Source organism: Mesorhizobium sp. M0185, from assembly GCF_040322175.1.
Classification (GTDB): Bacteria; Pseudomonadota; Alphaproteobacteria; order Rhizobiales; family Rhizobiaceae; genus Mesorhizobium.
In genome coordinates this window covers 1-42,577 of the sequence record NZ_JAMYSY010000051.1, presented here as the reverse complement: position 1 = coordinate 42,577, position 42,577 = coordinate 1, and the positions used below count along the sequence as shown (strand labels likewise).

The 42,577-nt window shown below is 60.9% G+C and carries 39 protein-coding genes and 6 pseudogenes; 28 read left to right on the top strand and 17 right to left on the bottom strand.

Translation table 11 applies throughout. The features are described 5' to 3' along the window. The first annotated feature begins 209 nt into the window (after window positions 1–209). Genes NKJ20_RS28270 through NKJ20_RS28250 form a run of 5 tightly spaced genes read left to right on the top strand, consistent with a single transcriptional unit; the run spans window position 210 to window position 5,946 of the window. Window positions 210–1,217, top strand: a complete 1,008-nt coding sequence (locus NKJ20_RS28270) for an ABC transporter substrate-binding protein (protein WP_352748624.1) — start codon at window positions 210–212, stop codon at window positions 1,215–1,217. A gap of 20 nt (window positions 1,218–1,237) precedes the next feature. Next, on the top strand, window positions 1,238–1,801 hold the full coding sequence (locus NKJ20_RS28265) for an SCO family protein (protein ID WP_352748621.1): 564 nt from the start codon (window positions 1,238–1,240) through the stop codon (window positions 1,799–1,801). Beyond that, a complete protein-coding gene (locus tag NKJ20_RS28260) occupies window positions 1,767–4,421 on the top strand; it encodes a GAF domain-containing protein (protein ID WP_352748618.1) in 2,655 nt (884 codons plus the stop codon). The genes NKJ20_RS28265 and NKJ20_RS28260 overlap by 35 nt, the downstream gene beginning before the upstream one ends. After that, on the top strand, window positions 4,418–4,783 hold the full coding sequence (locus NKJ20_RS28255) for a response regulator (RefSeq protein ID WP_352748615.1): 366 nt from the start codon (window positions 4,418–4,420) through the stop codon (window positions 4,781–4,783). Before NKJ20_RS28260 ends, NKJ20_RS28255 begins: the two co-directional genes overlap by 4 nt. Further along, entirely contained in the window at window positions 4,711–5,946 is a 1,236-nt protein-coding gene (locus tag NKJ20_RS28250) for an adenylate/guanylate cyclase domain-containing protein (RefSeq protein WP_502902838.1), read from the top strand. Before NKJ20_RS28255 ends, NKJ20_RS28250 begins: the two co-directional genes overlap by 73 nt. A 283-nt stretch (window positions 5,947–6,229) precedes the next feature. Here NKJ20_RS28250 and NKJ20_RS28245 read toward each other — a convergent pair whose 3' ends face one another. Both NKJ20_RS28245 and NKJ20_RS28240 read right to left on the bottom strand, forming a co-directional pair. Next, window positions 6,230–6,742, bottom strand: coding sequence for an OmpA family protein (locus tag NKJ20_RS28245; protein ID WP_352748609.1), 513 nt, complete (start codon window positions 6,740–6,742; stop codon window positions 6,230–6,232). 10 nt (window positions 6,743–6,752) lie between these two features. Further along, complete coding sequence (locus NKJ20_RS28240; RefSeq protein WP_352748606.1) at window positions 6,753–7,412, bottom strand: L,D-transpeptidase; 660 nt, start codon at window positions 7,410–7,412, stop codon at window positions 6,753–6,755. 267 nt (window positions 7,413–7,679) lie between these two features. On the opposite strand from NKJ20_RS28240, the gene NKJ20_RS28235 reads away from it, so the two are divergent. After that, a complete protein-coding gene (locus NKJ20_RS28235) occupies window positions 7,680–8,813 on the top strand; it encodes an aminopeptidase (protein ID WP_352748604.1) in 1,134 nt (377 codons plus the stop codon). A gap of 158 nt (window positions 8,814–8,971) precedes the next feature. On the opposite strand, the gene NKJ20_RS28230 is transcribed toward NKJ20_RS28235, so the two are convergent. After that, window positions 8,972–9,205, bottom strand: a complete 234-nt coding sequence (locus NKJ20_RS28230) for a hypothetical protein (RefSeq protein WP_023679240.1) — start codon at window positions 9,203–9,205, stop codon at window positions 8,972–8,974. Between the two features lie 320 nt (window positions 9,206–9,525). Between NKJ20_RS28230 and NKJ20_RS28225 the strand changes: the two are divergent. Together NKJ20_RS28225 and NKJ20_RS28220 are read left to right on the top strand one after the other, a co-directional pair. Further along, window positions 9,526–10,130: pseudogene (locus NKJ20_RS28225) on the top strand (enolase C-terminal domain-like protein); the annotation flags it as partial. Between the two features lie 141 nt (window positions 10,131–10,271). Next, window positions 10,272–10,520 (top strand): annotated as a pseudogene (locus NKJ20_RS28220) (glutathione S-transferase family protein); the annotation flags it as partial. Window positions 10,521–10,575: 55 nt separating this feature from the next. Here NKJ20_RS28220 and NKJ20_RS28215 read toward each other — a convergent pair. Then, window positions 10,576–11,616, bottom strand: a complete 1,041-nt coding sequence (locus tag NKJ20_RS28215; protein WP_352748601.1) for an NAD(P)/FAD-dependent oxidoreductase — start codon at window positions 11,614–11,616, stop codon at window positions 10,576–10,578. A gap of 75 nt (window positions 11,617–11,691) precedes the next feature. Then, window positions 11,692–12,246 (bottom strand): Crp/Fnr family transcriptional regulator, encoded by a 555-nt coding sequence (locus NKJ20_RS28210; protein WP_352748598.1) that lies wholly within the window; start codon window positions 12,244–12,246, stop codon window positions 11,692–11,694. Window positions 12,247–12,407: 161 nt separating this feature from the next. Here NKJ20_RS28210 and NKJ20_RS28205 point away from each other — a divergent pair. Continuing rightward, a pseudogene (locus tag NKJ20_RS28205) lies at window positions 12,408–12,665 on the top strand (SAM-dependent methyltransferase); the annotation flags it as partial. Window positions 12,666–12,703: 38 nt separating this feature from the next. Next, window positions 12,704–13,027: a DUF718 domain-containing protein gene (locus NKJ20_RS28200; RefSeq protein ID WP_352748595.1), complete on the top strand. Its 324-nt coding sequence runs from the start codon at window positions 12,704–12,706 to the stop codon at window positions 13,025–13,027. Window positions 13,028–13,892: 865 nt separating this feature from the next. On the opposite strand, the pseudogene NKJ20_RS28195 reads toward NKJ20_RS28200, so the two are convergent. Both NKJ20_RS28195 and NKJ20_RS28190 read right to left on the bottom strand, forming a co-directional pair. Further along, window positions 13,893–14,944, bottom strand: a pseudogene (locus NKJ20_RS28195) (IS91 family transposase). A 10-nt stretch (window positions 14,945–14,954) separates the two neighbouring features. Then, window positions 14,955–15,860, bottom strand: coding sequence for a tyrosine-type recombinase/integrase (locus tag NKJ20_RS28190; protein WP_352748592.1), 906 nt, complete (start codon window positions 15,858–15,860; stop codon window positions 14,955–14,957). Window positions 15,861–16,301: 441 nt separating this feature from the next. Here NKJ20_RS28190 and NKJ20_RS28185 point away from each other — a divergent pair, with 441 nt between their 5' ends. From NKJ20_RS28185 to NKJ20_RS28175, 3 genes are read left to right on the top strand one after another with little or no spacing between them, the layout of a single operon-like run. After that, the gene (locus NKJ20_RS28185) at window positions 16,302–17,657 is read left to right on the top strand and encodes a selenium-binding family protein (RefSeq protein WP_352748589.1); all 1,356 of its coding nucleotides are present in this window, start codon (window positions 16,302–16,304) and stop codon (window positions 17,655–17,657) included. Next, on the top strand, window positions 17,654–18,025 hold the full coding sequence (locus NKJ20_RS28180; RefSeq protein WP_352748586.1) for a 2Fe-2S iron-sulfur cluster-binding protein: 372 nt from the start codon (window positions 17,654–17,656) through the stop codon (window positions 18,023–18,025). Before NKJ20_RS28185 ends, NKJ20_RS28180 begins: the two co-directional genes overlap by 4 nt. Window positions 18,026–18,030: 5 nt before the next feature. Then, window positions 18,031–18,480 carry a CoA-binding protein gene (locus NKJ20_RS28175; protein WP_031212498.1) on the top strand — a complete coding sequence of 150 codons (450 nt, stop codon included), beginning with the start codon at window positions 18,031–18,033 and terminating at the stop codon, window positions 18,478–18,480. Between the two features lie 57 nt (window positions 18,481–18,537). Here the strand turns inward: NKJ20_RS28175 and NKJ20_RS28170 are convergent, their stop codons facing one another. Together NKJ20_RS28170 and NKJ20_RS28165 are read right to left on the bottom strand one after the other, a co-directional pair. Continuing rightward, the gene (locus NKJ20_RS28170; RefSeq protein ID WP_352748583.1) at window positions 18,538–19,761 is read right to left on the bottom strand and encodes an NAD(P)-binding domain-containing protein; all 1,224 of its coding nucleotides are present in this window, start codon (window positions 19,759–19,761) and stop codon (window positions 18,538–18,540) included. A 59-nt stretch (window positions 19,762–19,820) separates the two neighbouring features. Next, complete coding sequence (locus NKJ20_RS28165) at window positions 19,821–20,378, bottom strand: OsmC family protein (RefSeq protein ID WP_023679231.1); 558 nt, start codon at window positions 20,376–20,378, stop codon at window positions 19,821–19,823. 1,335 nt (window positions 20,379–21,713) lie between these two features. On the opposite strand from NKJ20_RS28165, the gene NKJ20_RS28160 reads away from it, so the two are divergent. The 8 genes from NKJ20_RS28160 (at window position 21,714) to NKJ20_RS28125 (ending at window position 28,883) form a co-directional block, all read left to right on the top strand. Beyond that, window positions 21,714–22,325, top strand: a complete 612-nt coding sequence (locus tag NKJ20_RS28160; protein ID WP_352449197.1) for a cupin domain-containing protein — start codon at window positions 21,714–21,716, stop codon at window positions 22,323–22,325. Between the two features lie 116 nt (window positions 22,326–22,441). After that, complete coding sequence (locus NKJ20_RS28155) at window positions 22,442–23,380, top strand: ABC transporter substrate-binding protein (protein ID WP_352748579.1); 939 nt, start codon at window positions 22,442–22,444, stop codon at window positions 23,378–23,380. A 74-nt stretch (window positions 23,381–23,454) separates the two neighbouring features. Continuing rightward, the gene (locus tag NKJ20_RS28150) at window positions 23,455–24,252 is read left to right on the top strand and encodes an ATP-binding cassette domain-containing protein (RefSeq protein ID WP_352449199.1); all 798 of its coding nucleotides are present in this window, start codon (window positions 23,455–23,457) and stop codon (window positions 24,250–24,252) included. Next, window positions 24,249–25,253 carry an ABC transporter permease gene (locus tag NKJ20_RS28145; protein ID WP_352748576.1) on the top strand — a complete coding sequence of 335 codons (1,005 nt, stop codon included), beginning with the start codon at window positions 24,249–24,251 and terminating at the stop codon, window positions 25,251–25,253. Before NKJ20_RS28150 ends, NKJ20_RS28145 begins: the two co-directional genes overlap by 4 nt. 4 nt (window positions 25,254–25,257) lie before the next feature. After that, window positions 25,258–26,346: a phosphotriesterase family protein gene (locus tag NKJ20_RS28140; RefSeq protein WP_352748573.1), complete on the top strand. Its 1,089-nt coding sequence runs from the start codon at window positions 25,258–25,260 to the stop codon at window positions 26,344–26,346. Window positions 26,347–26,373: 27 nt separating this feature from the next. Next, window positions 26,374–27,144, top strand: coding sequence for a glutamine amidotransferase (locus NKJ20_RS28135; RefSeq protein ID WP_352579663.1), 771 nt, complete (start codon window positions 26,374–26,376; stop codon window positions 27,142–27,144). Between the two features lie 3 nt (window positions 27,145–27,147). After that, on the top strand, window positions 27,148–28,056 hold the full coding sequence (locus tag NKJ20_RS28130; RefSeq protein WP_352748570.1) for a ribokinase: 909 nt from the start codon (window positions 27,148–27,150) through the stop codon (window positions 28,054–28,056). Further along, window positions 28,053–28,883, top strand: coding sequence for a BtpA/SgcQ family protein (locus NKJ20_RS28125; RefSeq protein ID WP_352449204.1), 831 nt, complete (start codon window positions 28,053–28,055; stop codon window positions 28,881–28,883). Before NKJ20_RS28130 ends, NKJ20_RS28125 begins: the two co-directional genes overlap by 4 nt. A gap of 38 nt (window positions 28,884–28,921) precedes the next feature. On the opposite strand, the pseudogene NKJ20_RS28120 reads toward NKJ20_RS28125, so the two are convergent. The 4 genes and pseudogenes from NKJ20_RS28120 to NKJ20_RS28105 all read right to left on the bottom strand — a co-directional run bounded on the left by NKJ20_RS28120 (window position 28,922) and on the right by NKJ20_RS28105 (window position 31,053). Next, window positions 28,922–29,307: pseudogene (locus tag NKJ20_RS28120) on the bottom strand (type II toxin-antitoxin system VapC family toxin). Further along, window positions 29,304–29,549 carry a type II toxin-antitoxin system Phd/YefM family antitoxin gene (locus tag NKJ20_RS28115; RefSeq protein ID WP_352449205.1) on the bottom strand — a complete coding sequence of 82 codons (246 nt, stop codon included), beginning with the start codon at window positions 29,547–29,549 and terminating at the stop codon, window positions 29,304–29,306. Before NKJ20_RS28115 ends, NKJ20_RS28120 begins: the two are co-directional and overlap by 4 nt. Before the next feature lie 387 nt (window positions 29,550–29,936). Then, window positions 29,937–30,224: a hypothetical protein gene (locus NKJ20_RS28110; RefSeq protein WP_352748567.1), complete on the bottom strand. Its 288-nt coding sequence runs from the start codon at window positions 30,222–30,224 to the stop codon at window positions 29,937–29,939. 364 nt (window positions 30,225–30,588) lie between these two features. Then, window positions 30,589–31,053, bottom strand: a complete 465-nt coding sequence (locus NKJ20_RS28105) for a hypothetical protein (protein ID WP_245274788.1) — start codon at window positions 31,051–31,053, stop codon at window positions 30,589–30,591. Between the two features lie 236 nt (window positions 31,054–31,289). On the opposite strand from NKJ20_RS28105, the gene NKJ20_RS28100 reads away from it, so the two are divergent. Further along, window positions 31,290–31,682, top strand: coding sequence for a hypothetical protein (locus NKJ20_RS28100; protein WP_352748564.1), 393 nt, complete (start codon window positions 31,290–31,292; stop codon window positions 31,680–31,682). A gap of 57 nt (window positions 31,683–31,739) precedes the next feature. On the opposite strand, the gene NKJ20_RS28095 is transcribed toward NKJ20_RS28100, so the two are convergent. After that, a complete protein-coding gene (locus NKJ20_RS28095) occupies window positions 31,740–33,281 on the bottom strand; it encodes a caspase family protein (RefSeq protein ID WP_051406215.1) in 1,542 nt (513 codons plus the stop codon). A 209-nt stretch (window positions 33,282–33,490) separates the two neighbouring features. Here NKJ20_RS28095 and NKJ20_RS28090 point away from each other — a divergent pair, with 209 nt between their 5' ends. The 3 genes from NKJ20_RS28090 (at window position 33,491) to NKJ20_RS28080 (ending at window position 37,140) form a co-directional block, all read left to right on the top strand. Beyond that, the gene (locus NKJ20_RS28090) at window positions 33,491–35,440 is read left to right on the top strand and encodes an adenylate/guanylate cyclase domain-containing protein (protein WP_156937424.1); all 1,950 of its coding nucleotides are present in this window, start codon (window positions 33,491–33,493) and stop codon (window positions 35,438–35,440) included. A gap of 26 nt (window positions 35,441–35,466) precedes the next feature. Further along, window positions 35,467–36,222 (top strand): hypothetical protein, encoded by a 756-nt coding sequence (locus tag NKJ20_RS28085; RefSeq protein ID WP_352748561.1) that lies wholly within the window; start codon window positions 35,467–35,469, stop codon window positions 36,220–36,222. Window positions 36,223–36,678: 456 nt separating this feature from the next. Beyond that, complete coding sequence (locus tag NKJ20_RS28080) at window positions 36,679–37,140, top strand: phasin (RefSeq protein WP_352616184.1); 462 nt, start codon at window positions 36,679–36,681, stop codon at window positions 37,138–37,140. Here the strand turns inward: NKJ20_RS28080 and NKJ20_RS28075 are convergent. Then, the gene (locus tag NKJ20_RS28075; RefSeq protein ID WP_023679214.1) at window positions 37,137–37,454 is read right to left on the bottom strand and encodes a hypothetical protein; all 318 of its coding nucleotides are present in this window, start codon (window positions 37,452–37,454) and stop codon (window positions 37,137–37,139) included. The genes NKJ20_RS28080 and NKJ20_RS28075 overlap by 4 nt on opposite strands. Window positions 37,455–37,820: 366 nt before the next feature. Between NKJ20_RS28075 and NKJ20_RS28070 the strand changes: the two genes are divergently transcribed. The 3 genes from NKJ20_RS28070 (at window position 37,821) to NKJ20_RS28060 (ending at window position 40,926) form a co-directional block, all read left to right on the top strand. Further along, window positions 37,821–38,960, top strand: a complete 1,140-nt coding sequence (locus NKJ20_RS28070) for an FIST N-terminal domain-containing protein (protein ID WP_352748558.1) — start codon at window positions 37,821–37,823, stop codon at window positions 38,958–38,960. Between the two features lie 10 nt (window positions 38,961–38,970). Then, window positions 38,971–40,311, top strand: coding sequence for an ATP-binding response regulator (locus tag NKJ20_RS28065; RefSeq protein ID WP_352748555.1), 1,341 nt, complete (start codon window positions 38,971–38,973; stop codon window positions 40,309–40,311). Window positions 40,312–40,380: 69 nt separating this feature from the next. Then, window positions 40,381–40,926: a hypothetical protein gene (locus NKJ20_RS28060; protein WP_352748552.1), complete on the top strand. Its 546-nt coding sequence runs from the start codon at window positions 40,381–40,383 to the stop codon at window positions 40,924–40,926. Window positions 40,927–41,024: 98 nt separating this feature from the next. Here the strand turns inward: NKJ20_RS28060 and NKJ20_RS28055 are convergent, their stop codons facing one another. Continuing rightward, window positions 41,025–41,708, bottom strand: coding sequence for a response regulator (locus NKJ20_RS28055; protein ID WP_352748549.1), 684 nt, complete (start codon window positions 41,706–41,708; stop codon window positions 41,025–41,027). 723 nt (window positions 41,709–42,431) lie between these two features. After that, window positions 42,432–42,577: pseudogene (locus tag NKJ20_RS28050) on the bottom strand (S-(hydroxymethyl)glutathione synthase); the annotation flags it as partial.

Genomic DNA, 42,577 nt, shown 5'->3' with positions numbered 1-42,577 from the left:
ATCCGGTACGACCGCTGGCGGGAATTCGACCCTGAAGACTCCCTGCGGTTCTACACACTGCGCATGCAGGAGACCGGCATGATCAGGTCCAGCCCACAACAGATCATCGCCGACGGAACGGACTGGCGCTTCCTTATCGAGCTGAAGCGCGAGCTGAAGACGTAAACCGCTCGCCGACACGCCATGCCTGTTTAAGGGAGGAGAAACTCGTGCAGATTGTCCAGAACCGTCGCCGTTTCCTCACAGGCTTGTCTGCGCTCGCTGCAGCAGGCCTTGCCAACGGCCGCAATGCGGTAGCAGCCGAAGCGGCACCTGAAACCACGATCGCCCGCTTTGCGGCAGCGCCTGGTATCTGCATCGCTCCGCAGTACGTCGCAGAGGATCTGATCCGCGCAGAGGGGTTCTCAGATTTCGGCTTCGTGGCCGCCGAGGCCGGTATCGCCCAGACCGAGATGCTGGCGCGCGGCGACATCGACTTCGGCATTGACTTTGCCACGGCCCTAATCATTCCGGTCGACACTGGCGCCCCGATCAAGGTGATCTCCGGAGTCCATGTCGGCTGCTACGAGTTGTTCGGACGCGAGAACATCAAGAGCATCACAGATCTCAAGGGCCGCAAAGTCGGCGTCGGCGGCAATCTATCGTCGGATCCGCATATCTTCGTCAGTGCCATGGCGACCTATGTCGGCCTCGATCCGCAACGCGACATCGAATGGATCGTCGGCGAGGCAAAGCCGGCGGAGCTCTTCGCCGAGGGCAAGGTCGACGCCTTCCTGGCTTTTCCGCCTGAGGCTCAGGACCTGCGCACCCGCAAAGTCGGCCACGTCATCCTCGACAGTTCCAAGGACCGGCCGTGGTCGCAATATTACTGCTGCATGCTGGCGGTCAACGCCGCGTATGCCGAGAAAAATCCAGTTGCCACCAAGCGCGTCATCCGGGCCATCATCAAATCGGCCGATATCTGCGCGGCCGAACCGGAACGGGTGGCACGCCTCTTGGTGGATGGCGGACACACCGAACAATACGACTACGCCGTGCAGTCGCTCCGCGAGCTCCCATACTCCGATTGGCGCGACTTCGATCCCGAGGATACGGTCCGATTCTTCTCGTTACGGTTGCATGAAGCCGGCATCGTCAAGTCGAACCCGAACGAGATCATCGCGAATGGCACCGATTGGCAGTTCTTCAACGAGGTCAAGCGCGAGTTGAAGACGTGACGGGCTGGCCGGCATGCGCATTGGCACTGGCATTTCTTGCCCCTTGGCCGGCACTTGCGCATGACGCGGCGCACGACCTGCGCCTGCCGACGATCGGAGCAGCGCCGGACTTTACCCTGACCTCGCAGGACGGTGTACGCGTGTCGCTGCACGACTTTCGCGGCAAGGTGGTCGCCGTTGCATTCATGTATACGTACTGCACCGACGTCTGCCCGATGCTGACCGCCCATATGGCCAGTGTGCAGGAGAAGCTAGGCTCTGCGTTCGGGTCGAAGATCGACTTCATTTCGATCACGGTCGACCCAGAGCGGGATACGCCCGACGTGTTGAAGGAATATGCGCAGAATTTTGGCGCCGATCTGAAAGGCTGGTCGTTCCTTACCGGTGATCCGGCGGTTGTCCATGAGGTTGGACGGAAATACGGCGTCATCGCGAAGAAAACGGCGGATGGTGACGTCGACCACACGTTGCTGACGTCGCTCATAGACCCCAAGGGCATGTTGCGCGTACAGTATCTTGGCGTTCGGTTCGACCTAGAGGAGTTCCGGGGTGACCTTCTCAGCCTCTTGGACGAATCCAAGTAACATAACGAACTGGCTAGTCGGCTGGGTTGCCCGGCTGCCGGCGCGCGTCCAGACCAAGCTCTTGATCGCGTTCCTGTCGATCGTCGGCCTGTTGATCGTGCTCGGGGCCGTCGGGTTGCAGGTGCTGAGTGGGGTCAATGATCAAACAAACGAGCTGATCAAGCTGCAGCGCAGGATCGCGGCCTATCGCCAGGTGCAGCACGATACGACCACCCAGCTCTACGGCATCTCCACCGCCCTGTTGCTTCAGGACGACCGGATGCTGGATGGGGCGCTGCGCCAGCTCAACCAGTTTGGCTACGACCTCGACCGCATGGAGTTCGTCGCTGAAACTGAGGCGGAGGTGCTGGGCCAGGTCCGACAGGAGTACGAACGGCTTGCGGCCGGCGTGACGCATGTCGCGGAGCTCTTCCGCGCCGGTCGCACGGCGGAGGCGCGCAAGGTTCAGCTGGATGAGATCATGCCGTCGGCCGACCGACTCGAGCGGCTGACGAACCAGCTGGTCAACATGGCCGAAGCCGACATGGTCGCGGCCATCGAAGCGAGCGAGGGGGCGTACGGCACCTCTCGACTGATCGTGGTCGCTTTTGCTGTGGGCAGCATCCTGCTCGCGCTTGCGCTTGGCTACATCATCTCCTGGTCGTTGATCGAACCGGTCAAGAAGATCGAGACGCGTCTCAGTCAGATAGCGGCCGGCGACTTCGCCCAACACGTTGCCGTCGCCAATCGCGACGAACTTGGAGTGCTCGCCGCTAACGTCAACCAGACCTCCGACCAGCTGGGGCGCCTGTATCAGGAGATTGAGACGCGCACCCAGCAGCTCGACGAGGCCCTTCAGCAGCAGACAGCCACTGCAGACGTTCTGAAGGTTATCAGCCGCTCTACCTTCGATCTGCAGGTTGTGCTCGATACGTTGGTGGAATCGGCTGTCAGGCTCTGCCGTGCCGACAAGGGTGGTATCGTGCAGTTGCTGGACGGCGCGTTCCGCTACGTGTCGACGCATGGCTACCCGCCCAGTTTCCGCGCTTATGTCGACGCCAATCCACTTCCAGCGCTTGCCGCAGGCCGGGGCTCCGCCGTAGGGCGCGTAATCGAAGAGCGGCGGATCGTGCAAATCGAAGACGTGACCGCCGATCCGGACTACCGCGTTGCCCTGATCGCTGAGGCAGGCGGATTCCGCACCGTCCTCGCTGCCCCGCTGTTGCGGGAAGGTGATCTCGTTGGCGTATTCGTCATGACGAGGGTTGAGCCGCAATCTTTCAATCCCAAGGAGATCGCGCTCGTCGAGACATTCGCCGACCAGGCGGTGATCGCCATCGAGAATGCGCGGCTCTTCGAGGCGGTGCAGTCACGAACGCGCGAGCTTGCCGCGTCTGTTGGTGAGCTCGAGGCGCTGGGTGAGGTGAGCAAGGCGGTCAATTCGACGCTGGATCTCGACACGGTGCTGAAAACGATCGTCGCCAAAGCGGTCCAGTTGTCGGAGACGGACGCTGGCACCATCTACGTGTTCAACAGCACGCGGCAGCAATTCCGTCCGCGCGCAAACTTCGGTATGAGCGATGAGCTTATAGCCGCAGTCTCACACCAGACGATCGAGCTGGCCGATATGGGGATCGGCGACGCACCCGGGCGCTGCATGCCAGTGCAGTTTCCCGACCTCAGCGAGGAGACCTCATCCTTGCTTGTAAGAAAGACGGTCGTCCAAGCCGGTTATCGCAGTATCCTGATCGTTCCGTTGCTGAGGCCCAACAAGATCGTCGGTGCCCTGGTCGTCAGGCGCCAAAAGCCAGGTGTCTTCCATGAGCAAGTTGTCCACCTGCTGGAGACCTTCGCAGCCCAATCGGTGCTCGCGATCCAGAATGCCAAGCTGTTCCGCGAGATCGAGGAGAAAGGCCGGGAGCTGGAGGCAGCTAGCCGCCACAAGTCCCAGTTCCTCGCGAATATGAGCCACGAGCTCAGGACACCGCTTAATTCAGTCTTGGGCTTCACAGAACTGTTGGTCGACGGCATCTACGGCGAACTCCCGGACAAGGCGAAGACGACCGTCGCGCGCGTGCAGGCAAACGGCCGTCACCTCCTCGGGCTCATCAACGACGTACTCGACCTTTCCAAGATCGAAGCCGGCCAGCTCACGCTGGCGATCGAGGACTACTCCGTCGCGCAGATTGTTCGATTGACCGTTACGGCTGTCGAGCCGCTGGCACGAGCGAAGGGTCTTGAGCTTTCAACGACTGTTGCCGAGAACCTTCCAATCGGCCGCGGGGACGAACGCCGTTTGATGCAGGTCCTGCTCAATCTTGCAGGCAATGCCGTCAAGTTCACCGAAACCGGTGCGGTCGACATTCTTGCCGGCGCGGCCGACGGACATTTCGAGATCACCGTCCGGGATACAGGTCCCGGCATCGCGTCCAGGGACCAGGCTCTCATCTTCGAAGAATTCCAGCAGGTCGACAACAGCAGCACCAGGCAGAAGGGTGGCACAGGTCTCGGCCTGGCGATCACAAAGCGCATCGTCGAAATGCATGGTGGGACCATAGACGTCGAGTCCGTGCTCGGGTCAGGATCGACATTCCGGCTGAAGATACCAATCCGGGTGAATGAGGACGCGAGGGCGGCATGAGCAAACGAATCCTGATGGTGGAAGACACCGAGGACAACCGCCAGATCATCCGCGATCTCATTGCCACCACCGAATACGAGCTGATCGAGGCGGCGGACGGTGCCGCCGGCGTCGCCGCTGCCGCGGCCGAGAAGCCAGACCTGATCCTCATGGACATTCAGCTGCCGGTAATCGACGGGTATGAAGCGGCCCGCCGTATAAAGGCCGACCCGGCGCTCCGGCACATTCCGATCATCGCGGTCACCTCCTACGCACTGTCGGGCGACGAGGCGAAAGCCCTTGCTGCAGGGTGCGATGGTTACATTGCCAAGCCATTCAGTCCGCGCCAGCTGCTCGCCGAGATTCGCCAGTTCCTTTCCTGAGGGGAGACAGTGCCTTGCACAATCCGCCTCGCATTCTCGCGGTCGACGATACCCCGGAAAATCTCGAGATCCTGCGCATGCGGCTCGAGGCGAATGGCTACGAAGTGGTGACTGCCGCGGATGGTGAAGAGGGGCTTGCGACGGCCCGCGATCTCACGCCGGATCTGATCCTCCTCGACATCATGATGCCGAAGCTCGACGGCATCAGCGTGGTGCGCGTGCTGAAGCAGGATGTCTCTCTGCGATCGATCCCGGTCATTCTTGTCACCGCGAAAGCTGACACGCGCGACGTGATCGAGGGGCTGGACGCCGGCGGCGACGACTATCTGACCAAGCCGTTCGAGCACAGGTCGTTGCTCGCGCGGGTGCGCTCGATGCTGCGCCAGAAGGCGCTTCACGATACCGTCGCAAGCCAGGCCCAACTGCTCCAGGAACAGGCCGCACAGCTTTCCAATTGGAACCGCTCGCTCGAGCAGACCCTGGCGGATCAGGTGATCGAGATCGAGCGAATGGGCCGACTCCGGCGTTTCCTGCCCGAGCAGGTCGCCGACCTGATCCTTGCGGCGGGAAATGGCGATGCGCTTCTGCAAAGTCACCGTCGCGAGGTGACCGTTGTCTTTTGCGATTTGCGCGGCTTTACGGCCTTCGCAGAGACCGCCGAACCCGAGGAGGTGATGGCGGTTCTTGGCGAATACCACGCCTGTCTTGGTGAACAAATCGTCCGCCACGAGGGAACTCTTGAGCGGTTCGTGGGTGACGGTATCGTCGTGGTTTTCAACGATCCACTGCCCTGCGCCGACCATACCGAGAGAGCCGTCTGCATGGCTACGGCGATGCGTGATGCGATTGACGAGCATTCGGAGCAATGGCGCAAGCGCGACCACTTGCTCGGCTTCGGAATCGGCATCGCCCGAGGCCATGCAACCATCGGGCGGATCGGTTTCGATCAGCGCGCCGACTATGCAGTGATAGGCACAGTGTCGAACCATGCCGCCCGATTGTGCGAGGAAGCCGGGCCGCGCCAGATTCTCGTGAGCCAGCGGGTCGTTGGTGCCGTCGAATCACTGGTTGAGTCCGTCGCCGTTGGCGAACTGACGCTGAAGGGTTTTCGCCGCCCGATGCCTGCCTATGAAATCGTGCGGTGGATCGGTCGGCCAAGCTAGCGTTGGGCGCACTCCGGTCTCTTTCGGACGATACGGCCCGTCGAACCGTCGGCACAAAGCAGCCCCAGCCATCGACCGATCTCCAGTTCGCCGCAACGGGGGAAAGCGGTCGCTCCGCGAGTAACAACCCAATGGCAGCCTACGCAAATAAAGCCTGTTCACTCGGATGTCTGCTTTTGGGATGCGGCTATGGCGTGCTCGATGACCGACATTAGGCGCAAAGCAGCCATGCCGCCGTCGCGTGTGAGACTCTGCTTCGGGTCACAAGCAAAACAGCAGCCCCCTAGGGCTCGTCCCTCACATCGCGCAAATTAGACACAACGCGGCGGTTCTGCGACCTGCAGGCGGTGTCGGGGCACTCGCGGACGAGCCTGTCCTTGCCGTAGCCCTTGGCCCACATGCGGTCGCGGTCTATGCCGCCGGCGGCGAGGTAGTCCATCACCGCATCGGCGCGCTGCTGCGACAGCGCCGTTTCACTTGCGCCGGGATCGTCGGCGAAACCCTGCAGCTTGAGCAGCCAGCGCGGATGCTTTGCTAGCCAGGCGATCTGGGTGTCGAGGGTGGCCTTGGCGACAGAATCGAGCGCGGCCGAACCTTGCGTGAAATAGGTGCGGCGGCCGACATTGAGGATAAAATCCTCCTCGCTGCCCGGCTGCACGTTCTGAAAGCCGGCAACCTCGGTGTTGGTGACGTCGGGCGTGGGAGGGGCCAGCGTGTTGCTGGTCGAGCAGGATGCGGTCAGCAGCAGCAGGCCGGCGGCGAGCAGCCGGCGCGTGTTTTCAATGATGCGGTTCATGAGGCGCCAATCATTCGACAGTGGTGGAAGCGGGCGCCTGGTCGGCGATGTGCGGCAGGACCTGCACCCCGGTGCCGATCGGGCAGCGCTGATAGAGGTCGATGATGTCTTCCGGAAACATGCGGATGCAGCCGCTGGAAGCGTCGGTGCCGATGCTCCATGGCTCCAGCGTGCCATGCAGGCGGTAGCCGGTGTCGGCGCCGTCGCGGTGCAGATAGAGCGCGCGCGGCCCGAGCGGATTGTTGGACGCGCCGCCTGCGATCATGGGGGGTAGCTCCGGCCTGCGCTTGCGCATTTCGGGGGGCGGGACCCATTGCGGCCACAGCGCGCGGCGGTCGATCGTCGCGCGGCCGTACCATTTGAAGCCGTCCTTGCCGACGCCGACGCCGTAGCGGATGGCGGTCTTGTTTTCCATGATGACGTAGAGGAAATGGTGGCGGGTATCGACCACGACGGTGCCGACCGGCTCGCTGCTGAAATACTTGACGATCTGGCGATGCCATCTCTTGTCGATCTTGGCGAAGTTGGTCTTGCGATACACAAAATTGTTGTCGCTGGCGGTACCGGCGAAAAAGGATTTTGCCGCCGCTGCTTGAGCAATGTTGCCGGTTGCACCCACCGCGACCAGCGCCAGGCCGCCGAGCACGACATCCCTGCGTGATAAAACCATCGGCAATATTCCCCCCCATGCCAAAAGCCTGGCGGACCATAGTTGAGAATTACTTCGCCTCAAAGTGGAAAATGCTGCGTTGCTTCAGTCCGCCGTGTCCGGACATTCGGCAATTTGGCGGCGTGTGACCGAATTGTGACAATCTTGCCGAGGACGAACGTCTAGCCTAAACCCCATCCAGGATCTTAACCAAATTGGCGCGACGGTTTCGGACCGGGCGTAGTTGCGACATTTGCCCTATCCGGACGTGTGAGCGATGCTGTGGGCATGATGCATGCTTTTTTTCGTTCGGTTGCTGCGATGATCGTGATGTCCGGCGTGGCAGGTTGCACCTGCATTTCCTACTACGCACAATCCCTGAAGGGTCACCTGGAGATCATGGCGGCGCGGCAGGATGTAGGAAAGCTGATCGACAATCCTTCGACCCCTGGGACATTGCGCGCTCGAATGGCATCGGCGAGCGCCATCCGACAGTTTGCGATAGATGAACTAGCGCTGCCGGACAACAATAGCTACCGCAGCTATGTTGACGTTGGTCGGGACGCGGTGACATGGGCCATCTTCGCAGCGCCGGAATTCTCGCTGACGCCACGAACATGGTGCTTTCCTGTGTTCGGATGCGTTCCGTACCGAGGATACTTCTCCAAAAGGTCTGCGATTGAAACCGCTGTCGAACTTCAGAGACAGGGCCTGGACGTCTATGTGACGGGCATCACTGCATATTCCACACTCGGCTGGTCAAGTGACCCGCTGCTAAGCACCATGCTCAGCCAAGATGAAGCGGGTCTTGCAGGGCTGGTGTTCCATGAGCTGGCCCACCAGCGCGTCTACGTACAGGACGATTCCGGGTTCAACGAGGCGTTCGCTAGCGCTGTCGAAACAACCGGTGTAAGAAAATGGCTGCGCGCGAATGGGGATACTGCCGGTTTGCGCCGTTACGAAGCCGACCGGAGGCGCAGAGCTCAATTTCTTGCGCTGGTGTCGCAGACCCGAGACGAGCTAAGGCACGTCTATGACGACAGCGCTACCTCTGAGCAAAAGCGGGCCGCAAAGATAGCCGCGATCGAACGGCTGCGGATGCGCTACCGAGAGATGCGCGACAGTCGCTGGCATGGATACCGGAGGTACGATGTCTGGTTCGATTCTCCGATCAACAACGCGAAGCTCGCCGCGACTTCCGTCTACGGCGATCGGGTGGCGACGTTTCTCCGCTTGTTCGATTTGTGTTCGGGCGACTATCCACGATTTTTCGCGTCGGTTCGATGGATAGGAGCGTTAGACAAATCTGACCGCGCCGAAGCGCTCAAGGCGGCAGATTCATGCGATGGATCCGGTCAAATCCGCAAACCAGAAGCGGCGAATCGGTCGCTGATGTACTCGGCAGCCGGAGCAGGTGATTGAATTGACCATTTGTCGGCCGATTTCCTAGGTGCTTGACCTCGGCGGGGCCGGAAGCCGCATGCCGGCCTACAGAAGCCAAAAGCGGACTTGCCTGAACTCCCCGCGGGATCTTGGACCACAATGATTGCCGGCGGGCCGTGGCGCCTTAGCGTGCGCCCCTACGAGGCCGAAAACCTCACGCTCACGCCGCGCTGCCGAAAATAAGCCTGCATTAGCTTGCGGCCCGAACGGTTGTTCTGCGCCAGCCTGGTCGGATCGAACACCGCTTGTTCTATCCCCTCTCGCGCCAGCGCTGCTTTGAGCGCCGCGATATGTGCGTCGATGTCGGCATTGTTCACCCGGAGCGATGCATAGATGCTGTCGGTCGCCTCGGCCACGGTCGGCTCGCTCACGGGTGTACTCCTTTGGCTATTCGGGCGGCGGCTTAGCACAGATCAGCGGCTTCGCCGATACCGATAATACGGCTAGATGGGCGGCAACAGTGTCCCTTGGGGTCGGCTGTGAATCATGGGTTCCGCCTGAGTCGGAGATCGCAAGCCATGTCGACACGAACGAGTCAGGAGGATTGGACGCACACGTTCGAGTATCCGAGCTTGCCTGCCGCGACGCGGGCGGGGGATGGCTCCGCCCGGGCGTGGCCTGAGGAAGTTCACCTCAAATTGCTCTTCGGAGACAGCACGCGATCGGGTTTTGCATTCATTCGCGCCAGCATTTCCTGGGCGACAGGGTCGGCCTGGCGCTAGACTGCGGCCCCGGCTGGATGCTGCCCGATGCGATCAAGTTCGCTCGCGCGGTCGAGAAGTACAATTTGATGTGGCTCGAGGACATGCTGATCGGCGACTACGTGCCGTGGGTCAATCCGCAGGCCTATCGGGAACTGACCACCTCAACCTCGACGCCAATCCACACCGGCGAGCAGATCTATCTGCGGCACAATTTCAAGGAGCTGATCGAAACGCAGGCGGTGCGCGTCATCGGCCCGATCCGGCCGATATTGGCGGCATTGCCGAGCTCAAATGGGTCGCCGAGCACGCCTATATGCACTCGATCCTGATGGCACCGCACGGCACCGCGAACGGCCTTCTCGGCCTCGGCGCGCTGATCAATGTCTGCGCCACCCTGCCCGCCAACTACATCGCGTTCGAATACCCGAGCGCCTCCGACCCCTGGTGGGAGGACCTCGTAATCGGCCTGCCGTCGCAGATCGTGAAGGACAGCATGGTGGACTTGCTGCAAGCGCCGGGGCTGGGCCTCGACATCGACGTCGAAGCAGCCAGGAAGTATCTCCGGGAAGAGAATGCGGGCTTCTTCGACTGAACCATCCTTCTTGCGCCACCGTGCACCGCGCGAACCGCTTCACGCAACCTGTCATCCGGAATGACCGTTTCGGGGCCGGAAGCAGACGGTCCGGTTCTCGAACGACCTAGTCAGAAAACTGCCCTTCCGCTGACGACCCGCGACGAGACCTGGCATAAGCAGCGCCTGCCCATGGTCGAGGATCGCATCTGTGGCCGGCTGGGCGAACTTTCCGATCGCCTGGGCAATGCCGACTGGCTCGATGGTGCGTTCAGCGCCGGTGACCTTCTGATGGTGGCGGTGCTGCGCAGGTTGAACGGATCGGCTATACTGGACGAATATCCGAACCTCTCCGCTTATGTAGCCCGCGGCGAAGTGCGGCCAGCCTTCAAGCGTGCTTTCGATGCTTAATTGGCGGTTTTCACGCCGCATCGACCGGCTGATGACATTCTGGTTACTTGACCCTCTAGCTTTGGTTGCGGTCTACTTTCTCTTCATTGGCCAGATACTGGTGGACGAAGGCGATGGCCATGCTGCCCTCGCCGACCGCCGAGGCAACGCGTTTGACCGGGCTCAGGCGTACATCGCCGCAGGCAAAGATGCCGGGCGCGCTGGTCTCGAGCAGGTAGGGGTCGCGGCCATGCGACCAGAGCCCGGCCTTCTTCACGTCGTCGCCGGTCAGCACATAACCGCGTGCATCGCGCGCTACGTCGGCCGGCAGCCACTCGGTCTCGGCGTTGGCGCCGATGAACACGAACAGCCCGCCGCATTCGTGCCGGCTCACCTCGTTGCCGGTCTTGTCGAGAATGTCGATCGCCGTCAGGTGCGTCTCGCCGTGCACGGCCTGGACTTCGGAGCGAAGCTGGACCTTTACGTTGGATTTCGCCCTGAGCTGCTCGATCAGATAGTGGGACATGCTGTCGGCAAGCGAGGGGCCGCGCACCAGCAGCGTCACGCTGCGCGCATGGCCGGAAAAATGCATCGCCGCCTGGCCGGCCGAATTGCCGGCGCCGATCAGGTAGACATCCTGCCCATGCGTGCTGCTCGCCTCGCTGCGCGCGGCGCCATAATAAACGCCTTTGCCGATCAACCGGTCGAACCCGTCGATGGCAAGACGGCGCCAGGCGACGCCGGTTGCCAGGATGAGGCTGCGGGCGCGCACGACATCGGTGCCGTCGAGCACCACCTCGTCCGTCGTCGGGTCAATGCCGGCGACCGAACGGGTGACCAGGATTTCGGCGCCGAGCCGCTTTGCCTGCTGCAGCGCGCGGCTGGCAAGCTCGTCGCCGGAAATGCCGCTTGGAAAGCCGAGATAGTTCTCGATGCGCGAGGATGTTCCCGCCTGCCCGCCAGGCGCCTCGCGTTCGACGACGATGGTGCGCAGCCCCTCGGAGGCGCCATAGACCGCAGCCGCAAGACCGGCCGGTCCGCCGCCGATGATCGCGACGTCGTACTCGGCGCCGCGCGGGCGCGTCTGCAGCCCGAGGCGAATGGCAAGATCGCGCACGGCGGGTGCTTCGATAATCTCCCCGTCCGCCAGCCGGGCAACGGGACCATCGAGAGCCGGCCTGCCGAGGGCAGACTAGAAAGCCTCGGCATCCGACGTGTCGGGCAACAGCCAGGTGAACGAAATCTGGTTGCGGGCCAGAAACCGGCGCAGTTCGCCGCACGCCGTGTCCCAGCGATGGCCGACCAATGTGACGCGCGGCCTCTGCGGCTCGGCAGTGACGCTTTGCAGCCCGCCCATCCGCTCGCGGGCAAGCGCGCTGACCTTTTGGGCCACGTCCTTTGAAACCGCGGCGATGGAATAATACTGCTGAACCTCGATGCGCATGACGCGGGAAGATTCGGCGGCGCGATAGCCACCGGGAAATCCCGAGCCAAGCGCAATCGGCACCTCGCCGAAGATCGTTCCCGGCAGACGCCAACCCAGCGTTCGCTCGATGCCGTCGAAGGTCTTTAGGACTTCGATCTTGCCGGCGAGAACCGCAAACAGCGCGGCCTCTCCACCCTCGTGAATCGCGAACTCTCCGGGGCTGAGGTGAAGATCGGCCGCTGTCCGCGCCAGCCGCTCCAGCTCTGCCGCCGGCAAACCCGAAAACAACGGGATCGCTCCCACTTCATCACTTGTCAGCATGGCCCCTCGCGGGAGCCAGTTAGCGTTGTTTTTTTGTGGTGATCAATAAAAAAGTGAGGCGGAGCCGCGTTTTGGCAGAGAGCGCAACCTCCCCGTTGTTGTACCGTTATTGTGGGGGAGATCGGCAGCCTCGACGCCATGCCACGCATGCTCGTAGCTCGCTCAAGCCGGACGGCACGTGGATGATCGTCGAGCCGTTCGCGCACGATCATCTGGCTGTTAACCCCGTCGGGCGCGCCTATTATGCCGCCTCCGCCTTTGTGTGCACGCCCGCGTCGCTGGCGCAGGATGTCGGGCTCCGGGGCTGGCGCCCAGGCCGGAGAGGCAAGGCTGAGGGAGGTCGTCACCAGCGGTGGCTTCACCGCTTCCGCCGCACCGCGGAGACGCCGTCCAACATGGTGCTGGAGGCCCGCCCGTAGTAGGATGGCTGCCGCAGGAAGATTGCTGCTCAAAAAGGTTGCTGCTCCAATCGATCGCAGGAAGCTATGACCGCCTACAATGTAGTCCGCTTTCGCACAAAGCCAAGCATAAAAAGGCCTTCGTCGAAGCGCACAAGACTATCGCGCTCAACGCGACAGGCTTTCGCAAGGGCGCCCTGATCAAGACTGGCGAGCCCACGTTCTGCTTTGTCGGCGAGTGGCAGGACATGGACAGCCTCGCCGCCGCACGGCCGTCGATGATCGGCATTCTCGACACGTTCCGCGATATGCTCGAAGACCTCGGCGGCGACCTCGGCCTTACCGACCCGGTCTCGGGGACAGTCGTTGCTGAGGTAAGCTGAGGCAGGCTCGAGTTAGCGAAGGCCGGCCGAACTCCCAGGCGATCAACCAAAAAGGCAGAGCAGGTTTTGGCGGATGTAGCCAAGCGACAGAGGTTCGTGCCGGAATTGGTCGGGCGTCTGACGGGCTGTAGCGGCTGAGCCGGAGGCTTGGGTGGCCTCAGCCCGCTGCGTGAGGATTCACCGCGCGCTACGGTTTTTCTCTGCTTCGGATGATCCAAGCGGACAACGGTCCGACGAAGACACTGTCGGCGAGTGCTCGTTCCTCCGCACTCAAAGAACCAGGCATCATGCACGCAGTGCTGGGTTCGCTCAGCAGCGTCGAGGTAGCGATTGCAAGGAGACTTGCTCTCATTTTGCACACCCGCTCAGACCCCACACGCATTGCGCCGATGTTAGCTCAACCTGATAGGATGACCATGCGCGATTGCGATTGAGGATCAGGTAATGGCCGGAAGCGGTCCGATCGATTGCGGTAAGAACGCGCGAGAATGCAGACATCCAATCCGGGGTTCGAAGTCTCGAACTGTGTAGGGTTACGGATGCCGGCCAACAACGTGTTGGCTTGGCGCGGAGGCCGGCGTCCGAAAGCCTCCAGGGAAAGAACCCGCGGGATGGAGAGCGCGGTTTCGGCGCTATGGGGATTTGACGGTTTGGCTTGGTCGGCAGTGGGTGCACTGATGCGCCTGATAGGTGGGACTGCTCGGGTTGATGGGCGCGCACGGCCGGCCGAGGCGGCGCATGATGCGGTGTGGCGGTTGAAGAGCGGGCGATTTCGGTGCGGTTGGGCGGCGGCGCGCGAAGCCGTCCATCCGGGGACGATAAGGCCCCTCGGCAGAGATGATGCGCGGTGATGAGCGGGGCATGATCATGATGCTCGGGCTCCGCTTGTCGAGTTGCCGGACGGGGGTGCTCGGGCGTTGCCGCCGCGCGCAAAGGTCTCGACGATGATCATGCGGCCGCCACAGCACGGACACGGCGGCCGCCAGTCGGTTGGGGCGGCCGCATCGGCGCTAGCGGATCCGCCGCATTCGTCCTTGGGCTGGGGCGCGGCGAGAAGCTCGCGAGCGCGCGCGATGTTGGCCTTGCGGCCGGCGCTGGCAAGCAGCCCATAGTGGCGGATGCGGTGGAAGCCCTTGGGCAGGACATGGAGCAGGAAGCGGCGGATAAACTCGGCCGGCTCGAGCGTCATGGTCCGGTAGCGCTCCTCCCCGTTGCGACGATAATCCTTGACGCGGAACGTGACGCCGGCCTCGTCGAGCGCGATCAACCGGCTGTTGGAGATGGCGACGCGGTGGGTATACCGCGACAGGTAGGCCAGCACCGCCTCGGGTCCGGCGAAGGGCGGCTTGGCATAGACGAACCAGTTCTTCTTTTTGAGCGGTGCCAGGAAGGCAGCAAAAGCGCGATGCCGCCGCCGGGCACGATCATGTGCACATGCGGGTGGTGGGTCATCGCCGAGCCCCACGTATGGAGGACGGCGGTGATGCCGATGCGGGCGCCGAGATGTTTTGGATCGGCCGCGATGGTGAGCATCGCTTCCGAGGCGGCGCGGAACAACAGGTCATAGATCACCGCCTTGTTGGGATAGGCGATGGCGGCGATCTCGGCCGGCAGCGTGAAGACGACGTGGAAGTAGCCGACCGGCAAGAGATCGGCCTGGCGCGCGGCAAGCCACTCCCGTGCCGCCGCACCCTGGCACTTCGGGCAATGCCTGTCGCGACAGCTATTGAAGGCGATCCGTCTGTGGCCGCAGTCTTCGCACGCCTCGACATGACCGCCGAGGGCCGCGGTGCGGCAGCTCTCGATCGCCGCCATCACCTTCAGCTGGCCGAGGCTGAGATGGCCGGCATGCGCCGCGCGCCAGGCGGCGCCATGGCGATGGAAGATGTCGGCGACCTCCAGCGACGGGCGGCGCACCGCCGCCGCGTCATCTGTCCGGTCGTGTCTCGTCCTCTGTGAGCAGGCTGATCCGGTCGAGCGGACTCATCACGGTGTGGATCGTCCTGGTGGCGACGTGGGCATAGAGCGCGGTCGTGTTGAGCCGGGCATGCCCGAGCAGGACCTGGATGACGCGGATGTCGACGTCCTGCTCCAAAAGATGGGTGGCAAAGGAATGTCTCAGCGTGTGGGGCGTCACCCGCTTCTTGATCTCGGCGGCTTCCGCCGCGGCATGGACGGCACGGTTCATCTGCCGCGTGGAGAGCGGCGTGATCGGGTTGCGGCCCGGAAACAGCCAGCCCCGCGGCAGCATCACGCCGCGGCGCTTGCCCTCGCGCCACCAGGCGCGCAGCAGCTGGAGCAGTTGCGGCGACAGCATGGCCTGGCGGTCCTTGCGCCCCTTACCCTGCTCGACGCGGATCAGCATGCGCGTCGAATCAATGTCGGTCACCTTGAGCGCCACGATCTCCGACACCCGCAACCCCGCCCCATAGGCCGTGCCCAGCGCCGCCTTGTACTTCGGACCCGGTGCGGCTTCGAGCAGCCGCGCCACCTCCTCGACGCTCAGCACCAGCGGCAGCTTGCGCGGCTGGTGGACTATCGCGAGACGGCGCGAGAGATCGGGCCGGTCGAGCGTCACGGTGAAGAAGAAGCGCAGCGCCGAGACCGAGCTGTTGATCCCCGGCGGCCGCATGCCGGCCTGGGTCTGGTGCAGTTGGAAACGCCGCAGATCCTCAGCCGTCGCGGTATCAGGCGAGCGCCCGATGAAGGCTGCAAACGCCTTCACGCAACGGATATAGTCACGGCGCGTATCCTCGGTGAAGCCGCGCATGGACATGTCTTCGATCATGCGCTCGCGAAGCGCGTTGCCGGATGGATGCGAAGGGACGGTCATCGGATGCTCCTCTCAAGCTGAAGGTTGACACTTCATGCTCGGAGGCCGATGGCCGTCCGTCACCCCTGATCGATCACAACCTCACCGGCGCTGCTGACACAATCTGCAAGCCTCGAACCTCGCGCCCTACCGCGCGAGCGGGTTCGTTCCATGACCCAACCCAGACGTTCCCGACCGCTGGAATACTGTCTTGAAACCGTGGAAAGAAGCCGGGGGCTTTCACTTGGGCTTGGTCCAGGCACTGCTCTCCGATCACTCCGCCAACGTTCCCTCGGGATAAGAAGCTGGCGTTGGGTGGTCCCACGGGGGCTCTGTCGCCAAGTTGTACGTCACGTGCGCACTTCACAAGCCACCTCGGCCATAGCGCCAATGCCAAGCATGCACTAACATTCCAGCTTGCCCCTTGGGGCTGGCCAGTGATCTGTTCAAAGGGAAGTACCCATGACCAATCATTGCTGTGGACCGGGCTATGCTTCTCCAGCCGAGGCGATGACGGCACCTCGCGAAAAGCTGCTCTATACGATTGCCATCTACACCGGCACGGGCATTCAGAAGCCGGACTATCTGTGCACCATTGATGTCGACCCGGAGAGTTCGACCTACAGCCAGGTGATTTCGCGTTTGCAAATGCCGGGTATTGGCGATGAGCTTCATCACTCGGGCTGGAATGCCTGTTCGTCGTGCCACGGCGATGCGAGCATGGAGCGGAAATATCTGATCGTGCCGGGTGTGCGCTCGTCAAATCTGCATATTGTCGATTGCGGTACCGATCCGCGCAGCCCGACACTGTTCAAGGTGATAGACGGCGCTGAAATCAAAGCCAGGACTAACCTGTCGGCGCCACACACGGTGCATTGCCTCGGCTCGGACATCATCGTTTCCATGCTTGGTGACGCCCAGGGCAATGCCCCCGGCGGCTATTTGCAACTCAGCAAGGAGTTCGAGATTGTCGGCCGCTGGGAAAACTCCATGGGCAGTATCAAGTTTGGTTATGATTTCTGGTACCAGCCGCGACACAACGTAATGGTCAGCTCGGAATGGGCCGCGCCCAATACCTTCATGCCTGGCTTTGACCTGGAAGAGGTTGGTCATCTGAAATATGGCCGAGAAATCCATTTCTGGGATTTTGAAAAGAAGGAGCCAAAGCAAACATTCTATCTCGGTGAAGATGGCTTGATCCCGCTGGAAGTGCGATTCCATCATAATCCCGACAGCAGTCACGGCTTTGTTGGCGCGGCCCTTTCCGCAAATATCATCCATTGGTGGAAGGACGCGGCGGGTGACTGGCAATGGGAAAAAATTGTCGATGTCGGCAATGAGCCGCATCCCGAATGGCCGATTCCGATACCGGGCGTTATCTCAGTCATTCTGCTCAGCATGGACGATCGATACCTCTATCTGTGCAACTGGTTGCATGGCGACATTCGTCAGTATGATATCTCGGACCCCCACAACGCCAAGCTTACCGGACAAGTGTGGATGGGCGGACTTCTCGGCCGTGCGCCTGAGGTCAATGGCGTGAAAGTGACTGGCGGGCCGCAGATGATACAGCTCAGCCTCGACGGCAAGCGCCTTTATGTGACGACCTCGCTCTTCTCGACCTGGGACAATCAGTTCTATCCGGAAATCCGTACCAATGGCGGATGCATGCTGATGGTCAATTGCGATACGGAAAACGGCGGCATGGAAATCGATCCGCTATTCGTTGTTGATTTTGGTATGGAACCAAATGGACCAAGCCGCTGCCACGAAACCCGTTATCCCGGGGGTGATTGCACGAGTGACATCTGGGTATGACCTGCTTCACCATCATTCTCGCCAATCAAGGCGGTGCGGCCTTTGACGTCGATCCCCGCAAGCCCCTCTTGCAAAGCTTGCGCGAGCAGGGCGTGGATCTGCCGTATGGGTGCAAGTATGGCGGCTGCATAACCTGTGCGGCCAAAATAATCAGCGGCAAAGTCGATCAAAAAGCGCAGCGGGCGCTGAACAACCGCCAGATCAACAATGGCTATATAATCCTCTGCGTCGCCCGCCCTATGAGCGACTGCACGCTGGAGGTCGGCGTTGAGAGCCACGACAAGCTCTATCGCAACCCCTTCCTTGACCCGCTGGCCGCTCATGAATTGAAAGCCGATATTGCGACCCAGTTGGAAGCAAAGAAATGAGCCATATGAATCATGATGAGCCGTATTCGGAGGCTTATCTGCAAGACATTCTTAAATCGGTCAAAACCATCGCGATGGTTGGGGCCAGCCCCGATAAAACTAAATTTTCCTATGGGGTACTCAGGGTGCTGCACGAAATCGGCTACGACATGATCCCGGTCAACCCCAGTCCCGGTCTGGATGAGATTCGAGGGCTTAAGGTGTACGCGTCACTAGCGGCCATCGACCGGCCTGTGGATATGGTTGAGGTTTTTCGCCGCTCCGAAGATCTGTTGGAAGTTGCACAGGAGGCCATCGCAATCAATGCCAAGGTTCTGTGGGGTCAGATTGGGGTGCGCGATGACGCTGCCGCCCAGTTGGCGGAGGAAGCGGGCTTGAAAGTGGTGATGAACCGCTGTCCCAAGATTGAGTTGTTCCGCCCCTTCTGGAAGCCAAAGCTGCACTTGGGAATATGACTGCAGGGGCGCAGAATTCGGGGGTGTCGCGGCAACCAACCTGTTCCCTCTGGAGTCTCAGACGTTGATCCCGAGGTACGATGCCAGATGATCGCTGAGATCACGCGCGTCGTCGCCAGCGCCGTCGATCAGCGCAGACTTGCGGCGGCGCAGAAACTGCGTCCCCATCAGGTACAGGCCCGGATGTTCCGCTACACCGCCGTCGTGACGGACGTGGCCCTTGCGGTCGAGGACCGGCAGTTCCAGCCAGGAGTAGTCCGGCCGGTAGCCGGTGGCCCAGATGATCGTCCTGATCGCGCCTCCGGCAAGATCGAGGCCGAGCGGCGGGTTGTCCTCGACACGGGTCGGCGGCGGGCGATCCGGCGGCCCGACCGTAGCGTCCAGGCCGTTGGCGCGCGCCCATTCGTCGATGACGTCGAGCAGCCGTGCCATCTTGAGATCGGAAAGCGCGCACATGTTGCGCAACGACCCCGCAAACTGGGCCTTGCCGTCTTCGGTGATGCCGGCAAGACGACCGATGAGCCGGACGCCGAGGTCGTCGAGCGCATTGAGGTCGAGGGTGATGCGGTCGGGCGTGCCGGCAAGCTGTAGCGAAGGAACCCGTCGCGCCCGCCTGATGTCGTCCACCTCGTCGTAACGCTCGTCGAGCACGCCGGCGGCGTCCATCCACCATTCCAGGTCCTTGCCGCGATAGACGCGGGGCGCCCGGATGTGCTCGCCCACCGACAGGGTCACTTGACGCCCCGAACGCTGCAGCTCCTGTGCGATCTGGGTGCCGCTCGACGACGCGCCCACCACCATCACGCCACCGTCGGCGACCTGACCCGGATTGCGGTAGGACTGTGCCGTCAGCATGGCGACCGACGGCGGCACGCGGCTGGCGACGTCGGGCAGGCGCGCGATGTTGCACGCGCCCGACGCCAGCACGACGGTCCGACACCGCCACTCGCCGCGGTCCGTGCGCACAAGATATCCCGCCCCGTCGCTGCGAACCGAGGTAACGGTCGAGTGGGTTCTGACCGGAGCCGAGATCGCCTTGGCATAGTTCCCGAGGAAGTCGATCACCTCAGGCATCGTCCGGTAGCCGTCGGGATCGTCGCCGTCATAGCGGAAGCCCGGCAGCCGGCTCTGCCAGTTCGGGGTGAGCAGCCGCAGTGAATCCCATCGCTCGGTGCGCCAGGTATGGGCGATCTCGCCGCGCTCCAGCAGCACATGGTCGATAGAGCGCTCCGCGAGGCAGCGGCTCATCGCGAGCCCCGCGTGCCCCGCGCCGACGATCACTGTGGTGACGGAACTAATCGCACCCTCTCATCAGGAGAGTCTACGGTTCGAAGCGCCTTTCAATTCACCACGACCGTGACGTTCGTCGGATTGGTGACAATGTCATAGACCGCCGACCGCTTCTGCGACTGAGCGACGATAGCCTCGATGTCCTCGCGCTTGGCGTCGGCGTCGATGTTGTATTTCACCGTGATGCCGCTGAAGCCGTTGCGCACGTCGCTGTCGATGCCGAGTATTCCGGCGAGATCCATGTCGCCTTCGATGGTCGCCTTCACCGACTTCAACTGGATGTTGCGGTTCTGGGCAACCGCGGCGATGCCGGCGGTCAGGCAACTCGCCAGTCCGACCAGCACGTATTCGACGGGCGTGGCGCCCTTGTCCTGGGAAGCGAAGACCTCCGGATGGTCTGCGTCGAATGTGAAGGTGGTCTTGCGATGCTGATCCTCGCCGAGACCGTAGAAGCTCTCGACCGACGAGTGGCTGTGGGTGCCATCCTTCCATTCGCAGGCCGCGCGCCACTTGAACTGCGCTGCCTCCGGGGCGTTGGTAAGCGCTTCGCGTGCGCCGAGCAGCGCCTCTACGTTAACGCCGTTGTTTGCCTGTACTTCGGAAGCCATAATTATTATCCTCCCTACCTTGCACTGGCTCAAAAACCCGACCGATCTCACTGACCTCTCGATCAGATTTCACCATGGCGCGGCATGCTATGGGCCGCGAAGCGTTTCTTCAAGTTGTTTCCGCAGCGGAATGTTCGCCCTCGTGTGCCGAGTTGTGCCTTTGCCGGCTCTGGCGCGACCACGACCTTCAGCGTGGTCAATTGCAGTGTCTGCTTCCGGGCGGAGGCAAAGTTCGCCTCTATGGCCGACATCAGGCGCAGAGCAGACGGTCCGGTTTCCAACCCGGAGCGACAAGAGCTGACCTTTGGTCGGCGCAAGTGTCGTCCTGACGTGACCCAATGCGGTCTTCCGTTGCGAGCGTTGCTGAAGCTGCGTTAAGTCGGTCGGAGGCCAATGGTATTTTCAATGGAACGCTAATATACATGGAAACCCCAACGAGCAGCGCCTGCCAGATACTTGAGGAATGCCATGCGAAGGCTCATCTTCACGGCGATGTGTATCGCCGCCGCAACAGCCGCTAACGCCCATGATTGGTACGAAGATAAGATTGACCCACAGACCAAATTCAAGTGCTGCGGCGGTTCAGATTGCCGCGCCATACCTCGGTCTTCGGTGCGGTCCAGGGTAGACGGCGGGTACACTTATTTGCCGCATAATTTCACCATCCCACGGGACCGTGTACAGGAATCCCCGGACGGGCAATACCATATCTGCGAAAATAAATATGTTGTAACCAACCAGCTGTATTGGCGTTGCTTCTTCGCACCTCGTGTCGATGTGTCTATCCTTCTAAAGCATTAACCGCGCGTCGCTTCCGCAACTTACATCAGCAAGGTGCTAGTTCATTAATTCTGTTGGACTTTCTTCAAAATTGCCGAAGCTCAAGCGGCTGCGCGACTGCCCCCAGGATTTCATTGGATACGTCGCGGCTATCGAGAGCCTGCGCGCCCTGGGCGTAACTCCATGGGGCGCTGCCGCGGGTGACTTCTGGGCGCGCTCCGCAAATTCGGGGACAGTCCAGATTTTATCGTGTCGGCGCGGCCGTGTTTGTGTAGATTGGCTGCGTGGCCCGCCTTGCCCGCATTGTCGTTCCAAGTCCACTCGCCACGTGACGCAAACGCGGTAACGGCTGGCGATTTCGACCACGATGGACAGCCAAGCGATAGGGATAACTGGCGCGGGATCATTCAGCAGGTTCATGCGGGAGCGGCATTCGCCGGATGAGGTAGCTGCGGCTGCAGTCTCGAATTTGACGCATCAGCACTTGCAAATCGTCAGCCGAGGTCTTTTGCTCGCGCGATAGTTGCCCTTGACCGTTGAATGGTTGGCGAACAGATGAACAAAATCGATCGACGGCGGCCAGAATCAGAAACGGACGCCACCATAAATGCCGCAAGACTTGGAACTCGGCTGCGCCTCGCCCGCCAGACACGCGGCATGACGCTGAAGACGCTGGCCGCGGCTGCGAATTGCTCGGAAAGCCTGCTGTCCAAGATCGAGAACGGCAAGGCTTCGCCGTCCCTGCCCATGCTTCACCGTCTGGTCGAGGTTCTCGACACCAATATCGGCTGGATGTTCGAGCAAGTCGACGACGACGAGGCGATCGTATTCCGGGCGGGCGCAAGGCCTTTGATCGCGCTCGACGCGCTACGGCGTGGCGAAGGAATTTCGCTCGAACGCATCATCCCGTATTCGCCTGGCCACCTCTTACAATGCAACATCCATCACATCGAGGCAGAGGGCTCGAGCGAAGGTCCGATCCAGCATGCCGGCGAGGAAGTCGGCTACGTGCTCGCCGGGCGGATCGAACTGATCGTCGACGGCAAGAGCCATGCTCTCGCCACCGGTGATGCCTTCGTGTTCAGGTCGGAGCTGCCGCATCATTACCGCAACATCGGCGAGGAACGCGCTAGCATTTTCTGGGTCAACACGCCGGCGACTTTCTGAGCAACGCTCTGCGTTCATTTGGATTGACAAATATTCAAGTCTCTTGAATGCTTGCCTCGTGCCTGTAGCACCAACGGGACCAGCCGAGGTCTGGTCCGCAAGCAAGGGGAACCGAAATGCGTCTGTTCAAACTTCTCGCCGGCTGTGCCGCCGCCATTGCCATGGGCTCGGTAGCCATGGGATCGGCGCTTGCCGATACGTTCGCTCTCGTCAACATCAACCAGCAGGCCCTGTTCTTCAACCAGATCAACGAGGGCGCGCAAAAGGCAGCCGACGCCGCTGGCGCCAAGCTGGTCATTTTCAACGCCAACAATGTGCCGAGCGCGCAGAACGACGCGATCGAGAACTACATCACGCAGAAAGTCGACGGCATCATTCTGGTCGCCATCGACGTCAACGGCGTCAAGCCTGCGATCACTGCAGCCAAGGCGGCCGGCATTCCCGTCATAGCCATCGACGCGCAGATCCCCGACGGCGACAATATTTCGTTCATCGGCGTCGACAACACCAAGGCCGGCGAGGACATCGGCAAATTCTACGCCGACTATGTGAAGACCGATATGGCCGGCAAGGCCAAGATCGGTATCGTCGGCGCACTCAATTCATTCATCCAGAACCAGCGCCTCGACGGCTTCAAGAAGGCGGTGACCGAAAGCGGCCAGGCCGTCACCTTCCTCGACACAGTCGACGGCCAGAACGTTCAGGAGACCGCCTTGAGCGCTTCGGAAAACCTGATGACGGCCAATCCGGACATGAATTCGCTCTATGCGACCGGCGAACCGGCCTTGCTCGGCGCCGTTTCGGCGGTGACCAGCCAGGGCCGCACCGGCGACGTGAAGGTGTTCGGCTGGGATCTGACCAAGCAGGCCGTTCAGGGCATCGACGACGGCTGGGTGGTGGCGGTCGTGCAGCAGGATCCGGCCGGCGAAGGCAAGGCCGCGGTCGAAGCGCTGGGCAAGATCAAGAAGGGCGAGAAAATCGACCCGATCATCAATATCCCGGTGACGATCGTGACCAAGAAGAATGTCGACCAATATCGCGCGATGTTCAAGTAAACTGCGTCGGCGACCGAGCCGCGGCGCCGCCCGAGGCTGCGCCGCGGATCCCTTGCAATCGCGTGGAATTCCAGATGAGCAGTGGCCAGACCTATCGGGTGCGGATGAGCGGCATCTCAAAGCGCTACAACGCCATCCAGACGCTCGATGACGTGTCGCTGACGCTGAAGCCGGGCGAGGTGCTGGGGCTGGTCGGCGACAATGGCGCCGGCAAGTCGACATTGAGCAAGGTGCTGTCGGGGGCAGTGGTTCCCGACGCCGGCACCATCGAGATCGACGGCAAGCCGGTGATCTTCAGCTCGCCGGCGGACGCACGTGCGGCGCGCGTCGAGATGGTCTACCAGGACCTGTCGCTCTGCGACACGGTCGATGTCGCCGGCAATCTGTTTCTCGGCCGCGAGCCGCGCCGCCGCATCGCAGGCATTTCCTTTCTCGACAAGAAGCGCATGCATGACGAGACGCGCCAGATGCTCGATCGGCTCGGCATCGTCATTGCCGACACGCGGCTCAAGGTCGAAAACCTCTCCGGCGGGCAGCGCCAGTCGATCGCGATCGGCCGCGCCGCCTCGTTCGAGCCGGCCGTGCTGATCATGGACGAGCCGACGGCAGCGCTTGCCGTGGCCGAAGTCGAGGCGGTGCTCGAATTGATCCGCGCGGTTAGTGCGCGCGGTGTCAGCGTCATTCTGATCACCCACCGGCTGCAGGATCTCTTCCTCGTCTGCGATCGCATTCAGGTCATGTATGAAGGGCGCAATGTCGCCGAGCGGCTGATCGGCGACACTAATATCGAAGACGTGGTCAATCTGATCGTCGGCCGCAAGTTCAATGCGCGTTCCGCCACCAATGGCTATCGCGGTGGAGCGCCGGCATGAGCGACGCGATCCACACCGCCCAGCCCTCACGAATACGCAGGGGCACCTGGCGCGATGCGCTGCTCGCCAATGGCAGCGTCGTCTCGATCGCGCTGTTCTTTCTGGTCGTCTGCATCATCTTCTCGGTTGCGACCGACGCGTTTCTGACATCGCCCAATCTGTTGAACATCCTGCGGCAGTCGGCGCCGCTGCTGATCGTCGCCGCGGCAATGACTTTCGTCATCACCACTGGCGGCATCGATCTTTCGGTCGGCTCCGTGCTGGCGCTGGTGGCGACGCTGTCGGCGACGCTTTTGCAGTTTGGCCTGCCGTGGCCAGTCGTTATCCTCGCCATGTTGGCGCTCGGTGCCCTGCTTGGGGCGGTACAGGGCTATTTCATTGCCTATGAGGGCATCCCGTCCTTCATCGTCACGCTTGCCGGGCTTTCGGTGATCCGTGGCGTGGCGCTGCTGATCACCGGCGGCTATTCCATGCCCATCGAGCCCGGAAGCGCTTTCACCGTGCTGGGCCGCGCCTGGTTTCTTGGCGTGCCGGTGCCGGCGCTGATCGCGCTGGCGATCCTGGCCATCGCCTATCTCGCCTTCAACGAGACGCCATTCGGCCGCTATGTCACCGGTATCGGCGCCAATGCCGAGGCGGTGCGGCGCGCCGGCGTCAACACGCGGCAGACGACGCTCTTCGTCTATGTGATTTCCGCCACCGCGGCAGCCCTTGCCGGGATCATTATTGCTGCCCGGCTTGGATCGGGATCTTCGAATGCCGGCCAGGGTTTCGAGCTGGAAGTCATTGCCGCCGTCGTGCTCGGCGGCACCAGCCTGTTCGGCGGCCGCGGAACGATCATCGGCACGGTGCTCGGCGCGCTGACCGTGGCCGTCATCGGCAACGGCCTGATCCTGGCGCATCTGTCGCCTTTCCTGACGCCGATAGTCACCGGAACGATCATCCTGATCGCCATCTGGCTGAACTTCCGCCTGTTTCGCGGCGCGGTGCGGAGCCGTTGAGCCGATGAGCGATCTGTTCGATGACGCGGTGCCCAGGCGACGGCTGCCAATCGGGGTCGAAACCGGCCATGTGATGACCGTGCTCGGCCCGGTTCCGGTCGAGAAGATGGGCATTACGCTGATGCACGAGCACATCTTGCTCGATGGGGCGCGCAGCTGGAAATGCGCCTGCCATCCCGATGACATGGCGATCGCCGAGCAGCCGGTGAACATCGAGATCATCGGCGAGTTGCGCATGAACCCATACGTCAACCGCGACAACGTCTCGCTCGACGACGCCGACCTGGCGCTGTCTGAGCTGCAGCGCTATCGCGCGCTGGGCGGCCACACCGTCGTCGATGCCACCAATATCGGCATCGGCCGCGCCCCCGAAAAGCTCGCCCGCATCAGCCGCATGTCCGGCCTGAAGATCGTCATGGGTACCGGCTTCTATCTCGAGCACACCCATCCCGAATGGCTGAAGGCAATGGATGTGGACGCCGTGACCGAGTTCATTGTCAACGATGTCGGCGGCGGCGAGACGCAGCCGCCGATCATGGCCGGGCTGATCGGCGAGGTCGGCGTCAGCAAGGATTTCACCGCCGAGGAACGCAAGTCGCTGCGAGCTTCGGCGCGCGCCTCGCGCATAACCGGCGTGCCGCTGTCGATCCATCTGCCTGGCTGGGAGCGGCTGGCGCACGACGTGCTCGATATCGTCGAGGCCGAGGGCGCCGATCTTCGCCACACCGTGCTCTGCCACATGAACCCGAGCCACGACGATCCCGATTACCAGAAAAGCCTCGCCCGGCGCGGCGCGTTCCTCGAATACGACATGATCGGCATGGACTATTATTATGCCGACCAGGACGCGCAATCGCCCTCCGACGAAGAGAACGCACGCGCCATCGCCGCCCTTGTCGAGGCGGGCTTCGGCGACAGCCTGCTGTTGTCGCAGGATGTGTTCCTCAAGATCATGCTGACGCGCTTCGGCGGCTTCGGCTATGGCTATATCCTGAAGCATTTCATACCGCGCCTAAAACGCCACGGCGTCGAGCAGCCGGCCATCGACCGCATGCTGATCGCCAATCCGAAAAGCGTATTCGCGCGGCTCTAAGCGGCCTGGAATTACACTGGAGTTCAAATGTCCAAGAAGAAGATCCTACTTGCCGGCGAATCCTGGGTGTCGACCGCGACCCATATCAAGGGTTTCGACCAGTTTCCGACCGTTACCTACCACACCGGCGCAGACGAGTTGCTGGGCGCGCTGAAGGCGACCGACTTCGACGTCACGTTCATGCCGGCGCATGAGGCGCAGCGCGGCTTTCCACAGACCATGGAGGCGCTGTCGGCCTATGACGCGGTCGTGCTCTCCGACATCGGCGCCAACACGCTGCTGCTGCATCCCGACACCTGGGTCCACTCCAAGCCGACGCCGAACCGCCTGCGCCTGCTCCGCGATTACGTCAGCGGCGGCGGCGGTCTATTGATGTTCGGCGGTTACTACAGCTTCCAAGGCATCAATGGCGGCGCGCGCTACCGCAAGACGCCGGTCGAGGACGTGCTGCCGGTGAATTGCCTGGCCTACGACGACCGCGTCGAGGTTCCCGAAGGTTTTGCGCCGGTGCCGAAACCAGGGTCGAGCCATCCCATCCTCAGGGGCCTCGGCTCGGACTGGCCGATCCTGCTCGGTTTTAACGAGGTGACGCTGAAGGACGGGGCCGAGGTCCTGGCCAGCGTGTCGTCGGACTATGGCTCGCTGCCGCTGCTTGTCACCGGCCATTACGGCAAGGGCCGCACCGTGGCCTGGACATCCGATGTCGGGCCACATTGGCTGCCGCCGCAATTCATCGCCTGGCCAGGCTACAAGACCCTGTTCGAACAGATGCTGGGCTGGGCGACAGGTGAGAGCTGAGCCATGCATGTCCACGTCGTCGGCAATGCCTGCGTCGATACCGTGTTTCGCGTCGGCCGCTTCCCTGCCGCGGGCGAGACTTTGAATGCTGTGAGCTACGCCGACGGGCTCGGCGGCAAGGGCGCCAACCAGGCGGTCGCAGCAGCACGGACTGGTGCAGAGGTGACGTTCTGGACGGCGCTCGGCAAGGACCCCGCTGGCGCGTGGATCAGGAGCCGCCTCGACAGCGAGCTGTCAGACCTTGAGGTGAGCGAATTCGAGCTGCCGAGCGACCGCTCGACCATCGTCGTCGATAAAGGCGGAGAGAATTTCATCGTCAGCGGCGTCGCCTGCAGCGAAGCCTTCGATCCGGTGGCGCAGACAGCACTTGTCCGCTGGATTGCTCCCGGCGACATCCTCGTCTGCCAGGGAAATTTACGGACTGCCGTGACCAATGCCTGCCTCAGAGCAGCAAAGGGAAACGGTGCGCGCACCGTTCTCAACGCCAGCCCGATCGACGCGGCCTCGCTGCCCGATCTCGGCCTGGCGGAGGTTCTGGTGGTCAACCAATCCGAAGCGCAAATCTTGACCGGCCGGGATGACATGACAGCAGCCGCTGGCGCGCTGGCGGCCAAAGGCGCAGGCACCGTCGTAATCACCCTCGGTGCCGCAGGCTGTATCGTGCTTGGCACGGACCGGACGGAACCGCTTCGCTTGCCGGGGCCGCGAGTCGAAGCGCTCGACACCAGCGGCGCGGGCGATGTATTCTGCGGCTGTCTGGCCGGTGGGCTTGCCCGGGGCATGCCGGTCATCTCGGCGCTGGAGCTGGCGCTCGCCGCCGCCGCAATCGCCGTGACACGGCCGGGCACGCTGGCATCCTGTCCTTCCGCCTCCGAGATGGTGGCGCTCATCGATCAAATGGAGCTCTCATGACCCAGCTCGGCCAATCTGGCGGCGACGCGCTCGTGGACCTTTTCGGCCGCACAAAGGTGGTGATCGGCGTCGTTCATCTGGCGCCGCTGCCCGGCGCGCCGCGCTATGACGGCGAGGCTATCGAGGCGATCTACCAGCGCGGGCTTGACGACGCCAAGGCCTATCTCGACGGCGGCTGCGACGGCGTGATCGTCGAGAACCATGGCGACATCCCCTTCGCCAAGCCTGATGATATCGGCCCGGAGACGGCGGCCTACATGGCGGTGGTTTCCGACCGCATCCGCCGCGAACTCGGCAGGCCGATCGGCATCAATGTGCTGGCCAATGCCGCGATTCCGGCCTTGGCGATCGCCAGCGCAGCCGGCGCCGGCTTCGTCCGAGTCAATCAATGGGCGAATGCCTACGTCGCCAATGAGGGCTTTGTCGAAGGCGAATCGGGCCGCGCGGCACGCTACCGCGCCAGGCTGCGCGCCAACGGCATCCGCATTTTCGCCGATGCCCATGTCAAGCACGGCGCACACGCCATCGTCGCCGACCGCCCGGTGGAGGAACTGGTCAAGGACCTGGTCTTCTTCGACGCCGACGCCATCATCGCCACTGGCCAGCGCACCGGCCACGCCGCGGATTTGGGCTACATAAGTATGATCAAGCAGGCCGCCGGCCTGCCGACGCTGGTCGGCAGCGGTGTCACGCCGGACAATGCCAAGGATATCCTCGCCATTGTCGACGGGGTCATCATCGCCAGCGCGCTGAAGCACGACGGCGTCTGGTGGAACCAAGTCGACGCTGCTCGAGTAAAGGCGTTCATGGGTGGTCTGAAGCGATAGCTGGACTACTCTGCCGAGGGGCTTGGGGTCCAGCTTGATCAGAGACGACGGACGGGCCCAGGATACTGCGCGACCAGATCGTCGACGGTAGCAAAGTAATGCCTTCCACAATCGATTGAGCAATCAGGATCCGATCGAAGGGGTCCTTGTGGATGGGTGGAAGCCCATCCACCGCAATGGCATGCTCGCCGGTGATTGGCAGCTCATGATAGCCATTGTCTATCAGGGCCCGACGTAAAACACGCGCATCGACTCTGAAGTCGGGGCGCCCCAGACCGCGTTTAAAGGCAATCTCCCAGAGACTTGCGGCGCTGAACGTCAAGTGGTTATCGGCATTCTCGATCTCAGCGAGGGCTGCGGGCGGGAGCTTTTCGGGTTCGCCCACCGCCCAGAGCAGAAGATGGGTATCGAGAAGAAGTTTCATGCATGGCCGCCAAACAGCTTCTCGATTTCGTCATCGGCCATGCGATCAAAATCGTCCGGAACTGAAAACCGCCCGGCCATAAACCCCACCCGGCGCATTTCGCCGGCGGCAGGTGCGTCTATGGCAACGACCTTGACCATCGGCTTGCCGGATTTGGCAATAATGAAGGATTCGCCTTTGGCCGCCCTGTCGACAAGACGACACAGATGCGTCTTGGCCTCGTGGATATTGACGGTGCGCATTGCGGGCCCCATGACTTAGTCCATGCAACTTAGTCTACATGGGGCCCCCGATTATCAAGCGTGTTTCAGTCAGTGAAGGTGATGGATGCCGGATGCGGCTGATCCTTTCGGATCGGCCGCAGGGCACGACTTCAACAAAGACGCGTAATCGATTGTCTGAACTGCATGTTTGTTGGGACTACATCTCACCTGATGTTGGCCGAACCTGTTGGTCCGCCATACGAGGTCGGAGTTCACAGGAGCGATTTTTACCGAGCAAATGCTCTAGGTTACGCTAGGGCACGAAAGCGAAACGTCCGCTTTTAGGGCGCTGCACCACGGCGGCGACGAGCCCGACACTGTACCGAAGGCGATCGACGCGACGGGCGCCAAGGGCCTTACCGGACTCTATGTTCCCTTCACGATTCTCGGTTTAGTCGGTCGGCGGGATTGAGCCGCGCTCTCGAGGGCCAAGGCCAACCGCTTCTCGTCTTCGATGGCGCGATCGACTGCCTCAATTTCCTCTTGGAGCAGCTTCAGCTCGGCTCCGTAGCTGGAGCCGTCGCTGTCCCCGATCTGAAAGCCACTTGCCCGCATTGCGTCGCGAGTATGGTGCACGTTACGGACTCCTTCGCGTCGAGTCGCGACCAAGATTTCCCTAAACTCTCCAAGACGTTCAACGTGATTGCGAGCCATTGCGTTCTCCTATTTCGTCGTCATCGTCGCCGACGGCGATTCAGAACGGCTAAAACTTACGGAGATACTCTCGACAAAGCATGAGTGCGGAAGCTCAAATTTGAATGTCTTGCAATAGCGTGAAGCGCAGCAGGCGGAAATTGGCTTCGACCCGATCGATCTCAGACCAAATGCCAGACACCTTCGGCCGAGCGCGTCTGCGGCTCCCCCAACGGGGCCATCCGCCCATGTAATCAGTAAAAAGTCGAGTGCGAGAATGACCCGGGCCATGGACGTCCCGCCATTCTGGAAAGCGCGTTGAGTAATGCTCCTCGACAAAGAATCATGCTGGCACACTGGCGTCGTAGGTCCGAGGCGAGGCCGGCTAATTCGTGCCGTGTTCGCTGGAGGTATCACTCCTCTCTGAATCCTGCAGTGAGGCGTGGCGAAATCCGAACTCGCCCCGTAGATGCTTGACGTGGGCTTTCACCCCGGCCTGACCCATGGTCGCCGGCCGCTTTATGCCCTTCGGCGGTGGCCCGGCGTGCTCTTGGACACGCTTCCACAGCCGCTCGCGCATCTCCTGGTTCAAGGTGATGAAGGCCGAACCGGCATATTTTCCGGTACCGGGCTTCGCCAGCAAGGCGAATGCCGCCTTGCCCGGCTCGCGCTCGACGCCCAATAGTTCGTATTCCTGGACTGTGAAGCTCTTCGTCTTCAGCCAATTCGTCGTCGGGCCGCTTCGATACGGGCTGTCGGCGCGCTTCGAGACGATGCCCTCAAGGCCCGCTTGGTCGGCAAGATAGGCGGCGGTAAGTGCAATGAGGCTCGCAATCCAAACACCGCGCATCACACGCTCGGGCGGCCTGCGCATTGTAAACACTGAGAACGCGTTGGCTTAAGCGCAAATCCTAGGGAACATGCTAGAACGTGCGGCTTCGCTCAACTTGAGCAAATGTCCCCAACGACATCTAGGACGCGCTGATTTCCGCTTCTTGAAAGCTTGTTATCATGATAATTTTCAGTCTCCTCGCTTAAGAATATATAGACATGTCAGTCAAACCGGCGGGGGATGGGGAGGATAGGATGAAACTGTTATCGCTTGTTGTCGCAGCTACGTTTTCACTTGCTATGTCCGCTTGGGCCGAGGATCTACCAAGTAGCGCGAAGAAAGCATCGATGGAAGAATTTAAGACTTTTGCTAATGGGAAAAAGGTAAATGTAATTATATACGACGCTGGAGCTGCCATAACTGCCAGTCTTGTCTGGAACTGGAAGAAAAAACAGATCATTGGCGAAGCTTTGGTGAACAACAAAACTAAGATAAAGGTCAAAGTTCCCTTGACTTTCGACGGTGACAAGGCCTGTTCACAAGACCAAGGTAAACCAGTTTGTCATCTTATCTACATTGACAACGACAAATTTTACGAGGTGCGCGACGACGGCAAAGTCCACGCGACTTCGACGTTGGTTCAATGAGACGGACCACGTCCGAATGGTTTGGTCGGCGTTTGCACGGACCCGCAAATGCCGGCCCTATTCAGTACGCTTGTCAAGTCTTACGACACCTGCACACTCGCCTCCGACTCGAGAAAACTCACCGCTGCCTTTCGCACCTTGAAGCCTGCCGATGATATGGTTTTGCCTTGGCGCACCATCGTCATCGACGAAACTTAAATAGATGTCGAATGCCCCGTCGGCGGTGATTGTTCCGGCCAAAGGCACCATCGCGGAAATTTCCGTTCCATCGATAAAGATTGTCGTTGACTGTTCAGTGTAATCGCAGGCGGAATTACCTGCGCGCCGCGTCAGTGCCCACGCGCCATCAAAAGCCTTTACCTTGACCGGAGCGCAGACACGTTCTGGGATATTCTTGATTGCGCGCAACACCTCTTTCGTCGGCTCCAGGCTGGCAAGCTTCAATCCCCGCTGCTCGGCAAAGGCTTGAAGAGCTTTCCGACTTCCCGGTCCCCATTTGCCGTCTGCCTGTCCGACAAGGCAGCCGACTCGCGTTAGCTCTGTTTGCGTTGCCTTTGTCAACGCGCGCGGATCAGCCAAAGCTTGCGTCACATCTAAATCAGGATGAGCTTCTGCAACCTCCACGCCCTCGATGGAAATCGAGGGGGCTTTGCCACGATCTGTTGCTGCCTGTTCGATCTCGTCGATCTTCAAGCTGGCTAACGCCGCAAAGGCGCCGCTTGGATACTGTCTGAGATAGGCCTCAAAGAAGCGCTTGTCCGTTTTTTCCTTGATGGTCTCCCAATAGGCGACTTCTACGTCCCCTCCTTTCGCACCCGCCGTGACAGCGGTGTTTCCGGACAACGGTTGCAAAATGACGTCGCCCGTCAGCGAGGAGTTGTCCCATGGCACTTGCTTGCCGTCGGTTGCTTCAAGCACATCCCTACGGACGTTGATGAGGTCGCGGGAGATGTCCTGGCCAGGCGTACCAAGATTCTTCAGCAGCGCAGATGTGAACGGCGAGTTCCTTCCCTCGCCGTCCAGCGCAACGTTCCCGGGCTGCGTTGCAAAGGCTATGAGCGATCCAACGCCCGTGCCTAGCTTTGCCAAGCCCCGACCGACCGACCCTGATCGCGTACCCATCGAGCGCCCAAGGTTCTGTGAGAAAGGACTGTCCCGGCAAGCATCCAAAAATACCAGGTTGACCTTCGTGGTTCGCTCCATGGCCGACAAGACGAGGTCCATGGGCACGGCTTCGAAGTCGAGGTCGTTATATGTGGATAGCCGCGCATCAACGGGAGCCATGTAGTTGGTGCCGTTCACCTGGACGCCATGGCCGGCATAGAAGAGAAGCGCCATGTCGGCACCATCCAGCTTGCCGATGAAATCTCGAACCGTGCCGCGCATCCCGCTCAGATCGAGGTCCTCGCCTGCAACCACCTCAAAGCCCAACGCCTGCAGTTTTGCGGTCATATCCACCGCATCATTTTTTGGATTGGAAAGTGGAACCGCGTATCTATAGGCAGAATTACCGATGACCAGCGCGACGCGCCGTTCTGCCCACGCTTGGGCGCTCAGCGAAACTAGAAGAAGCGCAATGGCGAAGCGAAGCGCCATCATGGCTGTATATCCTTAGTCTCAGCTCATGCAGCGGATTCACCAGTCGATGGACAGGATAAAACCGGAGCAGTCTTGCGAGACTGAGCCCGGTGCTTCGCAGTGTCAAGTCCAGCGGATCTAGCGAAGGGCCCACCGCTAGCCCACAGTTCGTCAGCGGTCTATGCTGTGTAGATTCACGCCGATAGACACCGAAACGAATTGCACGCAGCTTGGCCGTCTTCACGCCGATCGGAATGGTTCAAAAAGGGCGCCTTCTCGCGTCGCTCGGATTCTTTTTCATTCTGGGCGCCTGCATTGCCACATTCTCTCCCTCAGGCGAGAAACTGCTGCGCGACGTCTTGATGACGACCATCTCGCCCTTCGTCGCGCCCCCGACAGACATCGTGATCGTAACGATCACAGAGCAGACATTGGAAAGGTTTCCCTATAGATCGCCGCTGGATAGGGGTGCCTTGGCCGACCTTGTGCAGAGAATCGATAAGGCTCATCCGAGAACAATAGGCATTGACTTGCTTTTCGATCAGCCAACCGAGGCAGAAAAGGATCGGCGCCTAGCTGAGGTTATCGAGGCGGCCGAAAGTCCGGTAATTGTCGCATCTGCATCACACGACGACGACCTTACCGACAAGCAACTGTCGTATCTTAGTCGCTTCGCGCCAAGCGCCATCCGCGGACTGGCCGCCCTGTCTCATGATAGGGTCGACGCGGTTGTGCGGGAAGAATTTCCAGGGCGCGTGGTGAATGGCAACTGGCAACCTAGCTTTGCATCAGCGCTCGCGCAGACCGCCGGCATATCGGCATCGCAAGCTGCGGAGAAGATGGTCTACTATCGGGCTACAGGCATTCATCCGGCACGATGGACAATATATCCGGCACACGCCGCCGCTTTCGCGCCCCCGGCCTGGTTCGCCGGGAAGTTCGTTTTGATCGGCGTCGACCTCCCGCTGCAGGATCGTCATGCAACCCCCTTTGCCGTGCTGAACGGCTCTGTTGCCGGAGCGCTGCCGGGTGTCGTTATTCATGCCAATGCGCTGGCGAGATTGATCAAGGGCGACAAAATCATTACGCCAGGGGCGGTGGCGGCGTTTGGGCCCTTCGTTCTCGCGACGGCGCTCTGCATCTGGGTCGCTTGGCTCCGCATATCAGTGCTGGTGAAACCTATGGTCATCATCGGCGCAGTCGTTTCGGTTTTGATCTTAGAAGCAACCGCGTTTGCCAAGGCCGGGATTCTGTTACCAATGGTCGCGCCGTCGATGCTGCTGCTAGGGCTCTCCGGATTCGTCGCAATTCTGGCATGGCACCGGGACTCGAAAGAAAGGCGTTTCGTCCAGAACGCGTTCTCTCAGTATCTCAGCCCGGCAGTCGTGGCAGAGCTAGTCAGCAAGCCGGCGTCACTGCGCCTCGGCGGATCCGAACGCTTGATAACGTGCGTGTTCACCGACCTTGAGGGGTTCACCAGTTTGGGCGAACGGACGGAACCAGAGGTATTTGCTGCGGTTCTGAATGAATACCTCGATGCGGTTTGTGGTCTCTTCATTGAACATGGAGCCACGATAGACAAACTGATAGGCGATGCAGTCATTGGTTTTTTTGGTGCACCGGGTGTGCAAGAGGACCAAGCCGAAAGGGCCCTAAAACTAACGCTCGCTACCGTCGCGATGTCTCGAAGATTTCGGACAGATGTAAAGTCTAGAGGCCACGACGTTGGCGTCACTCGTATCGGCGTCCATCGAGGACCTGCAGTTGTCGGAAATTTTGGGGGCAATCGATTCTTCAACTACACGGCCATGGGCGATACGGTGAACACCGCTGCCAGGCTCGAAGGCGCGAACAAGTTTCTAGGTACCATGAACTGCATCAGCGAGGAGGTGGCGAACTCTTCCGATGACTACCTGCTTCGGCCATCCGGTGTGTTGTGTCTGAAAGGCAAGACTGAGTGGATCTCAGCCTTCGAGTTGCTGGAGGACGGGCGTATGAATCGCGAGATGGTGGAGGCTTACTCGCAAGCTTATTTGCTGATGTCCGCGCGTGACAAGACTGCCGCTGCTGCCTTTGCATCGCTGGCCATTCAATATCCCAACGATGGCCTCGTTGCTTATCACCTTGGAAGACTGAAGCAGGGTGAGGCTGGCGATAGGATCTATCTTGAAGGCAAGTAAAACAAGCGTATGGTTGAACGTGCGTCATGTATCGGCAACCCAAAATCATTTTCCTACTGGCTGCGGCCATCGCAGCAGTTGGTTCTTGCTCGAGCGCTCTTGCGGCCAGCGAGTATGTCGTTGTCGCTGTCGATCCTCCCGCGGACAGCCCTCAGCTCGGCAAACTGTTCAGACTGGGCGACCTCGTGCATATCGAGGGTGGATCGACTGTCACTTTGATGGGTGACGATGGCTCGGTCACTGCGTTGCCGGGACCTGCGGATGTTGTGGTGACTGACGACGCATCGGGTTCTGGATCAACCTCTAACGGGGCGGCGGGCGCTTCTTCGAGTTTGACTGCGATTTCGGATCTATTGGGGAATGCCGCTGGTCAGCTCCAAACCATAGGTGGGTCTCGTGGCGTTTCCGACACGACGGCCGCCACCTTGGAACCTTGGATGGTGCCGGTCGAAAATCGTCTGACAGGCTGCGTTTATGACCTCAAACTGGAGCTTTGGCGCCCACCGGGGCACAGGGCGGATGTTTCGGTTGCCTATAATGAAGAGTCGCTGGCGACAAGCTTGGTCTGGGACAAGGACACCCCAATTTTGGCAATTCCCGGAAACGTGCCACCGGATCTTCGATCCGTTGAGTTGGTGATCGACGATGAGTCGGTTCGAATGCCTATCGTGCATTTGCCCACCGGCCTCAGCCCGTCGGATCATGTGGGACTGTATGCCTGGATGATAGAAAGCGGTTGTCTTCTTCAGGCATCCGCACTGATCCGGAACTTGGCTCGATAGACCACCAGGGGTGGTCACTTCACGGCGCACTGGAAGCGGAAGAGGCGCGCCTTCGCGTCAACCACCGCCATATCGAGCAACTTCTCGATGGCGCGCTAAGGAAAGCGATCGCCTTGTGCCCAGCGGGTACGCCGACTGAAAGTTTGCGGCGCACGAATTTAACGCTTTCGTTGACGTAGACTTGGACGGTTGCCGAATAGCGGCTGAAGTAGATACCCAGGTGGCAAAACGTCGTGCTCTGTTGCAAGGCTATGCTGGATCAGGTGGTCCGTCCAGAAGAGTTCTTCCTGCAGAACCGGCGATCTCGAGATGCCACCGACCCTCCGCATGCCCCCTCGGAACGCTGGAAGAGGGATGGTGCGTCGCACAAAAATATTGCAATGCACTATAAATGCCGTAACGTCAGTTTCGTAAATGAACGAGACGGCTTTTGTGAAAGGCCGTCCACCGGAAAGGATGGAAACTATGGCCAAGACCGCTGACACCGTTGAAAATACCTCATTCCCCACCTTCGACGCGTCGAAGGCTGCCGACCAGGTCCGCGCTGTCGCCGAAAAGGGCGTCGAGCAGTCGAAAGAAGCCTATGCGAAATTTGCGTCAGGCACCGAGACGACCCAGAAGGCTCTGCAGTCGAGCTTCGAAACCGCCAAGACCGTCGGCAACGAGTTGTCGCTGAAGACAATTGCTGCTCTGCGCGCCAATGCCGAAGCCGGCTTCTCGCACCTCGAAGCCCTGGTTGCCGTGAAGTCGCCGTCCGAGTTCATCGAACTCCAGACTGCCTTCTTGCGCACGCAGCTCGAAAAGACCGTCGAGCAGGCCAAGGAATTTCAGGCCGTGACGACCAAGGCTGCCGAAGATGTATCGAGGCCGATCAAGGATGTCGTTGAAAAGGCGATGAAAGATCTCAAAGTCGCCTAATTGAGTCTAAGCGATCGGAAATAACCGCGAAACAACACCTTCTCCAGCCGGTCTTTTTCCTTTTGGCTGGATGCTCTTTGGTGCCTGCGTTGCCATGGCGGTGCGGGCATGGCTCTCTCGGCTGCGATCATCCGCACAATCTGACGGCGGCGAGCGACGAGCCCGGCCAGGGCCTCGGCTTCGGTGCCGCGCAACGGGCACTTGCCGCTTGCTCGACCCAACGAAGGCAGCGTTACAGCAGCATCGGTGGTGTCGGTCCTGGCCCGCTTGCCGAGCGCATTGGCGTAGGCTGTCACCTGCCCCGGATTGACCACGACAACCGCCAGGCTAGACTAGCACCCTGTCCAAAACGGCAACGGCTAAGCGCGATATCCTGCCCCATTCTTGGCACGTCGAGCCTGCCAGCCATGATCCGTTGACATTCGCCTGCGGCAAATTCAGCTGGGCCTTCGTTGCACGGATGGCGGTGCGATGCGGCCTTTCGTCTGTGAGCGGCTGCGCGGACGCCGTCAAACGGCAGAGACTTCAAATCCATCATGTTGGCTCATTGCCAAAGCACCGCTTCAAGACAACAATGACCTCGACGCCGGCGCGCCAGACGCGCACAAAAAGAGCGTTGGAGGAAATGGAGGAGGAAGCCGCTGGCCAAGTCACGGACGCGCTATGCATGCGGCCTTTCGGTGCTCACGACCGACGAATCTGACGCGGATGCGTTCGCCCGGGCGGTGGCAGCGGAAGCAGCGGCCATTGACGCCGGGTTTGCCCTCCTGTTTTTCTCGCAGAGCCTCATAGAGGCCGTCGCCCTGTCGGAAGCGCTGAAGAGCCACGCGCCGGCGCTCCACTATGCCGGCTGCTCGACGGCCGGTGAGATAACGCCCAAAGGGCTGGAGGAAGGCCAGATCCTGGCTATGCTGCTTCCCTCCGCATCGTTTTCGGCAGCCAGCACCATGGTCGAAAATCTGTCCTCATCGGGCATGGACGGGATTACCGGCGAAGTCGAGGCGCTGAGGCGTTCGTTACACGAGCGCCTCGGGCACGAGCGAGCCGACACCACTTTCGCGCTCTGCTTGATCGACGGCCTGTCTTATGCCGAAGAAGCGGTGACCTCCGCCATCCATTGGGGGCTCGACGACATCCCACTGATCGGCGGGTCGGCTGGCGATGATTTGAAGTTCGAGACAACGCGGCTGATCTCGAACGGCAAAGTGACCTCCGACAGCGCCATCATCGTGCTGATCACCACGGAAATTCCTTTCCACGTGTTCAAGACCGACAATTTCGTTCCCACCGACGAGAAGCTGGTGGTGACGGCATCCGATCCCGACCACCGCATCGTGCGCGAATTCAACGCCACCATTGCCGCCGAGGAATATGCCGCCTCGGTCGGCGTCGTCGCGCAGATGCTGACGCCACTGAGTTTTGCCTCGCACCCGGTGGTGGTGAAAGTCGGCGGCGAATTTTACTGCCGTTCAATCCAGAAGATGCATGCGGACGGCTCGCTGTCGTTCTTCTGCGCCATCGACGATGGTGTCGTGCTTGCCGTCGCCCAGCCTAAGGACATGGTCGAGGCGACCCGCGCCGCTCTCAGCGACGTCAGCAAAAGGCTTGGCGGCATCGACCTGATCCTCGGTTTCGACTGCGTGCTGCGCCGGCTCGACGCGCGCAATCGGCAGGTCTATCGCGAGATTTCGGAACTCTACAAGGTCAACAACGTCCTCGGCTTCGGCACCTATGGCGAACAGTACCGTTCGATGCATCTGAACCAGACCTTCACCGGCATCGCCTTCGGTGAACGCAAGGCGGCCGAAGCGGCGGAGTAGGAAATCCGGGATGCCGCTCAGGAACATCGACGACCTGGAAAGGCTGAAGAAGATCAACGCCGCGCTGATCAGCCGCGTCGAGCGTTCCATGGACCAGCAAGGCAATGCCTTTTCGCTGTTCCAGACCGCCATTTCGCTCGAGAGCCGGGTGCGCAGCCGCACCGAAGAGCTGCATTCGACCTTGCGCCGGCTGGAGCAGTCGAACATCGACTTGAACGCAGCCAAGGAAAACGCCGAGCTGGCGAACCTGTCCAAGACCAGGTTCCTGGCGGCCGCCAGCCATGACGTGCTGCAGCCGCTGAACGCCGCGCATCTGTCGGTCTCGGCGCTTGCCGAAGTACAGACCAGCGAGGAAGGCAGAAAGCTGGTCCGCCAGGTCGAGCGATCGCTGGAGACGATGGAGGACCTGCTCCGCACCTTGCTCGACATTTCCAAGCTCGATGCCGGCGTCGTGCAGCCCGACATCACCGATGTCAGCCTGGAGACGCTGTTTTCGTCTCTGCGCTCGGATTTTCAGCCGGTCGCGGAGATGAAGGGGCTGACGCTAAAGTTCCGGCCGGTCGATGCGCTCGTTCGTTCGGACCGAACCTTGCTGCGCCGCATCCTGCAGAACATCCTGTCCAATGCACTGCGCTATACCCGCTCGGGCGGCGTGTTGGTCGGCACCAGGCATCGCGGCGACACGATCCGCATCGACGTCGCCGATACCGGCTGCGGCATCCCCGACGACCAGCGCGAGGCGGTGTTCGAGGAATTCCATCGCGGCGTGATCCCGACGGATGCCGGGCTTGCCGCCGGCGGGCTGGGGTTGGGGCTGGCCATCGTGCGCCGCATCGCCGCGGCCCTCGGCCATCCCGTCACGTTTTCGTCGAAGGTCGGACATGGCACGATTTTCCATATCGACGTTCCGGTCGGGATCGGCGACACGGCCGATCCAATCGCCAGCACCGTCGACATGGAGCGGCCGCGCGGCTACGGTCTGTTCGGCACAAGGGTGCTGCTGGTCGAGAACGACATCGACGTGCTGCAGGCGATGACCTCCCTGCTCGAGCGCTGGCAATGCCTGGTGCGCCCCGCCACCTCGACCGGTGACGCGCTCGACTTGCTTGGCGATACCGACTGGTTGCCAGATATTGTCATAGCCGACCAGCATCTCGACGGCGGCGACCTCGGCACCACCACAATCGCCGAGGTCCGTGATTATCTCGGTCGCGCCGTGCCGGCGCTCATCGTCACCGCCGACGGCTCGGAAAGTGTCGCCAAGCCCGCCCGCGCCGCCGGCATCGAGCTGATGCGCAAACCGCTGAAACCGGCCCAACTGAGGGCGTTGCTGGCACATCTGCTGGCTTGAACGGTCGTATCTTCCCAGCACACGGGTAACCGTGTTCCAGCCATTACTTGTGCCTAGGCGGTAATTCATATGAAGCAGATTCACTTCTTCGCGCTAAAGGACGATCTTCTTCCCGTATTGGAGGCAGTAGAACGTGAAATTTCGATAAAATACATCCTCATGGTCATTTTTGCCAAGATGGAATTCGACTCTTTTAGCAATAGAATGCAAATTCCAACTCTTGGGCAATCAACCACTGAATCGGCTTCTAGCGGTCGATCATTTCTTGTCACTGGCCACGCTGTGCCCATTGAGGTGAGGCCGATAAAAACACCTTCCGGCATCCGGTATTCGCTAGATCAGCTTAGCAATCCGGACACAGTAACTTTTTCCCCTGGTGGGCGATGTGCTGAAGATGTTGTGATAAATGGCCGCGTGGCAACGGTCTCCGACACGCCGCTCGCTCAGGAGCTAATGAAGACTTTTAATAGAGCATTCAAAGAGCAATTTAGTAAAATTAAAGCATTCTACGTTGGACCCGGGGCCGCCATTTTACTAGACGAGGGAAAGCGGCTAACTGCTGCAGAGCAATCGCCGCGTGAATTTGATCTGACTAGAGAGCCGCGGGTTGCTTAGCTGGTGTCAAGAACGTGAGAGCCGTCGCTAGTCTAGTCCGATTGCGGTGACACGAGTGCGGTCGACTACGGTGACAGTGCGCTTTTTAGCGAGCGCTCTCAAAACCCCGCCGGATCGCGAAACAGCTCGGCATTGTCGAGCTTTGAGACCTCGATCACCGCCTGGGTGCGGCTGTAGACGTTGAGCTTGCGCAGGATTTCGGAGACATGCGCCTTGACGGTGGTCTCGCCGACCTGCAGCTCATAGGCGATCTGCTTGTTGAGCAGGCCCTGGCGCAGCATCTGCAGCACTTTGAGCTGCTGCGGCGTCAGCGTAGCCAGGCGCTGCACCATCTCGGCGCGGTCGGTGCTGTCGGCGTCGCGCGGCCGGCCTTCATAAGTCTCGGGAACATAGATCGCGCCTTCCATCACCGAGCGGATGGCGGCGGCAAGGTCGCTCTTGCGCGCCGATTTCGGGATGAAGCCGGCCGCACCGTAGGACAGCGCCTCGGAAATGATCTTCGGTTCCTCATAGCCGGAGACGATGACCACCGGCAGGCGCGGATAACGCGTCCTGAGCTGCAGCAGCCCGTCAAACCCATGCACGTCGGGCATGCTGAGATCGAGCAGCGCCAGGTCGAACGGCTTGGCATCGGTCAGAAGCTCGAGCGCCTCGGCAATCGAGCGTGCCTCGACCGTGTCGATTTCCGGATAGGCCATCTGCACGGCACTATGCAGCGCCTCGCGAAACAGCGGATGGTCGTCAATGATCAGGAACCTGGCGCGATCGGTCATCAGCTTCATTTCGGTTTGGTCTGGCCTAGAATAGTCCTGCAACCATGGCCAGCTTATTGGCAAATAGTACATTGCCATCTTGGCCGGCTAAAGCAGAATGTGCCCATGATTTCCGCGGCGCCACGCGGCAGATGTGGCTGTTCTGAAATGCAATGCCTTGCCCGGTGGCCCAAATCGGCCGAATGTGCCGGCGACGGATCCATTGAAACAGAGACAGGTCGTGATCGACTTCCGGCTTCGCGTGACAGCCAGTGACCGCCGGCTTTCGCACTGTTGCCGGTCGCCACACGACGCTTCCCCGACGCCCGCCTTGTTCGCGGCCGCACCGATGGTATCGGCTGGTCTGGGGTCGCGCTGGTATACGGGCTGGTTTCCTGGACAAAACGCAGCAAGCTGATGGTGCTGCCGTTCAAGCCCGCTAGGCGCTGGTAAGGAGCACCACCTTGCCGCCATCGCGCTTTGGGCGCGACTTTGCCTGCGATATCCAAGCTAGTCCACGATCTGGGCCGCGCCAAGCCAGAACCAACTGATCGCAGTCGCTGATCTTGAAGCTATACGACCCGGTTGGACCAATTTCAGCGTATTCCCCGTTGAGCCCAACGCCCCCTGAGGCTGACAGCACGTCTGCAATGACTTACGAAGCGTGTCCGTCTACGCGCTCGCCTGCGTTCGTTCCAACGCCTGGGACCGGGCGATTTCGTCCGGCCCCCAAGGATAGTGTCTGATCAGTCGTTAGGCCGGCAACGCGCCGGATCTCTTGGCCGTCCAGGTGGCGATATAGTCCATCAGCCCGGGATTGAGGCAATCATAAGGTTCGAGCCCGATCGACTTCAGCTGTGACCTTATGCCGTCCATGCGGCTCGGATCGACACCGGACT

Coding starts and splice junctions, on each gene's coding strand:
- NKJ20_RS28255 (WP_352748615.1), top strand. CDS start 4,418: ATGAGCAAACGAATCCTGATGGTGGAAGACACCGAGGACAACCGCCAG.
- NKJ20_RS28245 (WP_352748609.1), bottom strand. CDS start 6,742: ATGAACCGCATCATTGAAAACACGCGCCGGCTGCTCGCCGCCGGCCTG.
- NKJ20_RS28240 (WP_352748606.1), bottom strand. CDS start 7,412: ATGGTTTTATCACGCAGGGATGTCGTGCTCGGCGGCCTGGCGCTGGTC.
- NKJ20_RS28235 (WP_352748604.1), top strand. CDS start 7,680: ATGATGCATGCTTTTTTTCGTTCGGTTGCTGCGATGATCGTGATGTCC.
- NKJ20_RS28210 (WP_352748598.1), bottom strand. CDS start 12,246: ATGCTGACAAGTGATGAAGTGGGAGCGATCCCGTTGTTTTCGGGTTTG.
- NKJ20_RS28190 (WP_352748592.1), bottom strand. CDS start 15,860: ATGACCGTCCCTTCGCATCCATCCGGCAACGCGCTTCGCGAGCGCATG.
- NKJ20_RS28185 (WP_352748589.1), top strand. CDS start 16,302: ATGACCAATCATTGCTGTGGACCGGGCTATGCTTCTCCAGCCGAGGCG.
- NKJ20_RS28180 (WP_352748586.1), top strand. CDS start 17,654: ATGACCTGCTTCACCATCATTCTCGCCAATCAAGGCGGTGCGGCCTTT.
- NKJ20_RS28175 (WP_031212498.1), top strand. CDS start 18,031: ATGAATCATGATGAGCCGTATTCGGAGGCTTATCTGCAAGACATTCTT.
- NKJ20_RS28165 (WP_023679231.1), bottom strand. CDS start 20,378: ATGGCTTCCGAAGTACAGGCAAACAACGGCGTTAACGTAGAGGCGCTG.
- NKJ20_RS28160 (WP_352449197.1), top strand. CDS start 21,714: ATGAACAAAATCGATCGACGGCGGCCAGAATCAGAAACGGACGCCACC.
- NKJ20_RS28155 (WP_352748579.1), top strand. CDS start 22,442: ATGCGTCTGTTCAAACTTCTCGCCGGCTGTGCCGCCGCCATTGCCATG.
- NKJ20_RS28150 (WP_352449199.1), top strand. CDS start 23,455: ATGAGCAGTGGCCAGACCTATCGGGTGCGGATGAGCGGCATCTCAAAG.
- NKJ20_RS28145 (WP_352748576.1), top strand. CDS start 24,249: ATGAGCGACGCGATCCACACCGCCCAGCCCTCACGAATACGCAGGGGC.
- NKJ20_RS28140 (WP_352748573.1), top strand. CDS start 25,258: ATGAGCGATCTGTTCGATGACGCGGTGCCCAGGCGACGGCTGCCAATC.
- NKJ20_RS28135 (WP_352579663.1), top strand. CDS start 26,374: ATGTCCAAGAAGAAGATCCTACTTGCCGGCGAATCCTGGGTGTCGACC.
- NKJ20_RS28130 (WP_352748570.1), top strand. CDS start 27,148: ATGCATGTCCACGTCGTCGGCAATGCCTGCGTCGATACCGTGTTTCGC.
- NKJ20_RS28125 (WP_352449204.1), top strand. CDS start 28,053: ATGACCCAGCTCGGCCAATCTGGCGGCGACGCGCTCGTGGACCTTTTC.
- NKJ20_RS28115 (WP_352449205.1), bottom strand. CDS start 29,549: ATGCGCACCGTCAATATCCACGAGGCCAAGACGCATCTGTGTCGTCTT.
- NKJ20_RS28110 (WP_352748567.1), bottom strand. CDS start 30,224: ATGGCTCGCAATCACGTTGAACGTCTTGGAGAGTTTAGGGAAATCTTG.
- NKJ20_RS28105 (WP_245274788.1), bottom strand. CDS start 31,053: ATGCGCGGTGTTTGGATTGCGAGCCTCATTGCACTTACCGCCGCCTAT.
- NKJ20_RS28100 (WP_352748564.1), top strand. CDS start 31,290: ATGAAACTGTTATCGCTTGTTGTCGCAGCTACGTTTTCACTTGCTATG.
- NKJ20_RS28095 (WP_051406215.1), bottom strand. CDS start 33,281: ATGATGGCGCTTCGCTTCGCCATTGCGCTTCTTCTAGTTTCGCTGAGC.
- NKJ20_RS28085 (WP_352748561.1), top strand. CDS start 35,467: ATGTATCGGCAACCCAAAATCATTTTCCTACTGGCTGCGGCCATCGCA.
- NKJ20_RS28080 (WP_352616184.1), top strand. CDS start 36,679: ATGGAAACTATGGCCAAGACCGCTGACACCGTTGAAAATACCTCATTC.
- NKJ20_RS28065 (WP_352748555.1), top strand. CDS start 38,971: ATGCCGCTCAGGAACATCGACGACCTGGAAAGGCTGAAGAAGATCAAC.
- NKJ20_RS28060 (WP_352748552.1), top strand. CDS start 40,381: ATGAAGCAGATTCACTTCTTCGCGCTAAAGGACGATCTTCTTCCCGTA.
- NKJ20_RS28055 (WP_352748549.1), bottom strand. CDS start 41,708: ATGAAGCTGATGACCGATCGCGCCAGGTTCCTGATCATTGACGACCAT.